This window comes from Paenibacillus wenxiniae, assembly GCF_039822605.1.
In the GTDB taxonomy this organism is placed as follows: Bacteria; Bacillota; Bacilli; order Paenibacillales; family Paenibacillaceae; genus Saccharibacillus; species Saccharibacillus wenxiniae.
In genome coordinates, this window is sequence record NZ_JBCGUH010000005.1 from 1 (window position 1) to 57,671 (window position 57,671).

A 57,671-nucleotide genomic window follows, 5' to 3' on the forward strand; every position below is an offset into this window, starting at 1 on the left:
ACCCATCAGCTACACGGAGGCTGTCTGTTACCAAACGCCCCTCGTGAGCGTATACGAGCTGTTCCATGCTCAGTCCCTCCCGTCCTATTAGTTGCGTGGCGGCCAGCTCCAGCAGCCTACATCCTCGCCCTTATGACATTCCATGCCAGCACGAGTCTCATGAGTGTAAAACACGGTCAGGATAATTGTTCCCGACTCATTGACCTGAGTCACGATAGCTGGGCGATCACCACTCACTGAGTGATATTGCACAACGCGACCGATTGTTGGTTTCATGGTTTACCTCCTTTCAAACGTTAATTTTCTGACACTTCACCCTATCCCACCAAGCAGCTACATCTTCTTCTTCTGCAAGCAGAGTCTTGGGGCCGACACGGAAGGAGGGAATGCCACCTTCCGCCACGCTCATATTCATGAAGTCGTAGACTTTGCGTATTTTAATACCTGTTTTCTGCGAAATTTCTTTAGCGGTCAAACCCTTGTTTATCGGCTTAAACATTCCTTCTCCCCCTCTTGTGTCTTTTTACGACACATAGTTTCAAAAAAATTTTCCAATTTCACATTAAACAGATCGCTTAAACTTACGATTTCATCAATGTAAAACTTGGATTGTCCGTTTTCCTTCCTGGTATAACCATTTTTCGATAATCCCAGATGTTTCGCAACTTCTTCTTGACTCATGCCTGCATTAACTCTGGCGGCTTTAACGGTAATTCTCAAGTTTTCCACCTCAATTCTTGTGTCTTTTTAAGACACGTTAATCGTAACATCAATAAATAAAGCAGTCAACCATAAAAAGACACAAAAACACATTTTTATTGTTATACGTGTCTTTTTATGGTTTAATAAGAGCAACAAATACATACAAGGGCGGTAGTGAAATTGGTAAACAAAAATGATTCAAAGTTATTTTATTTAACTGTTGGTTCAAATATCAAAAAATATAGAAAGATCAGGAACTATAGTTTAGAAGAATTGGCTGAAAGAGTAGGTTTGACCAAAAAGACCATTCATCGTTATGAGAATGGAGAAATAAAAATTGATATGGATCGATTAGCAGAATTGTCGGAAGCGTTGGAGACTGACATCTCACAATTGCTTGAAGGCGCTGGAGAGGTTCTTGGCATCGGTGTCGAGGATTTAGGGACAGTTCATTTACCAGTCGCTAAAAGTGTATCTATCAAGGATGGTAATCTTAGCTACGATGAAATTGAGCTATATGAAGCGACTCCTAAGTCCTGGGTTAATGGAACTCAATGTTTCTACATCAAAGCCGTTGGAGATTCTATGAAAGGTGCACGCATTTTTGATGGCGATCTTCTTTTGATCAGCGCACAGAACAATGTGGAAGGAGGTGAAATTGCAGCCGTGTTAACTAAAGACGGCATTCAAATCAAACGTGTATATAAACAAGGCGAGGTCACTATATTGCAAAGTGAGAATGAACCAGTTGTTGCTGATGATCAGACCAAGATTATAGGAAAGTTAAAAAAGATAATTATTACTATTTGAGGTGAATATGTATGGCTTCTTTTAGGAAAAGAGGAGATACGTGGTCTTATAGGTTGAGTTTAATTAATCCAAAGACCGGAAAAAGAATGCAACCAGAAAAATCGGGTTTTAAATCCGAACGGGCTGCACAAAGGGCTGCTACAAAATTAGAAGCAGAGATATTAAATCAGACTTATGTGCACGAAAAAGATATTTCTTTCATATCGTTTGCTCAACAATGGCTTGAAATGTTTGCAGCTGATGGAACAAAAGCATACGGAACTTTAGATGTAAGGCAAGGAGGAGTCAATAGACTTTCTAAGCACTTTACGCACAAGAAAATCAAGGATATTACTAAAGCCAATTATCAAAACGTTCTTATAGAGTTAAGCAAAACGCTCGCTCACGAAACTCTAATAAGCACACACGCGACTGCAAAACTATTATTTCGCAAAGCTATTGAGTTAGAAGTAATAAAAAAGAACCCCACCGAGTACGCTGTAGTTCCGGTAAAAAGAAAGACAGTGTCTGATTTGGAGTCTGTAGAAGAATTGCCTAAGTATTTAGAGAAAGAAGAATTGAAGCAGCTCCTTAGATATGCGTTCGAAAATTGCCATTATCAAGAATTTGCACAATATCACCTTCTGGCTTACACCGGCATGAGAATTGGTGAAATGTGTGTGATAAAATGGTCCGATATTGATTTCGAAGCAAAAAAAATTTCGATAACAAAAACACTTTATAACAATAAAAATAACGTTAAGAAGTTCAAGTTAGTTCCGCCTAAGACGGCCAGCTCTAAACGTGAAATCGCAATAGATAATCAAACTATGGCCGTTCTGAAAAAACAAAGGGCCGAACAATTAGAATACAAGATGGAGAAAAGAGATTCATTCACTGATCACAACTTCGTATTCACCAACAGACACAGATACCCTGGGTATCCTGAGATGCAGAAACAGTTGGAAGCACGAATGAAACTATTACTGCCTAAATGTGGATTACCCTCGCACATGACTCCCCACACATTGCGCCACACTCACGTTTCTATACTTGCCGAAGCTGGAGTATCTTTGGAAACTATACAAGAACGATTAGGCCATAAAGATGATGGTATTACACGGAGAGTATATCAGCACATAACAAAGACAATGAAAAATGAAGCGGCAATGATTTTTGAATCAATAATGAATAGTTAATGTGGGCAAATCGTGGGAATTATTCACCAATCAATCCCCGAAACCTTTATTCAGAAGGCATTTGTCTATTAGAGGGTAATACCATTTCTGTTTTTCCGGCTCCTGTCACTGCCCATAGCAGAAATCGACGAGAACGTGGAAGCTGACTCATTTGTACGAGACCATTTTTAATAACAGGTAGATAACAATCCTCCATATTATGAATATTTTCTATGTTACGAATAGAGTGCTGGCTTTTTGTTTTTAATACAGCGCTTTTCCATATACGCCAAAATCGTTGATGCAGTTGTCCTATTCGCGATTGAGCTAATTGCTGATGCGAAACATCCACTTTGGACTGTAAAAATTCGAGTGCTTGTAAAGTGGCAGCCGTCTGCGCGTTACTCAGTCCCCAGCGTGTCTGTATATCCTTTTTGCCTTCTATATAGGCTACGGCTGTTTGCTTTTCAACTCTATAACGATTCGGTACAGTCCATGAAGACGCTGCAACAAGTGACTGTGCCGAAATGGAGCGATCGGTAGTAACCGGCTGCTTGATTATCGTGTTCGGCTCCGGCTGTTCTATTACGCGCACAGCAATCGGCGGACGAACGGATTGCAACAATAGTCCGCATTCGCGACTTCTGCCCATCATCAGGCATTGTTCACAATAGCCACAGGCAGATGAACCACAGCTCGCACAGTTGGTATAGCGAATATTTGTACTTCCGCAGCGACGACAGACGATAGAACGGCTTGAAGATAAATCGGCACTCTTTTTAAACATTTTTAAAAAAGACCAGCTACGATGGACATGATGATTCTCAGCTGATGCTTCGTCACTAACATATACACTCTCAAGCAAACGAAGATGCTTTTGCAGGTAAGCAAGCTGGATGTAGCTTCTCCATCCAGTTGCATAGCGCGATTGGTTATTCTCCATTAAATGATGCAACTCGGCTAACAATAATGAACGACCATTCACCAAACCCGTAAGTGCAATCGCTCCACAGGCGAGTTGTTTTTTACACTCTGCATGCTGCAAATCACCTTGAAGCTGTCCGATGGCCTGACTGGCTAGCACATATTGTCCACTACCGGTCCAACCTTGTTCTCTGTTCCATAACTGACACGGAAAGACCAGTTGTGACAATGTTTCAGATGAATGAACAAACCTCGGATCGGAAAAACAATCTCCTGAATTCGCTGCTACTATACTTCTTTTATAATGGAAATTGCTAGATGAGGACTGTCTTCGTATTATGTACTCACTTAACCATTGCGTAATTTGTTCGATCGTAATGGAAGCACTTGCACCTGTGCCTGTCATTTGGTGTGGACGTACAGACCCTCTCCTTGCAGACCTATTTATCGTAGACCCACTCATCGCTTTGTGCTGTAATGAGGCTTCGTAGAGAATCGTTTCTCTGTTACGCTGTAATCGCTCATTAAAATGATGCATACAGGCAAATGCCCAGCCTACCGGCAAATCGCTGGCAATATGCCACAGACTTTGACAAGGATAGTCTCTTTTATTCGTTGCGGTCCACCATAGACTATCGACACGCATATCCAGCGAAACATTCAATCGCCAGCCCTGCTCATGCTCTATTGCATATACATCTAATTTCAATTGAATTCCTCCCATCTTTTATTGAGGATACCGCTTATTCAAAACAAAAAAGCACACTCATCCTTTTTCAGGAAAAGTGTGCTTCACTTTGATTATACGATTGTAGTATATCACTCATGTCTAGTTCCGAGCAAAATGGAAATTACAGCGTAACCCAACCATGTTTGATCGAGTTAATAACCGCTTGAGTACGATCATCCACTTCCATTTTTTGCAAAATGCTACTCACATGGTTTTTAACGGTTTTCTCACTGATGAACAGGTATTCACCAATCATTTTGTTGCTTTTACCCTCTGCCATCAGACGCAGAACTTCAGCTTCACGTCTTGTCAGCGGGTTATCATCGCCGGCTACAAATTTCACACCTGTATCGCCGTTATGATTGTTATCAGCCAGTGTGCCTGTTTCGTTTACATATGTCATCCGGCGAAGCTGCTGAATGAGCTTTCCTGTTACTTTCGGATGGATATAGGCATGGCCTTCCACGACAGAGCGGATCGCATTGACAAGCGACTCCGCCTCCATGTCTTTGAGCAGGTAGCCTGAAGCACCTTTGCGTAGTGTTTCAAACACATAGCTCTCGTCATCATGGATCGACAAAATGATAACTTTAATGTCAGGGAAAAGCTCGCGTAGCTTCTCGGTCGCTTCTACCCCATTCTCAATTGGCATATTGATATCCATCAATACGACTTCCGGTGGAGTATGATTGCAGAACTCCAGTACCTGAATACCATCTCCACATTCGCCAATGACCTCCAGATCATCCTCCATATTGAGGATGCGCTTTAGCCCTTCGCGGAACAGTTGATGATCATCGGCCAGCAATATTTTAATCTTTTTAGAGCCGTAATCATGGTTTTCCATCCTGTTACTCCTTTCACTTTTCCACATTCGTTGGAATATGAATAATAATTTTTGTCCCCTGATTTTCAGCAGATTCAATTTCCATTCTGCCATCAAGTAATTCGACTCGTTCGCGCATGCCAATCAGACCGAAGTTGTTATGGTCCTTGGTACGCTGATCTACCTTTTCCAGACTGAAGCCTTTGCCGTTGTCTTCAACAGTCAGCTTCACAATCTGCGCCTGAAACGTAAGGATGACAGTAACATACGTCGGTTCGGCATGTTTTGCTGCGTTGGTCAGTGCCTCTTGCACCAGGCGGTAGATGGCAGCCTCCATGGCGGAACTGAGCCGGTATTCCTTGCCTCTGGTTTCAAAAATAGAACGGATTCGAGTTTTTTCCTCATAATCCTGCACATACTTCCGCAGAGTTGGAATAAGCCCAAGATCATCGAGGGCCATAGGTCTTAAATTGAAAATGACTTTTCTCATTTCTTCCAGGCTGGAGCGCACCTGTGCTTTCAAATCTATTATTTCGTCCCGTACCATTGCATAATCCTGCTTTGTGATCATTCTTTCCACAATTTCGGTCCTAAGAACTAGATTTGCCAGCAATTGTGCCGGTCCATCATGAATTTCACGGGAAATACGCTTACGCTCATCTTCTTGCGCCAAAATAATTTTAAGGCCGATCAACTGACGATTTTTGGCAGATTCGATAATACGAGTGACCTGATTCAGCTCACCCGATAAATATTCGAGTACAACTCCCATTTGCGAGCCGATCGTCTCGGCTCGCTCAATGGAGCTTTCTACATTTTTAACCCGCTTCTGCAAATCGTCACGGCGTGCCTTTAAATACATTTCCTTTTCCCGATATATCATCAGATCAAGCTGTAGCTGAGTCGCCTTCTCGTAGGCTTGTTTGATATCTTGTTCATTATACCGCACAAAGTCACGACTTACTTCAGTGAGTCTGATTCGGGAACTGCGATAACCGACCTCAAGCTTATCCACCTTCTCGATCGTTTCCGCTGTCTCACGCAATACCAGCTCAAGCTCAGTATTTAGGGACAACAGCTCACGCCGCGAAGTGTCCAAAATCTCGAAGATCTGATATTTGCTGTTTTCCATTACATTTGTTGCGTTCTTAATGACGTGATCTATCGCATCAGCGTGGAACTCCACTTGATCTTCTCCATTTCTGTAAGTCATTTATATGATACTTTTATATCATATTATAACTTATCATGATTGGATAGTAATCGTCTTGGTTGTTTGATCCCATTTTACATTCAATCCAAGCTGCTCTGAAACGAGTCTTAGAGGGACTAAAGTCCTGCCCGAGACGATGACTGGAGCGACTGAAGCACTCTGTAAACGACCGTTTTGCACATAATTTTTCTGTCCAACCGTCAAATCAATCAATTGCCCTGCACGTAAAATCGTCACTCGCTGATTCGATTGATCCCAATTCGCCTGTCCGCCAAAAGCATCGACGATATATTTGACAGGAATATACGTAGCACTGTCTTTCAGCATAGGTGCCGCATCAATCGACTGAGCTTGTCCATTCAGCGTCGCGGTCTTCTTGCCCACTGTCATAGCTAGCGATCCTGTTGGCGTCGTGAAGCTTGGTGCCTGTGTTGCACCGGTCAGCTTGATGTTGTCGATCTGGATCATACCTTTAGCTGCACGCTCGTCCTGTCCTTCTTCCACATTGACGACATACAGACGTTTCAGCTTGGCTGGATACGCGATATTCAGTCCTGTCAAATCGACATTGAGTGTTTTCCACCCTTTCCAGTTCAGACTTTTCGCAATATCGATATATACGGTTTTGCCATTGGCATCAGTCACTTCACCACGCAGCCAGTTATAGCTCTGATCACTGTATACATCGAGCGACATCGCTGATGATCCAGCCGTCAATGCTTTACCGGATGTTCCGTTAAATTGAGCATAGGCATATTTCTTTGCTGTACCCGCTGTCATATCATAGCTCAATTGCAATACTTTAGAGCTAGCATGATCATCCGCACCCTGTGTAATGCTAGCCGAACCTGTTACATTGCTTGGATTGCCCAGGAAGCTAATATCATAGCCTGTATTTTCAAAATCTTCCCATGTGCTTGCCTGACCGCCACCTGTACCGAGTACGATCATCGTACTGAAGCCATCATAACGAGCAATCGCGTAGCCAACGGTAGCATCTTTATCGACCGAGTTAATCGTCAATTGATCACCCTTAACTGTACCTTTAAAACCGACAAACTGCCAGTTTAGCATTTCAGGCGCAATTGTCAGACTGGAGCCATTTTTTAGCGTCGCATTTACAGGTACAGAAATCGTTGTTCCAGCTTGTAATGAAGCGGTTTTGCTAGCTGGCGTTAGACTTTGAATCGCTTCTGCCCCTACAACCTCTACATTCATGCTGGTGCTAATACCGTTGCTTGTCGCTGTGACTTTGGCTGTACCTGATTTAACAGCTTGGAACTGATCACCTAGCCATTTAATATTGCTATTGCCCGCTTTCCAGGTTGGCTTAATCGCATCGTTTTTGATCGGGTTATAATACGTGTCATAACCTTTAGCTGAGTAGGTCGCGGTCTGACCAAGCAGCAGTTGCTTCGGACCACTGATACTAAAGCCCTTCACACTGCCTTGAGGCGCCGTTGTATATACGCCAAGGCCATTTACTACGCTACGCTGTGTTGTGCCGCCATACTCCGTCTCAAACGCCAGTGTGGCTTTGTCCTCACCAAGTGGACGGCTTACAAGTGTCGTAGAGCCGCCTCCATCCAGATTCAGACCTTTCCAGACGCCGATCGATGCCATAAAGTCTTGCAGTTCAGATAGAGACATGCCTGCACTATTGTCGTTGTCTTCAACAGCAATCACATAGGCATACCGTCCATCTTGCGAATAGCCAACAGCTGTACGTGCACGATTGCCGCCGATTGAGCTTACACTGCGGGAGAACGAAGATGGCTTACCACCATCAACTAGAATCGTATGACCGCCAATCATCATTTTCAGATCGGATGGATTCACCGTTTTACCTGTTGATTTAACGCGCAGTGAATAATCGGTCGTCACTTTCTGCCCTACCGCCATATGTTGCTGGATAAACTTCGCCGCTGTACCATGCGCGCGCAAAATGTATGCACCCGTAGGCACAGATTCCTGGATCGTTTTATTCGCAGAGATTTGCGTGATCACGCCGTCCTGTACTAATACTTCTGTAGGCGTGGTGGAGCTGTTCGCTGGACGCTCCGTCGCTTTCCATGCATCCGTATAAATGTACATTTTATTCATATGGCTGTACGTTTTATCAGGTTCTGTCATATAGGAAGCCTGATTAATACCTGCCAGATCAAACGTAGATCCGTCCTGTGCGGTTACTTTACCTTCAAACGTAAACTGTTCAATCATAGGCGTACCACTTTTTGTGACGCCAAATGCATACATACCATTTAACTGTGAAGGACTCGACATCAGTACACCATCGGAAACCTGTGCTCCCATCGGTACACCTTCTGCACTTGTATTAAAATAGTCGCCATTCACGCCAGCAACAGCTTTCGTCTCCTGTGCCATGCCTTCAACCGATTGACGGGTTGTAAATTTACCGCCTTTACCTGTCATCACATCCAGATTCACATATGGATTTTGCAAATCTACTCGTACAACATCAGCCAATACCGTAACGCTTCTGCCCGAACGTGTTGTCTTATATCGATATTGCAGCAATTTGGCGCCGGATGTAATATAACTTTCATCCAGCTTCGTAGTCGATGCTGCATCTGCCGTTTGCGTAGCCAACAATGAGCTTGCTGGAAGACCCACTTCCACTACAGGTTGAATCCAAATGGTACCTGCGAGAGTGAATGCAATCCATCTGCGCATTGTTTTTGTTTTGCCAGTCATCAATAAAACGCCCCTATCCTTAAAATTGCTTCAGCCGTCTGTATACGTACAGCTGACTGATCCCTAGTATTGCGCTTGCTTTTTTGCTTGGTTTATTGCTTTATTTATTGATTTGTTTTGCCAGTGTATAGATGTCCAATTAACCCTACGTGTTCATCAACTAAAATGCCTTATACAATTAGACTGCTATTTGATCTAAAAGTTACGGTATAGCTATGTTTTTGTACATTTCGTTCTGCATGATCATACACTATTTTTCGTCCTTAATTCGTCCTTATATTATACGTTATATTGGACCACTTTAATAATCATAGTATCTTGCACGAAAAGCCGCTCTGCATTTTGCAGGCGGCTATCGTGTATGAAGTCATTATAGTAAAATTATGCTAATTATGACGTCTATAGTGTATATGGTTAAGTGCCTATATAGACTATACAGCTATGAACGGTATGCTTATAGCTGTACGTTCTTTGAACTGTACATTCTTAAAGCTTCATAATTCTTTACAGGCATCTTATCAAATACTAACTACAAATTTGTACACATGCTTCATGCACATTCAATACTCTATTATAATGTGCAATCGCAATGCTTAGACTATATAATAGTCGATCCATTATAAGTGAATGAACCAAAATCGATTACAGACCTGCTTCAGCTTTCAACAGTTCTGCTTTATCCGTGCTCTCCCACGGTACATCGAGATCGGTACGACCAAAGTGGCCGTATGCAGCAGTTTGACGATAAATGGGGCGACGTAGTTCCAGCATACGAATAATACCAGCAGGACGCAGATCGAAATGCTTGCGAATCAGCTCTACCAATTTATCCTCACTCACTTTGCCTGTGCCATACGTGTCCACGTTAATCGATACTGGTGTGGCTACCCCAATCGCATACGCAAGCTGGATTTCACATTTATCTGCCAATCCGGCAGCAACGATATTTTTCGCGACATAACGTGCAGCGTAAGCTGCGGAGCGGTCTACTTTTGTAGGATCTTTACCCGAAAAAGCACCGCCGCCATGGCGAGCATAACCGCCATATGTATCTACGATGATTTTACGACCGGTCAAACCTGCATCGCCTTGAGGACCACCGATAACAAAACGTCCCGTTGGGTTGATGAAGTATTTGGTATCTGCATCCAGCAGTTCAGCTGGTACGATCGGAGCGATAACATGCTCGCGAATGTCTTTTTGAATCTGCTCCAGTGTTACTTCTTCAGCATGTTGCGTAGAAACAACGATCGCATCAATACGTACCGGCTTGTTGTCCTGATATTCTACCGTCACCTGTGTTTTGCCATCCGGACGAAGGTACTCCAACGTACCATCTTTACGTACTTCCGACAAACGGCGCGCGATGCGGTGAGACATGGCGATCGGCAAAGGCATCAGTTCAGGCGTTTCGTTTGTCGCAAATCCAAACATCAAGCCCTGGTCTCCTGCACCGATATTTTCTGTTTCCAGTTTTAATTGTTCTGGATCACGTGTTTCCAGCGCGGAGTTTACCCCTTGCGCAATGTCAGCAGATTGCTCATTCAATGAAGTGAGCACCGCACATGTATTGTAATCAAAACCGTATTTTGCACGAGTATAACCGATTTCTTTGAGCGTATTACGCACGATCGAAGGAATATCCACATATTCCGACTTGGTACTAATTTCACCAATAACGAGTACCATACCTGTTGCAACAGCGACTTCGCATGCTACACGCGCATTTGGATCATTAGCCAAAAATGCATCAAGAACAGCATCGGAAATTTGGTCACAAATTTTATCTGGATGTCCTTCAGTTACAGACTCTGATGTAAATAAATGTTTTTTAATTGTCGACACAAACTCAACCTCCCATATGGATAGTAAGACGAATGCAGATTGCATACAGCCTTTCAAAGTGCTCCCACACAAAAAATGAACCCTTTCCATATGGAAAAGGTCGCTTTACAAGCCTTACAGGTCATGATAAACCATTTAGCAAAAGGTGTCAAACGATAATAACCGATTATTCTTGTCGGCATTATCGGTTTATGCCGATTTTATAGTCTATCTAAAATCTCATATTCGGATGATGAATGATACATCAAAATATACTAAAAGCATAAATCGAATAGTAATTAAAATAACAATATATTGTATGAGAAATAAGAAAGCTAGATGATGCGTATTTCTTATACTGATTGCAAATCTATACATTATACTAATTTACGTATGCAGGATACCGTTACACTGTTGCAGGCTATTGCTTAACCAAGCTGCCCCTGGATCAAACCATATTACTGCACATCATAGCTTCCGATAACCATAAGTGTTGCATTCGAAGTTTGATTAGCAGTAACCATTACACCGCGACCATCACGAGGAAATAGCAGTAAATGATTGTTCGCAATTGCCTGATTCCCACCAAGATCGGTTCCAGCAGTCACATCTACAATACCATTTGTGCCGTCACTGTATACAGTAGCATTACCATGTCGCACGATAATCTGTGTACCTGCTTTTGCAATCAATGTTTTGCCTGGACGAAGCTCAACAATATCGATTTTGGAAGTCGCAGAAGTTGCAGCAGAAGTTGCAGAACTTCCTGTTGTCGTGCCAGCATTGGCATTAGTTGTATTGGAATTAGAGGATGACGTGTTTGTAGAAGAACTGGTATTATTTTTCGTTCCACTGGATGTATTGGAGTTGTTAGTGGTAGAGCTACTCGAAGAATTATTAGAAGAACCCGTATTCAAATTCCCACCAAGTGCTTTTTGAATTTGCTGATCGACATAACTTTTCGTCACGACGGGATCATCTGCTGAACCTAACTGACTACTCGCATTACTAACCGTAGTGAACGAGCTACCTACCCATACGCCGATACCAATCGTCGCTACTGCAAGTAGCCATGTTGATCTTTTTTTCATAACCTCTGCCTCCATTGTTGAGATCTATTTCTATTATAAATTTGTATTATTTTCGATACCTACATAACTACTATCCTTTATACAATCTTATTGCGTATCGTCCACTCTCTATCGATTCGTCATTACCTGACTATTCCTGATCGGCTCTACTTCATAGGTTACGATACAACCTTACTGCATGTTTTTGCAAATACGAAAATAAAAATACCCCGGAGCAGTTGCCTACTCCGAGGTATCTCAGTGAAGGTATGACTACCTTCTATAGTTTAGCTTGTAATATCAGAGATATTACTTGCTGTTTACTGTTACAGTTTTAGCAGCAGCATCGTATTGGATTACTGCATCCAGAGCTTTACCAACCCATGCGATAGGCAGTACAGTACGGTTAGCTTTAGTTACTGCTTTAACGTCCATGTTGATTGTGGAACCGTTAATTGTCAGTTGGTTAGTGTTCAGTTTCAGCTGAACTACGCGATCACCTTTGATCATTGTAACAACAGAAGTTGGTTTGTCGAACAGGATGTTCGCTTGGGATACACCAAGAGCTTCTGCTACGTAACGAACTGGCAGGTAAGTGCGTCCGTTTTCAACGTAAGGAGCAACTTCAGCAGTACGAGTTTGACCGTTTACAGTGTAAGCAGTGCTACCGATTGTGTAGATAGCTTTTACAGCGTTGTCAGTCTCACCAGCTGGTGCAGTACCGATTGTAGCGATAGCTGCTTGAGCTGCGTATTTGTAGCTGGAGTTCCAAGTTTGAGCTACGCTACCAGCACCGTGGTAAGCAGTGTAAGCTGCGCCGTCGCCTTGTACTTTAGCAACGATGTCGCCTTGTGGTACAGTACGGTCGATACGCAGGTTAACGCCGCTAACAGTGATTGTGCTTGCAGTTGTGCTCTCGCTATCTACGTAGAAACGCAGAACGCCTTGAGTACCGCTGTTGTTGTAAGTGTCAACAGATACGTTACGGATGCGCAGGTCGCCACCAGTTACGGATACAGTTGGAGTAGAACCGAAAGTTACGCCAGCTGGCAGAAGAACTTCAACCAGACCAGTACCATCGTCAGTCAGTGCACCAGCAGCGCCTTCTTTGATCACCAGATCGCCGATAGAAGCATTGTCAGTACCGATTGCAATGTTGTAAGTTGCGTTAGTTGCAGTCAGGGATACGCCAGATACTGCTGTTGCCAGTTTAACTGTACCAGTCAGACCTTGGCTACCTGCTACTGTAGCGTTCAGATCACCAGTGAAACCTGGTTGAACTGCTACTTCAACATCTTTCAAAGTGATAGAACCAGCTTTGTTAGAAGTGTTTTGAGTTGGGAAAGTCAGTTTCAGGGTACGGCCATCAGTACCAGTGTAAGTTACATTTGGAGTAACCAGACCATTAGCTGTATCAATAGAACCAGTTGTACCAGTTGTACCTTCGCCACCAGTGTAAACAGACTGCCAACGAGCGCCCTCAGGCAGTTGCAGAGTTACAGTACGGCCAGCAATGAAAGATCCTGCAACGGATTCTTTAACTACTACGTTACCGATTTTTTGCTCGTCTTGACCAGCTACTACTGTAGTTGGGGAAGCAACTGTTACGCCACCACCGTATTGACCGTAAGTACCAACTACCAGAGAAGATACGTTTACCGAAGAGTTACCGCTGATTGTAGCAGTTACATCGCCTGCTTTAGCTTTATCTTCATCTTGTACTGTGAATGTCAGTGGCAGATCGAATGAAGAAGCTGTTTGGGAAGTTGCTTTTGCAGAAATTGTAGCAGTATCACCGTTCAGGGCTACGTTCAGATCTTCATTTTTCAGTGTACCGTACAGGGAAGTAGCAGTACCACGGGAAGTCCACTCGAAACCGGATGGCAGTTTCAATTTGATTGCATTACCTGTTTTCAGGGAAGCTGCAACGGATTCAGTAACACGCAGGTTGAAGTTGAAGTTGTTGCTGCTAGATTGAGTATCACGCGCTTCAACAGCTACTTGACCGGAAGATACTACTGTTGCAACTTTAACGTTACCAGTAGGAAGACCGCTACCGTTAGCTGCAGAGAAGTTTACGTTAACGTCACCGCTGCTAGGACCAGTAGAAACGATTTGTTTCATGTCCAGCAAGATTTCCAGATCGTCAGCTTGGTTAGAAGTACCATTGAAAACGATTTGTGCAGTTGTAGAGTTAATAACATTTACGCCGATGTTAGCAGTGTTTGCGCCGCCAGCAGCTACGAATGTATAAGTGTTACCAGTCGCAGTTACAGCAGTGTTATTGAATTGATCAAATGTAGTAGTAGTACCGTTTGTAGTAGTTGGGAATTCAAAACCTTGTGGCAGAGTGAAAGTCAGAGTGTTGTTTCCGCCATTCAGTGTGAATTTGTCAATGTTAACTTTAACGCGACCCAGAGCTACGCCACCTTGTGCTTTAGAAACAGAAGTAGAGCTCAGTGTTGGAACGTTGTAAACATCGAAAGAACCGGATGCATGTGCTGCTGTTGGAGCCAGTACACCTGCGATTGGAGCTACGCCAGCCAGCAGAGCTGCGCTTGCTGCTACGTTGATAACTTTTTTAGTAGACTTTTTCATAAACTTTTTGTCTCCTCCTTGAATATCATAAACATTATTTTTGTTTGTTTGTTTGTTATGGATTTTTTTACTCATGTCGTTACACCCCCTTTCCGAGTACAAGCAAATCCGTTTTATGATGATATCTGTGAATATCACAGAAAATCGTAACCGGAACATTCGCCAATCAGAAGACCGCAGTGTCCAAACGTATTATACACTTGCGCCAATGATGCCGTAAAGACATTTTTTCACATCGGGATTGTTGAATATTCCATTAGGGTTCATTGTCATTCAACAACCTGTTAGCATGCTTTTTGCTGTCGCTTCATCAGGTTCGTATATATAGACGCAGGGTTTCTTTAAAAGTTGCAGTGCCTTCAAAAAAAGTTTTTGGCACAACCTTATTAATCTTACTACACTTTTAAAGGAATTACCAACTTCGCCCATTCACCTGTGACTGCAAGCTACTTTTTAATAACTCTAAGTAGTACCTAAACAGGTTTGTTGTTATTTAAACAGTTGGGTTCAGGAGAACTTTCAGTATCGCTCTCGCTGTTTCCAAACTTATAGACGCGGCGTGTTGCGAAAAGGTTGCAAGGTTTCTAAAGTTTTTTTGATTTTTTATAAATTTTCGGTTTATTATGACCATTAAAAACCTGAAAACCCTTGATACATCAGCGTTTTTCGAGTTTTAGCTTTTCTGAATTATATTTCGAAAATAATCTCAATCACAAAAAGAACCTTCACCAATACAGGTGAAGGTTCTTTGCTTGATCAAAAATTTCTATCCATAATAGCTACCTTTAAATCCTTACATCTTCTAAATCCTTACATCTTCGGCAGCTTTTTATCGCTGATCATGACTTTTGCCAAAATTACAGCAGTATCAGAGCGCAGCATTTTAGCTGTTGGAGTAAAGTTGAAGCCTTTCTTTGAATCGCCATCAATCGCCGATCCGTTAATAAAGCCTTTTTTCGCTACGGCTAGTACAGAAGCTCTTGCATAACGATCGACTGTACTTGCATCTTTGAAGATCTTTTGCAGACCGGCATCGATCTTCGTCTGATCGGTTTCCAGCTTCAAGTTCAACGCTTTGGCAATAATAACGGCTGCATCTTGACGACTAATATTTTCACCTGGACTGAATACCTGTGGCTGCGTACCACGAACAAAGCCGGCACGAGCTGCGGTTTCGATATAGCGGTAGTCATATAGTGCATCAGGCAGAATCTGCGAATCGCTACTGCTCACATCGATGAAATGCTTCGGTCCCTGGAAATCAAACGGCATTTCTTTGGCTCTTACGATCGCACGAGTGAACTCACCGCGTGTTACATATTGGTCTGCACCAAATGAGCTATCTGGATCGGTCGCCTTCATAATCCCTTTAGCAAACAAAGCTTCCATATAATCACGTGCATAGCTGTGTTGAACAATATCTGCATATGAGTAACTGAGCTTAGCGACTACATAGTAACCGAAACGATCAAATGGTACTGTTACGGTATGACTTTTCGCGTTGACTACACCACCGATATTTTCCCATTGACCGGAGCTATTGCCCAGTGAGCGGTCAAAGAAGAATACAGTAATCAGTTTACCTGCGTCTTCGGCAACGTTATCTGAGTAAGACAATGTCAATGTTCCACGTTTCGATGGAACAAGCTCATTACGCGGATCACGCTCATAGAAGCTAGGTATTGTGGAATTAGATGGTTGATACGGTTCTTGTCCCATCGTAACAGGATCATAATCTTTAGGCGTATCGAGATTATCTGCCAAACCTGGATCAATCCAGAAAACCGGGCTACTTTTTACAAAGTGATTATTAAATTGGTTCACAAAAATCTGTTGTCCGACTTTAAACTTCTGGTCCATATTAGTAGGAACTTGTTCAAAGTTATAACGATCAATAACTCCATCCTGGCTGTTACCGATACCGAACAAGAGTGTATTGCCTGAGAATACTTCATTTTTACGTTGGTCTTCAGCGCTTGTACCAATGTCTCTACGGATCAAATTCGTACCTGATGGGAATTTGAGATTAAGATCGCCATCAAACACTTTAGCCGAATTTTTCATATCCATCATGAATTCCGCACCTGGAATATTCGTAGGTACATATTTAACGATAACTTGATCTTTAATCTGCTTACCTGCAATCGTAACGATGATTGGAATCTTCGTTTCTTTATTCGGCTTCAAATCACGAACTGTTACTTTATAAGCATCAGGGTATTCTGGAAGTTTATTATTAGCTTTACCACTAGGATCAGTATAGAAAGGTGCTTTTGTAGCTGTTTCTTTATTAATCACAACAGATGTAGCATTCTTCGAGTTTACCACTACATCGATAAAGTTGCTGTTTGTTAGCTTTTGTGCTTCTACTGGACGAGCAATGATATACGTATCTGTTTGTTTACTGATCTCCATTCGAGCCGACGTACTTGGCCCACCTGTACCCGTATTATAAACAGTAAAGTTATACACTACTGGACTGTTATCATCTGGAACAACCTGTCCTCGAAGAATGAAAGAGAATGATTGCTTGCTGTAATCATAAAATACACTTAAATTATCTGAAGCGCTAACTTTGTCATTAATTGCGTCACCCGTAGTGGAATTAAAGCGCTGATCCAGGCTCCAACTTGCTACTGTACTTCCATCGGATTTGGTGACCTTCAAAATATAGTTTGCTGGAGTGATCGATTTCAATCCACTCTCTACACCTGTTTTCGTAGTACCCAAATCTACAAAATCAAACGTACCATACACATTAAAATTTTGTTCTTTTGTAGTAAATACAGTCCCATTTGCCGTAAAAGCAGCATCTCTAGCAGTAGGAATAGCATCGCTAGTCCCCGCATACTTGAATGGGAAAATTCCTAGCGTTGTATCTACAGGAATAACAGGTACATCTGTAGGTACCAGATTAATCTTCACTGATAGTTCATAGGATGTTTTATCTGTTTTAAACACTAATTTAATAGTGTTCGCACCAGAGAACATTGCTTTATAGGCACCATTAACATCCTGAATTTTAAAATTCGGATCATTGGCGTTACTGCTTGCCGGTACTAAAGGGATAAGTGTATTATTCACATAAAAGAACACCGTCTGCTTATTCGCACCATTGTCAGCATAACGAATATCCGTAGCCACCGTTACATTTTGCAGTTTCCCCGAGAAACTATCCAATATACCTGCAACAATTCTCGTTTCAGCACCTGCTACATTCTGACTATTTTGAATAACCATACCATCATATGCTTTATTAAAACTCGCATATGGGCCAAACAAAACATTGATTGTGGCTGGCACTTCAGGTGTGTTTGCAACAAGATTACCCTGTGCATCATTTTTAGCACCTGTAAAATACAATGTTTGTGTGCCATTCACAGGAACTTTAGTTAATTTGTAAAGCAATCGTTGCATACGTTGTGAACTTCCATTAACCGTCTGTACAACCGATTCAGAATTAATAAGTTCAATTGTTGGTTTATCATTAGATTTATTCCCTGTAGCATCTACTACTTTGCTAATATTCAGTTGAGTATTGCTATCGCCATTAACTACAAAAACTTCCAATGCAGTAGGCAATGAGAAAATATTAGCTCCATTTAGTGTAGTACCCGTCATACCAGTAGCTGATTCCTTGCTTGTACTTGCAGTATAACCTGACAAATAATTCACTTTATAAATATACGAAGCAGCACTATTTCTCAGCGTTAATCCAAAACCACTGCTAGAACTACCATTTGCTACGATAGCAAGATTCGTTCCTTTATCATAGTTAAAAGTACGTGATGCATCTTCTGGAATTGTATATTGCAGTGTAGCATATGCTGTCGTACTTTCTGCTGCAATTTTTGTAGCTGCTGTAGTTCCAGTATAGGATGTTCCAGTTGCTACACCATCTCCGCTAAACGTATAGCTAATATAGTTGCTCAGATCAGTTGGAAGAGCACCATTGGTAAGAGGTACAACGACTTTACCAGTTACACTAAATGTATTTTTAGAAACGGTAAAGTCTGGAAATGAAGCCAGATCGGAAGATTTATTGGAATCACTATTAGCATACGTATCATAGAACGTAGTCAGACCATTATAGAACGTAACGTCACGTGTTGTTTCCAGCACCTGTGTTCCGTTAATAGCCTGAATCGTCAATGTATTTTTACCGAGTTTCAAAGCAATGGGTGCTACGGTAAATTGATAATTGTTCGCACTTGAAACAATCGATGTACGGCTATTACCGCCGTTAACAAGCACAGTCACTTTTGTCGCATTTGGTGCAGAACCGCTAAGCGACATATTGGCTGTTTGTTGTCCAGCATTAATTCCACCTTTGGCTGCCGTCAGTACAACTGGCGTATTTTCTTTCAGCGCAACGGTGTCATTGTCCAATACACCTGTTAAGTTATACAGTGTAGGTCCATCGCGATATTCTACATAAATGGATTCTGCCACTTGAGAAGAAACACCCTGCGTTGCTTTAAATGTAATACGGTTCAAACCTGCAAACAGAGGGATATCAGAAATCGTAAGGCTCGATCCGCCGGAGGTGCTTGCAGTAATATTACCGCTCAAACCTTTATTAGAATTGATAACAGTAACTTTATCACCGTCTTTGGAAATTTGCTCGATATCATATGTGATCGAGTTTGCATTAATGTTACTGTAACTACCTGTTACTGTCAGACGATTACTATTGGCGATACGTGGTGTTGCGATATCGTACTGTTCATTCGGAAAAATGAAAAAACTGCCCGTTGCTGCCTGTGCCACACTGCCGCCTATTCCTTGAGGCAAAAGGCCAGCCAACAAGACTACCGCCAATAACATCGATAGTATTTTCTTCAAAATAATGTTCCTCCTCTTGTTCCGCTCACAGTTTTGATTCTGTATGGCGGGCTTAACCTGTCTACCCCTTTTATCGGCAAGGATCGTATAGATTTTAATAAAATCAGGAAATTTCAAGAAAAAACATCAGATGTCAATCATACAATCGTTACGATATGGACAAATTTTTATAGTTGATTTTTTTGCATACTTGCGCAAGGCTAATGATGGCGCGGACTTTTAGATGTATTGCATTGGGTTAGCTCGAATTAGTGAATTTATTTTTTGATTGATTGACTTGGCGGATTAATTTCAACTGCTTGCTTTATTGCATCTATTCCAGCTATAAATCAACGTTGGATAAGCAAATGCATATATAATAGTAGAAACTCGTTTTATTTGATCATTTATTGCAATTTTAGCACCAAAAAAGCCTCCACATCGGCGCGATACGCATCAATGTGGAGGCTTTCCATATCAAGACTTGGTGTTTAGTTTGAAATGGTTGATTGGTAATACATGTTAAGGTTTACTACCACGTGTTGGATCAGGCTTTACGCGGAAGCGAGCAATAAGATCCAGCAATGGACGTTTCGTTTGTCCGACAAGACCGATGAGTTCAGCACCGATCTGCATGACAAACATCATGACGCAGATCACAACAAAGGTAACCCAGTTGGCATCGTTAATTGCTGCCGAAGATTGGATGATCGCCAGTACACCGAAGAAGGAAGCAATTCCATAAATCAGGAGTACGGTTTGACGATGACTCAATCCAAGTTCACGCAAGCAATGATGCAAGTGACCTTTATCCGGTGCAAAGATCGGCTTCTTATGTACCCAACGACGAATGATAGCGAAGAACGTATCCGACAAAGGTACGCCGATAATAATCAGCGGTGTAATAAATGACACGACTGCGATCTGTTTGAATCCTAGCAAGGACAGCATCGCAAGGCTGAAACCGAGGAATAATGAGCCTGTATCTCCCATAAAAATCTTAGCAGGATGGAAGTTGAAATACAGGAATCCTACGATTGCTCCCAGCAGCAGCACACAAAGCAGTGCCACAGGGTAGTTACCCATAATTAAGGACATTGTAAAAATACTACCGATCGCAATAGCGGAAACACCAGCTGCCAGTCCATCCAGACCGTCAATCAGGTTAATGGCATTTGTTACCCCAACGATCCAGAAGATCGTCAGCGGAATCGAAATCCAGTTTTCCAGTGCGAAATAATTATCCTGAAAAGGAATATCTACAAAATCAACACGAATACCGTATCCAAATACAACTGTGCACGCAGCGACGAGTTGTCCGATCAGTTTTACTTTGGCTGACAGCTCAAAGCGGTCATCCAATACACCGATCAGTACAATGATAGAACCTGCTGTAAAGAAGGCCTTCATGAAATTGGCATCACGGGCAGGAAGATCAAAAGGTAAAAATGGCAACACCACCAGAAATGAAATGACTAACGCCAGGAAAATTCCTAGACCGCCCATACGTGGCATAATACGTGTGTGCACTTTGCGAGCATTCGGAACATCAACTGCTCCAATTCGAATCGCAAACCTTTTGACGAGTGGTGTAAGAACAAGCGCCAAAGCGAGCGCCAGCGCAAACCCAAGAATACAAACGATTAACATTTGGCTTTTCGACCCCCAATTTATCTCACGGAGCCAATTATACTCCGTTCGAATCTAAACACCAAGCTTTTTTTGACGATTTTAAAGCTATTTTTTCAAAAAAAATGATGATTTACTGCACTTTTGTTACACTTTCCTTATCTTTGAGCACTTTTACAGCAAATTTGGGCAGCACAAGCATTCGCTTATAACGGTGCGGCTCTTTTAGCAGGCGATAAAACCATTCCAGCCGCATCTTCTGAAACAGCACCGGCGCGCGTTTCGTTCTGCCGGAGATGATATCGAAGCTACCACCAACACCCATCATAATCGGTACACCGAGTTCATGCTTGTATTTACCAATCCAGGGTTCCTGTGTATCCAAACCCCGCGCTACAAACAAAATATCCGGATTCGCTTCACGTATCGCTGCGATGACTTCCGCATCCTGATCCGCTCCAAAAAATCCGTCACGATAGCCTGCAATTACAGTACCCGGATATAAACTTTGTAACCGAGCCGCTGTATCCTGAATCACGTCCGGCGACGAGCCGAGCAGATAAACTTTCCAGCCGCGTGTCTGACCGAGATCCATTAAACGATGCAACAGATCAAACCCGGCCACGCGCTCAGCTACCGGTTGTCCGCATGTAGAGGCTGCCCATACCAGACCTGCTCCATCAGGAACGAGTAGTTCTGCATTTTGCATCACTTGCATATAATGGGGCTGCTCCAGCGCAGTCATAATCATAATCGGATTGGCTGTAATAATCTGATTCGGTTGCCGCTGCTTGATCAGGTGCTCCACATGGCGTACCGTATCATCCATATTCAGTTTGGAAACATTCAGACCATAAATAGGCACGGTCGGAATCGTAGTCGATGCATTCATGTAAGGATCACCTTTGTCCTAAAAAATAATGAGCGATAAACTTCGCTGGTTGCGCAGCATCCTGCTTGAGTGCAGCAATGTATGCAGCTTTATCCTGCTTCCACTCTACTGCTGTATCCAGCACATGCAGCATATCGTTCAACAAACGATCTGGCTGCACTTCTTCGCTCGTACCCGATGGCTGGATCGCCAGCCGATTCAAAAATTGATCAATCTTCGGATCATAAGAAATACCTAGCAGCGGAACATGCTGAGATGCCGCATAAATGAGACTATGCAGACGCATGCCGAGTACCAGATCACATCGGCTGACTTCAGCTAGCATTTGCTGCGGATCAACGATCTGTTCAGCTGTGCTGATTGTACTGCCCGAAGTATGAATATCGCCGATTCGTTGAATCACATAAGCTGAAGCCTGCTCATCTTCCGGTAAATGAAACGGCAGAAACCGTAAATGTACCGGACGCTGACGTGCTAGCTGTTGTAAGGCATCAGCAATACCATTCAGCTCACGCCGCTGTTTATCCCAGAAACGAAGTGAGATTCCGATCAGTGGTACAGCATTAGCATCAGCTTCAACATGGACATTCGGATTCACTGTATTGCTGTCCACAGCTAAAGGTATCATATCATTTTCAGCATCGGGATGACCAGTTTCTGCGACTTTTAACGGGCTATTTTGCATCGACACAGCGGATGGGGCAGCTCCAAATGCTTCATGGTCAGGCAATGGTAGTCCCATAACCGGATCAGCCACAACGGTAATGCGATTGGAATCGAGTCCCATTCTGCCAAGCAATGCAGCCGATTCCTGATCACGTACCGAAACATACGCACTCTTACGGAATACATTGCGAATCCATTTGAAAAAGACGCCTTTTTCGACCGGGCCTACACCCTGCGCATAAATAAATACAGGCTTACGTGCCCACTGTGCGATATGGATAATACCTAGATAATAAGGAATGGTGAGTGGACCGGTCGCATCTTGAAGCAGGCTACCGCCACCGCTAATCAGCCCATCACTTTCCTTCATCAGCGCACGAATCTCACCTAGCTTCATCCGGTGTACAGAGCGCACACCGTACATGCGCGCTGTCCATTCCGGATCGTTGGACAGTACAACAGGGACGATCTTAATCCCTGCTGTCTGCTCCTGATCAGCAAGCGAGTTCAAAATGGATTTGAGTACAGCTTCATCGCCGCTATTTCGAAATCCATAATAGCCGGAAATTACGATTTGAACAGAGACGGAGCCCATTTACGCCAACACCTTTCGATAATTTGCCAGATGACAATCGCCACGAGTCCAAGTACCAGACCCAGTCCCATACCAAGCAAACCACGAGTCAAGGAGATCAATACAGGCGAATGGATATGGGCAAATGTATCGACCATCGACAATTGTCCAATCGAAGCGATAATTAGCAGATAAATCGCCTGACGATACTTCGCAGCGATAAAGATCCCTACAATAAAGATCGGATGTGCCATCAAAAATTCCTTATTACGCGGACGTACATTGAATATAGATTCCAGCGCATTACGGAAATGCATTTCAAGTGGTGATACCGCCCCTGCATTACCGGTACGCGATAGATAATACATACCTACTACACCGACAATACCAAGCACGATAACCCATGTTAAGGTGATCGGACGTGTGAGCAGCTTGCGAATACCAGCAAAGCCAAAGCTTTCTTTACCACGATAAAACGCGATATACAAAGCGGTCAGCGCAATCGGTGCAAAGTGCAGCAAGCTCACTCCACGGAACTGGTTAATGACGAGCTGGTATGTAATATCGTCCAGCAAGCCGATAATGAACAACGCCCCTGTAAGCGACCATAATGATGTGCGCAGGAAGAGCAGTATCGATTGTACTACTCGTTGACCAACCGTCAGATTATGTCTGGATTCGTACAGACGATCTACTGCTTTCACGGCATAGATCATCGCAATCGTCGGAATACTGATCGCTGCCAGCAATGCTACACCTTGTTCCAGCAGCAATGATTTGTGGATCACAATCAAGCCAGCGCTCCCGATCAGTCCAAGTACAAATACGGCCAATGTCAGTCTGCGTACAAAATAGTAAGCCAACAGCGCAATGGCTGCCAGTGCTCCAATCAGTACAATGAGCTTCACATAGCGCTCCATCGGGAACGTATGCACATCACGCGCAACAGCAGGTCCCAGCTTGAAGCCGTTCTTTTCAATATCTTGAATCGCATGACCTTTCGCCTGTAGACTCAAAATCACATTTTCAATCGAATTCGTCATCGCTGCCTTCGTTGTATCACGAGACACAGCCAGATTTATATACATCATGCGAATATTGCGATCTTTACTTGCCAGTACAAAGCGGTCAGCTACTGTAATCGGATCAAGCTGTGAATCTGCCTGACTTAGTGAATACAGACGTACTACATTGTAATTGTTCAAATAAGCGAGTTTGCTAAAGCCATCCTGTGGCTTTTTCAAATTCTCGATCGCTGCAATAGCGATATGATGCTGTTTGAGCAGCGAAGCAAATGCCGCAATGCTATGCTTTTCGATATCATCATTAAAGCCCGTTACGCTCGCACCATCAAACAAAATCGTTTTAACGCCATAAGTCGTAAACTCGTCAAGCATTTGGCTCATTACCGATTGATTGTACGGCAACGCATCATTCAGACGCGGTACAATCTGGAAGCCCATATCATGCAATGTTTTCATCGCAACCGGATCGGGATCAAGTGGTTTCAAACCCGCATCATCGGTCGATGTTTGAATCATCATGCCAGGCAGATTTTGATACGTCCAGGAGGAAACCGGAATCGCCAGCGAATTAAATACACGCTCCAATACAGGACGAATCATTTCTTCGTTCTCTTTGCTCGTAAATTGAACGTAAGTAAAATTATCATTGAGTGGAATCACCTGATTTTGGCGATTAGCCACATCCGCAGAACTATACACATGCAGTCGACCGGAAGATTGCAGCTCAGGCAAATTACTCTGATACAAAGCTACAGAGCCGACTCCGGCATTTTTAAGCAATTGCAGCTGCTCCCTAATATAATCCTGGGGATGAGGCTGATACGACGCAATAGAAATCAGATCACGATAGTTGAATACAAACTCTACATTTTGGGACGTGTGCTCTGTTTGGATCCGGCTCATTGCTACCGGTAAGGATGCAACCATCCCGATGATAACGAGTATCCATAACCATTTTGCAGAACGATTGTTCCAATGTTGCCATTTCTGAACCACTCAAGTACCTCCTTAATAATTCCGTTACCCCCATCCGGCAAAAGGACTCTTCTGCCGCTGGGCATAACGAATGGTTCCGTCATCAGAGTACACGTCTGACAACGGAACCTCTTCATTCATCTGCTTTATTATATACTGTTTGTTCGCTTAAAGCCTACTGTCAAATTACGCCTGTTTTTCAAGTAAAACTTAGCCGTCTACGCGGCTCATCACTGCTTGTTTGAGTCCATTCATACGTGCTTCCGAATCGTTTAACGAGTCACCGCGTACAGCAAAGTACACTTTGATCTTCGGCTCGGTGCCGGATGGACGCAGGCAGAACCATGAGCCATCTTCCAGCATAAATTTCAGTACGTTTTCTTTAGGCAATCCGTTTAGTCCTTTGGAGTAATCAAGCGCTTCGGTTACTTTGACGCCCCCGATTTCTGCTGGACTGTTACTACGCCAGTTTTCCATAATCGCTTGAATCTGTGCAACACCGTCTTTCCCTTTCAGCGTGCGCGATTCCAGACTTTCCTGGAAGTAGCCAAATTGAGTATACAGCTCTTGCAGCACATCAAACAATGTTTTGCCCTGTTGCTTGTAATAAGCAGCGGCTTCGCTGATCAACAGCGCAGCCACAACGGCATCTTTATCACGTGCATAATTACCAGCCAGGTAGCCATAGCTTTCCTCGTAACCGAACAGGAACGTATGCTCACCTGTTTGCTCGAACTGGTTCATTTTCTCACCGATATATTTGAAGCCTGTGAGCGTGTTGTATACGGTAGCGTTGTAATGTTCTGCAATCGCAGCACCCATTTCACTCGTTACGATCGTTTTCACAACTGCGCCATTTGCTGGCAACTTACCTTGTTCCTGCAATTGACCGAGATAATAATGAATCATAATTGCACCGGACTGGTTACCTGTCAGCACAAAATATTTGCCATTATTGTCTTTAACAACAGCTCCCATACGGTCACTGTCTGGGTCGGTACCGATCAGAATGTCCGCACCGATTTTTTCACCTAGCTCAATCGCCAGTGTGAACGCTTCACGTTCTTCCGGGTTAGGTGATTTGACTGTGCTAAAGTTGCCGTCTGGCTCTTGTTGTTGCTCTACGATCGTTACATTGGAGAAGCCCAGACGTTTCAATCCTTCTTTCACCGGACGATAGCCTGTACCATGTAACGGTGTATAGATAATGTTCAGGTTCTTACCTGCTTCACCAGCAAGCAGCTCACGATTAACGCTGATCGAAGTAACGGTATCGAGGAAAGCTTCATCCTCATCGTCGCCCAGCCATACGAGCAATCCTTGCTGCTCGGCTGCATCGCGCTCCAGACGCTTAATGTTGGCAAACGAAGATACCTGACGAATCTGTTCGATCACTTGCTCTGCTTCATCGGGTACGAGCTGTCCGCCACTTGCATTGTATACTTTATAGCCATTGTATTCCGGTGGATTATGGCTTGCCGTAATGACAATACCGCCACTTGCTTTCAGATGACGAACTGCAAACGAAAGCTCCGGCGTAGAACGCAAGGACGGGAACAGTTTCGCTACGATCCCATTGCCTGCCAGTACCAATGCTGCTTCCAGTGCAAACTCAGGCGAAAAGTGACGGGAATCATGTGCGATAACAACCGACGGCTTATCCGCTCCAGTATGTACGGACAAAACATACTCAGCCAGACCCTGTGTAGCCCGACCTACTGTATAGCTATTCATGCGATTGCTGCCTGCTCCAATGACACCACGCAGACCACCTGTACCAAATTCCAGATCTCTATAAAAACGGTCTTCCAATTCGGATACCTGTCCATCCAGGCTTTGCAGCTCTTGTTTTGTCTGCTCGTCAATCGACGGATCGCCCAGCCATTGATCCAGGTTATGCTTTGCTTGTTCGCTAAGTGTTGTCATTATATCCATCCCTTCTCTATCCGTTAGTAGGGTGCAACCTATCCAAGTATACTATTCATGTTACCGATCAGGCTTTGTTCGGATCGGTAAGAGCAAACATAATTTCGCCTTCTGCAACGACTTTGCCATCCACAGTAGCGACCGCACGACCTTTACCGATCGATGCTTTCATACGTGTGATTTCTACTTCCAAACGCAGTGTATCCCCTGGTACAACCTGCCCACGGAAACGCACACCGTCAATACCCGCAAACATCGCCAGCTTGCTGCGATTCGCTTCTACTTTCAAAATAGCAGCGGCGCCAACCTGTGCCAGTGCCTCCACAATCAGCACACCCGGCATTACCGGATAGCCTGGAAAATGTCCCGTGAAGAACGGTTCATTTATGGTCACATTTTTAATCCCAACTGCGCGTTTGCCTTCTTCCAGTTCCAGCAGTCGATCCACCAGCAGAAATGGTGGGCGGTGTGGAATAATTTCTTGAATTTGCTGTATATCGTACATGCAGATAAAACTCCTCTCATCCAGCGTCACATGAAGACGCGGAATCCATAGTAGGGACTCTCACTTCAAGCGCTTGCTCAGCTTGAAACGGACCGGTAAGCCTGGTCAGGCATTCCACATCATTATAACGGTTTCGGCATAAAAAATAAAACTCCTGCAAAAGCAGGAGTTTTGAATAAGATGCTTTATTTATGGTGCGTAAACAAGCTGGAAAACATGCGCCCATGTTTCGGGATATAACACGTCAGCAATGCTGTGATGTCCAAGTGCAGAATAGCCTACAGCCATTCCGATCACGAGTGCAGCTGCAAAGCCGACTAACACGAGCATAAACTGCAAAGTTTTCATCCCTGCTGAGCGGGCAGAAGCTGCTGGCTTTTTCTCCTGCTTATGCTCTTTGGGTTCGGAAGCTTCTGGTCTGCGCGTTAGCTTCCGATTCGGTGCAGCCTTTTGCGTTTTAGCTGCTTCCTGAATAGCTGAACGACGACTAGCCACGGAGCGAGTTCGTGATCGTCATCATTTGGTCGCTCGATGACAGCGCACGTGCTGCCAGCTGATAAGCACGTTGTACATTAATCATGTCTGTCATTTCACTGCTCAGGTCAACGTTCGAACCTTCCAGATAACCCTGACGAATCTGGGTATCTGCGGACATCACGCCAGCTACCTGATTACGCTGTACATTGGCTGGCAATGCAAAGAAGTTACCATCCATTTGTTGCAGACCTTCTGGATGAATAATGCGATCCACACCGATACGCATTGGACGTTGCACATCCTGACCATTCACAGTTACCGTTTTGGTAGCGATTTTCACACGACCCAGACCATCGGTCGAACGAATCACACCTTGAGCATCAATATCAATTTTCGTTTTGGCAGGAACTTTTACAGGCTGTCCGTCCTGATCCAGTAATAGATAGCCTTGATCTGTAGCCATATACGCATTGTTTGGTTCATTGGCTACCGGCACATAGTGAAAAGAACCTTCACGCGTCCAGCCTTCCTGACCGTCTGCGCTTACGCGGAACATCGCGTCCCCTTGAATCGCAAGATCGGTAGGACTGTCTGTCTGATGCAGTTCACCTTGAGTCATATTTCTTGTAACTTCACCCATACGAGCACCGAAACCGATATTGTAGCCACTTGCTGTAATACGGCCTGGCAATTGCGAAGCTGCTCCAGGCTGTTGTTTCACCGCTGTGAATACATCCTCAAATGTCGCATCTTTGCTTTTGTAACCTACCGTATCCGAGTTGGCAATATTATCCGACACAACGCCCAGCTTTTGTTGAATACCGCTCATCGCCACCATAGCGCTGATCATGGAGTTGTTCATTATTGACCTCCTTTGATTGACAGTTGTCTCATGTTATTATACACGACCGACCTCGTTAACGGCTTTATCCAAACTTTTATCGTAAAACTGAATCACTTTTTGGTTAGATTCATACGCGCGCAGTGCAGCAGTCAGTTCAACCATCGACGCAGCCGCATCGACGGTAGAGCCTTCGAGATAACCTTGACGAATCTCTACGTTGTCGCCTGCTTGAAGTTGTCGAACACCAGCTGTTGCTGGATTGTTCACGGTAAACAGTCCATCACCTATACGTGTCATCAAACCCGGTTGATTAACTACAGTAATACCGATCCGCCCAACTTCTCCACCGGTCGCCTTCGCTGTAATAATACCGCGTGAGTCTACGTTATAATCATACATCGATCCTTGAAGCGTGATCGGATTACCATTAGGACCCAGTACCGGGTTGCCTGTTGTCGTTAACAGATTGCCTGCACCATTCAAATGGAAATTACCATCACGCGTATAGCCCGTGTTGCCATCTTTACCTGTAACCGTAAAAAAAGCTTGCGGGCGATACGTGACCGTACCGTTTTCCGCTACATATTTGCCTGAAGAATCGAAAGGAATGTTTTGTCCGGTTGCCGGATCAGCGAGATTGATATCCGATACAATGGCAAAGTCATCAGCGGAGTCTGTAGGATGTACATCACCCTGTACGTTCATTGATACACTTTCCTCAGCCAGTACACCTGTATTGATTTTGCCGATCTGCCGATTGGTCATGCCCTCATCGCCATTACTTAGCGATAGCAGCATCTCTGGAAAAGCACGCTCAATACTATCGACCTGCTTGTAACCTGGCGTATTGATGTTGGCGATATTCTGTGTCACTGTATCATGACGACGTTGCTGAGTAATCATTCCCGACGCGGCAGTATAAAGACCTCTTAGCATGTACCGGATACTCCTCTCAACTTTAAAAATTCCATTCCGATGCTTATCTATACATATATCATTCATTATATACGACGATTGACGGCCATTGCCTGACTACGCAGGATGTGCCTGTTACATATTATATCGGTTAGTTTAGAACTTTTTTTTAGATACTTTATCCAGATTATTCAACATTAATCCAGTTCCTTTAACGACACAGTGCATCGGGTCTTCCGCTACAAGCACAGGAACATGAAGTTCTTGCGAAAGCAGCTCTTCCAAACCATCTAACAAAGCGCCACCGCCGGTTAAAATAACACCGCGATCGATAATGTCTGCTGATAGCTCTGGTGGAGTTTGCTCCAGCACCAGCTTCGCAGAGCTAACGATGGATGAGATCGTATCGGATAACGCACGCTGTACTTCATTCGCTGTAATCGTGACCGTTTTGGGCAGTCCGGAAACCATATCACGACCGCGAATATCCAGTTCGCGCTGCACACCGCTTGGACGAACCGTTGCAATGCTAATTTTGATGTCCTCCGATGTACGTTCGCCGATCATCAGCTTGTATTCGTTTTTAATGTAACGCATGATTGCTTCATCGAATTTGTCACCAGCTACTTTCAAAGAGGAAGCTGTAACGATGTCGCCCATCGACAATACCGCGATATCGGTCGTACCACCACCGATATCGATGACCATGTTTCCACTCGGCTCGTAAATGTTCATGCCTGCGCCAATTGCAGCAGCTTTCGGCTCCGCTTCCAAAAATACTTCTTTTGCACCGCTACGTTCTGCTGCTTCACGAATCGCTTTTTGTTCCACAGAAGTAATATTGGTCGGTGCACAAATTAAAATGCGCGGATGACTGTACCAGTTGCGCGCGCCTACTTTATCAATAAAGTACTTCAACATCGTCTCGGTTACTTCAAAATCAGCGATAACGCCATCGCGCAGTGGACGAATCGCCACAATATTTCCTGGCGTTCTACCGATCATCCGGCGTGCTTCCTCACCTACCGCAAGCACACGCTTCGTGTCCGTCTCCAGTGTAACAACGGAAGGTTCATCCAGAACCACACCTCTGCCTTTTACATGAATGAGTACATTCGCCGTACCCAGATCAATTCCGATATCCTTGCTAAACATGTCAAGAGCCTCCAAAAGTCGTATTTCCGGTAAAAGAGTCTCTTATCACCACACCGTCAGGGCGAATTCACCAACATAGCTGTCTGAATCAGTGGCGGATGCCATTTATCTCAGAATTCGCATTTCGTCCAAATGCTCAGATCGTCAAACTCTAATCACGGTCAATCTTTATTAAAATTAGCATACTTGATACACGTATTCAACGATATTATATGTCAAATACCTGTCGAAGTGAGCGAATGTTCGGAAATAAGCCGATTTGCACATAAAAAGACCGGACACGTGGTCCGGCCTGTTCGCTTCGCTATAAGAAACTATGATTCGATGTAACAGTACAGCATCGAGATGTGGATCCAGCTAAGCTTTTTAGTGTGCATTACCAAAGCGCTTGCTGGTCATCCCTACAACTAGCGCTTAAACACCAGTTGGCTGTACGTTCAGCACAGGAGTACCTGTGAGCTTAGGCTTGCTTGCTACTTCTTCCGAAGCAGCAGGAGCAATGACAACTGGCTTATCTTCTTCCTCTTCCAGACGCCAGATGTTCGCGCCCAGACCGGAAAGTTTTTCTGCCAGATGTACATATCCGCGATCGATATGATGAGTGCCGCCAACCTCAGTTGTACCTTCTGAAACCAGACCTGCACAAATGAGAGCTGCACCAGCACGTAGATCGGTCGCACATACTTTAGCTCCGACAAGCGCTGCGCCGCCAGTAACGATCGAAGTTCTGCCTTCGATACGAATACCAGCATTCATCAAGTTAAACTCATCGACATGCATAAAGCGGTTTTCGAATACGGTTTCTGTAATGATAGAAGTACCTTCGGAAGCCAGCATCAGCGCCATCATTTGCGCTTGCATGTCTGTAGGGAAACCTGGATAAGGCAATGTTTTCACGTCCACAGCACGTAGTGGATGATTAGCAACGACACGCACACCATTTTCGTCTGGTGTGATTTCAACGCCCATCTCCTCCATCTTGGCAATAACAGGACCGAGGTGATCGGCAATTGCGCCTTCCACATATACATCTCCGCCTGTGATTGCAGCAGCAACCATATACGTACCTGCTTCGATCCGGTCAGGAATAACCGTATGTTCGGTTCCGTGAAGCTTCTCCACACCCTCAATACGGATCACACCTGTACCAGCACCGCGTACTTTTGCACCCATCCCGTTCAAGAAGTTAGCCAGATCCACAATTTCAGGTTCTTTAGCCGCATTCTCAATCGTTGTGATGCCTTCAGCCAGTGTCGCAGCCATCATAATATTTTCGGTTGCGCCTACGCTTGCCACATCCAGATAGATTTTCGTTCCACGCAGTCTACCGTCACATTTGGCTTCGATGTAGCCTTGACCCAGATTAATCTGAGCGCCCATCGCTTCAAAGCCTTTCAGATGCTGATCAATCGGACGTGTTCCGATTGCACAGCCACCTGGCAGCGAGATACGAGTTTGACCAAGACGAGTCAGAAGCGGACCCATAACCAGGAACGAAGCACGCATCTTACTTACCCATTCATATGGCGCTTCACAGGACGAAAGTTCCTGTGCATCCACGTGGATCGTCTCGTTCTGGTATGTAACCACAGCTCCCAGCGATTCCAATACTTTGTTGATTGTCATTACATCGTCTAGGGAAGGTGCTTCATGAATAATACTTGCACCTTTTTCTCCCAGTAAAGAGGCAGCAATAATCGGGAGAACTGAATTCTTAGCTCCGCTTACCTTGACATTCCCTGTCAATCGCTTGCCACCGCGGACGATAAATTTGCTCATTAGGTTTCCCTCCGCGCGTCATTTTGCTTGTACGGCATAATAAGTAGATGTGAATAGTAAGGTGAACATGGCGGTGGCGATGATCTTGCTGTCTGAATATGAAGTGCCAGCCTGTCTATTATGCTATTCGGTTCCATTTTAAGATGCCTATTGCATGTAAATGTTAATAGTTAGTGTTGTGATTAGTGTTCCAGTGACAGTTCCATACATTCGTTCCATCCATACAATCATGAAAAACATTTATGAACATAGTTAAAAACGTTTGTTGCATCGCATGGGCTATTGCGCAGTACGCTAAATAAGCCTAAAACAGTTATAACCGTTATCACCGTGTTCAAAACATGAATCGGAGTGCTTGCGTCCATTGCAGATAATCCAGCAAAAACGCAGATACGAAATGCCCAAGCACAATCGCCAGTAATAAATGTAGCATTTTACCAGCAGCACTCTTGGGATGACGAACTAGCAGGTCAAACTTGAAATTTTGCAATGCCCACCATGAAAGACCTATGCAAAGCAGCGAGATGATAATCGATAGCAAACCGTTTGTGCCAACAGCGGCTCCCGCATCTACTGTATTCATCAGCTCACAGCCTCCTTACAAAAATTACTTGGCAATCAGCCTTTAACACGGACTATTCTATAATACTTGCCCTTACGCAAAGAATCCAGTCCCAAATTTACAAATTTCGGCGTATTCTTGTCATATTTATTCATTTCCTGAAAATATTCATGAATTATGCCTCTTTTTCGTGTGTAAATGCGGTTTTTTCTGGATTGTGCTCCATCTACGATCGGTCTCTTAACGGTCGGCGCAGACAAATGTATGGGTCCAAACACCTAACCAGTCGGCGCCTGAAATAAAAACAGCCGGACCGCATAGGACGGACCGGCTTGTTAGTATTATCGGTTTTCACCCGAAGAAGATACTTTGATACGGTTCATGGCGCGCTGTAGCGCAAGCTCAGCACGACGGAAGTCGACATGATCCTGGCTAGAACGGTTGTTCATACGGCGTTCGGCACGCTCTTTGGCAGCGCGTGCGCGCTCCACGTCGATATCGTTCGCTCGTTCAGCACTTTCTGCAAGTACAACCACTTTATCTGGACGTACTTCAAGAAATCCACCCTGAATCGCAAATGTGGTTCTTTTGTTGCCAGCTTGAAAGACCAGCGGAGCCACTTTAAGCGGCGTTACCGTTGGAATATGGCCAGCGAGAACTCCCATTTCACCATCTACACCTGTAGCGACTACGCGATCTACCTGTTCGGAGAAGACCATGCGCTCCGGTGTAACGATCTCCAGTAAAAACGTGCTCACTTTCATCCCTCCTCACGTTTTGCAGGCATTCTGTTACAGTGTTTTCGCTTTCTCCACTGCTTCCTCGATTGTGCCTACAAAGAGGAATGCTGCTTCTGGAAGCTCATCGTGTTTACCATCCAGAATCTCTTTGAAGCTGCGTACTGTTTCTTTAACAGGTACGTAGCAGCCTTTGATACCGGTAAACTGCTCGGCAACGTGGAAAGGCTGGGACAGGAAACGCTGAATTTTACGCGCGCGCGCAACAGTCAGCTTATCTTCCTCACTCAGCTCGTCCATACCGAGGATCGCGATGATATCCTGCAATTCACGATAACGTGCCAGAATACGCTGTACGCCTTGAGCTACGTTATAGTGCTCTTCGCCGACCACTTCTGGTGTCAGGATACGCGAGCTGGATGCCAGTGGGTCAACCGCTGGGAAGATACCCATCTCGGAAATTTTACGCTCCAGGTTTGTCGTTGCATCCAAGTGAGCAAACGTTGTTGCTGGAGCCGGGTCAGTATAGTCATCCGCAGGAACATAGATCGCCTGGATCGATGTAACCGAACCTTTTTTCGTCGAAGTAATACGCTCTTGCAACTGACCCATCTCTGTAGCGAGGGTCGGCTGGTAACCTACCGCAGACGGCATACGTCCGAGCAGAGCGGATACTTCAGAACCCGCTTGTGTAAAGCGGAAAATATTATCGATGAACAGAAGAACGTCTTTACCTTCTTGATCACGGAAATACTCAGCCATGGTCAGACCTGTCAGGGCAACGCGCAGACGCGCACCTGGAGGCTCGTTCATTTGACCGAATACCATAGCTGTTTTGGAAATAACGCCGGATTCTCTCATCTCGTGATAAAGGTCATTACCTTCACGAGTACGCTCACCTACACCGGAGAATACGGAGATACCACCGTGCTCCTGGGCGATGTTGTTGATAAGCTCCTGAATCGTTACCGTTTTACCTACGCCGGCACCACCGAACAGACCAATTTTACCGCCTTTTGCGTATGGTGCAAGCAAGTCGATAACTTTGATACCTGTTTCAAGCATTTCAGCTTGAGTCGACAGTTCGTCAAACTTTGGTGCTTCGCGGTGAATCGGGCTATGGATTTCTGAAACGACTTCACCCGCTTCATCGATCGGTTGACCGAGTACGTTAAATACACGACCGAGTGTGATGTTACCTACTGGAACAGAGATCGGGCCGCCCAGATCCTGTACTTCCAGACCACGTACCAGACCATCAGTGGAAGACATAGCAATACAACGCACCATGTTATCACCCTGGTGGTTGGATACTTCAAGCGTCAGGTCGATTTTGTTACCGTTATCCAGTTTCGCATCGACTTTGAGCGCGTTCAGAATTTCCGGCAATTGTCCACGTTCGAATTCAACGTCAACGACCGGACCCTGAATACTTACAACGCGTCCTTTGTTCATTATCGTTTTCCCTCCTACTGACTTGCTGTATACAACAAATATGGATTAAGCGAACCTGCGCCATTTCGTCCTGCGCAACTTGTCGCCTTTAAGCTATGATGCCTGGCATCGATATGCAGACCGATGTTAGCCTTGCGCGTTCGCGCCTGCAACAATCTCCGTTATTTCCTGGGTAATTGCTGCCTGACGTGCACGGTTGTAAACGAGTGACAGATCGTTGATCATCTGCGAAGCATTTTTCGTCGCACTGCCCATCGCTGTCATACGCGCACCTTGCTCACTTGCTTTGCCTTCCAGCAATGCTTCGTAGATGAGCGTTTGTGCGTATTTTGGAAGTAGCTCAGCGAGCACTTCTTCAGCAGATGGCTCGTATTCGTAGCTTGCAGCGAGCGAACTTTTCTCCATGCTGCCTGTATCCATCGGAAGCAGAAGCGCAGAGGTTGGTGTCTGTGTCAATGCATTTATAAATCGGTTATAACATACGTATAGCTCATCATAACGTCCTTCTTCGTAGCCTTGAATCGCTGCCTGAGCAAGCGATTTGATATCTGCATACGTAGGGAAGTCTGTCAGCTCTGTAACGGTATCCGTAACCGACATGCTGCGACGACGGAAGTAGTCACGGCCCTTACGTCCGATCACGAACAATTCGTATTCACGACCTTCATTCTGGTGCTGACGAATTTCGTTGCTCACGTGACGCAAAATGTTGGCATTGTAACCACCAGCCAGACCGCGGTCAGATGTGACGACCAGATAAGCAATACGCTTAACCGGACGCTTATCCAGCATCGGATGCTTGATTCCTTTTGTACCCGCAGCGATGCTTGTTACCACTTCACGCAGCTTTTCCGAATAGGGACGTGCAGATTCTGCTTTCTCCTGTGCTTTACGCAACTTGGAGGCCGCTACCATCTCCATCGCCTTCGTAATTTGCTTCGTGTTCTGGACACTTTTGATTTGCCTTTTAATCTCACGCATACCTTTAGCCATATGTTTCACCACCTTAACCTTTGAATCCCGTTCAAAGTCATGCGGTCAGCTGCCGCATAGCCTGGGGCCGGGCTCGGGAGTCCCTTGTCTGACCAAAAACAGTGACTTCTGCAAACATGCCGCAGGTCAGTTGGCATACCTAGCCATCCTGACCTGTAGATGCCTGTCTGGCAGGAATACGAGCGGAAACAAACGTCCACCCTATATCCCTATTTATGTTGTTTTAGCGATATGATGTTGCCATCTTCGCTTATTAGAAAAGAAATTGCTGAAGCTCACAAGTGAAATCAGCTCGTTGCGAAGCCTTTTTTGAACGTTTGGATCGCTTCAACCAGCGCTGCTTCATTATCAGCAGTCAGATCTTTGGTATCGCGGATCGACTTCAGTATATGATCATGCTGGCTCGTCATGAATGCCAAGAACTCGGATTCAAAACGACGCACGTCCACTACCGGAATATCATCCAGATGGCCTTTAACAGCCGTGTACAGACTCACAACCTGTTGTTCAACAAGCAGTGGCTGGTTAACGCCCTGTTTCAGAATTTCCATCATGCGCGCACCACGGTTCAGACGCGACAGCGTCGATTTATCCAGATCGGAACCGAACTGTGCGAAAGCTTGCAACTCGCGATATTGGGCGAGGTCCAAACGCAGTGTACCGGCAACTTTTTTCATCGCTTTGATCTGTGCGGAACCACCGACACGCGATACGGAGATACCAACGTTGATCGCTGGACGTTGACCTGCGTAGAACAAGTCTGCTTCCAGGAAGATCTGTCCATCTGTGATGGAAATAACGTTAGTTGGAATGTAAGCCGATACGTCGGAAGCCTGTGTTTCGATAAATGGCAGTGCCGTCAGGGAACCGCCACCACGCTCATCACTCAGCTTCGCTGCACGTTCCAGCAAACGGGAATGCAGATAGAACACGTCACCTGGGAATGCTTCGCGACCCGGTGGACGACGGAGCAGCAAGGACAGCTCGCGATATGCAGCTGCTTGCTTGGACAGGTCATCATAAATGATCAAAGCATGCTCGCCCTTGTACATGAAGTACTCGCCCATTGCGCAACCTGCGTATGGAGCTATGTACAGCAGTGGAGAAGGATCAGAAGCAGATGCAGTCACGATGATGGTGTATTCCAGTGCACCGTGACGGCGCAGCGTTTCCACTACCTGTGCTACTGTAGATTGCTTTTGGCCAATCGCAACGTAAATACATTTTACGCCCTGACCTTTTTGGTTGATGATCGCATCGATTGCAACCGAAGTTTTACCTGTTTGACGGTCACCGATGATCAACTCACGCTGACCGCGACCGATTGGTACCATAGCGTCAATCGCTTTAATACCTGTTTGCATTGGCTCATGAACCGATTTACGGTCGATAACGCCAGGTGCTGCACTTTCAACAGGACGAGTTTCGGTAGCGTTGATTGGGCCTTTGCCGTCAACTGGTTGACCGAGTGGGTTCACCACACGACCCAGCATCGCTTCACCAACCGGAACTTCCATAATGCGTCCAGTACGTTTAACCTGGTCACCTTCGCGAATATCTGTATACGTACCGAGAATAACGACACCTACATTGTTAGCTTCAAGGTTCAGTGCCATACCCATTACGCCATTGGAAAACTCAAGCAATTCGCCGGCCATTGCATTTTGCAGACCGTATACGCGCGCAATACCATCGCTTACCTGGATAACGGTACCGACTTCTACAACTTCAATATCGCTTTTGTATTGCTCGATTTGACTTTTAATCAATGTACTGATTTCTTCAGGTCTGATACTCAAGTCAGTCCCTCCTGTCTCTTATGCTTGTCTCCGAAAAGACTTTTCCAGACGCTCCAGTTTGCCGGAGACGCTGCCGTCATACAGCTTATCGCCGATGACTACTTTGAGTCCGCCGATCAATGACTCATCAATTACATTTTGTATACGAAGACGCTTGCCCGATAATTGACCAAAAGTTGCTGCAACTTCTGCCTGCTCCTGCTCTGTGAGCGGAAACGGGGTATAGACACGTGCATCCGCAATGTTGAGCGTTCTGCTTACAATATTGTTGTAGCTGCTCAGCAGTTCCGGAAACACCTCATACCGACCGCGCTCAATGAGCAGCAGCAGTGTGCGAAGCAGCGCATCGGAAATTTTGCCTGTGAAGACATTTCCCAGCACTTTTTCCTTATCGGCGAGCGATATATTCGGTGTCGCGATAAAATTACGGAAATCATGATCCGCCGTAAGCGCATCAACAACGGCTTTAAGTTCCTGACCTGTCTCTTCTACACGTCCTTGATCGGACGCCGCTTCAAAAAGTGCCTTTGCATAGCGGGATGATACTACAGTATCCCGGCTCATTGTCTGATCCCTACATCTTTCAAGTAGTTATCCACGAGTTGCTCCTGCGCTTTCGGATCAACTTCTTTTTGCAATACTTTGGAAGCGATTTGTACGGAGACAGCACCGATTTCACTGCGCAGTGCAGCCACGGCTTTGTTTTTCTCAGTTTCGATATCGCGTGCAGCCTCATGTTTAAGACGCAACGACTCTTCTTTTGCCTGGTTGATCAGTTGTTCAGCCTGGCTATTGCTCGTTTGACGAGCTTGCTCGATAATATCCTGCGCATCTTTACGTGCTTGTTGCAACGCTGCTTTTTGTTCTTCTACAAATTGAGTTGCCTGATTGCGCGTCTGAGCTGCTTCGTCCATTTGCTGCTTGATCAGTTCACGGCGCTTTTCCATCACCGAAAACAGCGGACCAAATGCATAACGGTTCAAGAGCCAGTACAGGATCAGAAACGCAACGATCACGATCACAAGGTTAGTCCATTCAAAATGCAAATCAGTTCACTCCTTCCCCGAAACTTCCAAATCGAAATAACATGATATTAATGAAGAATCTAGCCGAATCCTATGACTTCACGCACACATACGCTAAAAAGAAGGCGCGGATGGCTGTGGCCTTCCCCGCCAGTTCATTTGTTCTTTGTTTATGCAGCAGCGTAGAAAATGAACGCCAGTACGACACCGATGATTGGCAGGGCCTCTACCAGACCTACACCGATAAACATTACCGTTTGCAGTGTGGATTTCGCTTCCGGTTGACGAGCGATACCTTCTACCGTTTTACTTACGATCAGACCGTTACCAATACCTGCGCCCAATGCGCCCAAACCTACGGCGATAGCTGCCGCCAGAAATGCTAATGCTCCCATTGAAAAAATCCTCCTTAGAGTGTGTGAATTATTATTTATGTTGAGCCCGGTATGAAGGGATATCCAACTTCCGAACTGTGAAACCAGTTACAAAAAACCATCAGACCACGCTATTCAAAATGCGCTCTCCAAAGTCGATAATGAGTTAATGATCCTCATCCGTCTCCAGCGATTGCGATATGTATACCATAGCCAGAATGGTGAATACAAAAGCTTGGATTACACCAACAAAGATACTAAATCCTTGCCATACGATCAAGCCGAGAATCGAAGCGATCGCTCCCGCTCCAAACCACAGTGTCGACATTTTGAGCAATACGGAAATTAGAACCTCACCGGCAAAAATATTACCGAATAGACGCATTCCGTGTGTCAACAGTTTGGAGAACTGCTCGATCAGGTTAATTGGGAAGAAGAAGAAGAACGGTTTAAAGTAGTGACCGAAATAGTGCTTCGGATTCTTCACAATACCTAGGAAGTGAACCAGAACGAATACGATCAGTGCCAGTCCCATCGCGGATGCAGCATCAGCAGTTGGTGATTTCCACCAGCCTACCTCCACATACTCTTTGCCTGAATTCAGACCATCGAGAACCGTTGTGAGCGGCAAACCGAAGAAATTCGCTGCGGCAGGGTCTGTATACTTGAACGGAATGACAAGCGGTAGACCGAGCATATTACTGACGAAGATGAACATAATCAGTGTCAGACCGAGCGACAAGAACGGTGCTCCCTTTTTGTAGTCCATTGTACTGGAGATCAAACCCTGTACAAATTCAACTACCCATTCCATAAAGTTTTGCAGTTTGCCTGGATTCTCTACAGACAGATTGCGGGTGGCCAGCTTCGCCAGTGCGAATACAATGATACCACTTACAATTACGGTTAGAATCAGGGCAAGGTCAAACTTTAAATTTCCAATCTGAACTATCGGTGCTTCATGCATTTTTCTCACCCCTTTCGTTGTCGGACTCTGACTTACTTTCGCGACGAGAAAGGATAAAGCCGATAACGACAAGCGCAAATGGTGCAAATACTAGACTGCCTGCAAGAGCATGAATCTCAAATATTTGCGGAAATTCGACGGCTAAAATAACAGCCCCGATCGAAAAAGCCGCCCGCTGCGCAAAGCCCAAGCCTTTGAATCTTTTCCCTGTGCCGCTTGCTGCTTCATCGGTCATTTTCTGTACTTTACGTGCCAGATACTTTGTATTCACAAAGCTGACTGCAGAACCTACAATCAGACCGAAAGCAATCGAACGATAGTCTGGAAGAATAGCGACAGCTACAAAGCAAAGGGCAAGAAAACCAAAGGTGGTCCGGGTCAGCCAATAAATGTAACTTGGTATTTCATTCATTCGGGTCCCCCACTATTTTCTTAATAATGACAATGATGCCTACGATTCCTACAGCCAACCCTGCAAGCACGCCTACAGCGATCCCGATTCCAGAACCATTCCATAGGCGATCCAGCCAGGAGCCGAACCAGAATCCGGCGAGTGTACATACAGTCAGATCGATGCCAATTGCACCGACCAGTCCAACCGCCTTCCAGGGCGATGAACGATCCGGTTTGTGCGGTTGTTGTTCTGTCATTACACACTCCACCCTCGGAATCCCAGTTCATTGTACTGAATCGTTCAAGTCTTTGTCAAACCATTTCGCTTTAGCACTTTAACGCAAAGTCTTCACGAATCATTACTTGATACTGCACGATTAACCGCACGTACCCTACAGTACCACTGTATACTGCAATCCGCTTTTTCACAAGACGGCTTCAGAGCCTTTTTTGAACGTTGTGTGAAATTCTTCAGGACGTTCTTCTAAAATGCCGTAATGGTGCAAAATCGCATTGACAATTCGTTTGGACGCCTGTCCATCACCGTATGGGTTCGCCGCTTCGCTCATCGAAGCATACTGCTCTCCATCGGTAAGCAGCGCATGTGCACGCTCGTAAATCTTCGCTTCATCTGTACCGACCAGTTCAAGTGTACCTGCGTCAATTCCTTCCGGACGCTCTGTTGTATCACGCAATACGAGTACCGGCACACCAAATGAAGGAGCTTCCTCTTGCAAACCGCCAGAGTCCGTCAAAATCAAATGGGTATGCGGATAAAAGTTATGCAGATCAACGACATCCATTGGATCGATTAACTTGATGCGTGGATGGTTACCGAGAATTTCATAAGCAGGTTCCTTCACCGCAGGGCTTGGATGAACCGGATATACAATCGCTACGTCCTCAAACTCATCAGCAATACGCTTTACAGCACGGAAAATATTGCGATGCGGCTCGCCCTGAGATTCACGGCGATGAGCCGTCATCAGGATCAGGCGCTTGCCTTCTGCCCATTGCAATACAGGGTGTGTGTAATCAGCCTGTACAGTATATTGAAACACATCCGTTACCGTGTTGCCTGTGATATACACGCTTGACGCAAGCTTATTCTCCTTATGGAGATTGCCTGCGGACACCGAAGTCGGCGAGAAATGCAGATCGGCAAGCACACCGGTCAGCTGACGGTTCATCTCTTCCGGATAAGGCGACATTTTGTTCCATGTACGAAGTCCGGCTTCAACATGACCTACGCTGATCTGCTGCATGAATGAAGCATAGCTTGCGAGAAATGTAGTCAGTGTATCGCCATGTACCAGCACGATATCCGGCTTTGCTTCACGCAGCACAGGCTCCAAACCTTGCAGCACACGGATGGAAATTTCATTCAATGTTTGACGGTCCTTCATCACATCCAGATCGTAATCCGGCGTAATATTGAACACTTCCAATACTTGATCAAGCATTTGACGATGTTGCGCTGTTACACATACAACCGATTCAATATGCTCGGGATGTTTTTGAAGCTCAAGAATGAGCGGTGCCATCTTGATCGCTTCAGGACGTACGCCAAAAATCGTCATTACTTTAATTTTCTTCATGATAATGGTTATACCTCGCTTTATTTAGTTCCGTAGAGACGGTCGCCGGCATCGCCCAGACCTGGTACGATGTAGCCATGATCATCCAGACGCTCATCCAGTGCAGCTACATAAATGTCCACATCAGGGTGAGCATCTTGTACCGCTTTGACACCTTCAGGCGCAGCAATCAGGTTCATCATTTTGATCTGTGTACAGCCACGCTTCTTGAGCACATCGATTGCAGCAATCGCAGAACCGCCAGTTGCTAGCATTGGATCGATCACGATCAATTCACGCTCCTGCACGTCTGTCGGCAGTTTCACGTAATATTCTACAGGTTGCAGCGTTTGTGGATCGCGGAACAATCCTACATGTCCTACTTTCGCTGCGGGCAGCAGCTTCAGTACGCCATCAACCATGCCGAGTCCAGCACGCAAAATCGGAACGAGTCCAAGCATCCGTCCAGAAATCACTTTACCTTCTGTCTTTACAACAGGAGTTTCCACTGGAATTGGCTCGAGTGGAATATCGCGCGTAATCTCGTACGCCATCAAGGTAGCCACTTCATCAACAAGCTCGCGGAATTCCTTCGTGTTCGTGTTCACATCACGAATGAATGTGAGCTTGTGTTGAATTAAAGGGTGATCGCATATCACCAGTTTTGCCATGATTTGTCCCTCCGGTATATGTTCAATAATAACAATAGTAAGTCCCTCTGTATTGCATATGTAACCACAGACATACTGCACACGATTAAGGACCGGGGTACATGCTTTCCCCCGTAAATCTTGTCTATTATATCATTACCTCAGGTCAATTTCATCAGCAACTCTACTGAATTCATGCAATTCTCGAATCTGGTAGTATAACGCTTACAATTTCCAAATGATAGCGCAATCCTACTGAATTCACCCAGTCTTTACTATTATAATAGTAAATGGCTTGAATGGGGTAAATTATTTTAATTTTTTCAAAAAAATTTATTGGAAAAAGTTGCGGGCTTGGAGCACCTATTATCATGCCGACTAATTCGGCTTTTTATAGAAAGAACGGCTACTATGCTACGATAACTGTATTCTTTCCAATATCCTTTTTTTGTCATATTATACATGAAAATAACGGATACGGACAGCAAATAATATGGAGCACTCCATTCTGGCGCGAAAAGCCAATCTTGCCAAATAGCCCGCGATCCCAACAAAAAGCTTCTGTTGGTTGATCGCGGGCTAGTTCAGTTAATCGACGATGAGTAGACGATTAGTATTTTACTTGCTCGTATAGAGGGAAACGGGACGTCAGTTCTGCTACATCTTTGCGAGCTTGAGCGAGTACCGTTTCGTCTTTTGGTGCTTTCAGTGTAGCAGCGATAATTTTAGCGATTTGCTCCATTGCAGGCTCATCCATACCACGGGAAGTTGCCGCTGGTGTACCCAGACGGATACCACTCGTCACAAATGGACTAGTTGGGTCAAATGGAATCGCGTTTTTGTTCGTTGTGATGCCGATCGAATCAAGTACATGCTCGGCTTCTTTACCTGTGATGTTTACGCTACGTGTGTCAACGAGCATCAGGTGATTGTCTGTACCACCGGATACGATCGTCAATCCTTCTGCTATGAGTGTGTCTGCCAGAACTTTAGCATTTTTCACAACTTGCTGTGCATAGGTTTTGAACGATGGTTGCAATGCTTCACCAAAAGCAACCGCCTTGGAAGCAATAACATGCATCAATGGGCCACCCTGTGTACCCGGGAATACCGCTTTGTCGATCGCAGCAGCCCACGGTTGACGGCACATGATCAGACCACCGCGCGGTCCGCGCAGCGTTTTGTGCGTCGTTGTTGTTACAAAGTGGGCATGTGGCACCGGACTTGGATGCTCGCCTGCCGCAACCAGACCTGCGATATGCGCCATGTCGACCATGAACAGCGCGCCTACATCGTTAGCGATCGAAGCAAGTGCTTCGAAATCAATCGTGCGCGGGTATGCACTTGCACCAGCGACGATCAGACGAGGGCGATGCTTGAATGCTGCTTTGCGAACTTCATCATAATCGATCAGGAAGTTATCTTCACGCACGCCATAAGCCACGAAGTTGTACAGCAAGCCGGATGCATTCACCGGGCTACCGTGTGTGAGGTGACCGCCATGCGCCAGATTCATACCAAGAACCGTATCGCCTGGTTTGAGTGCAGCGAGATAAACAGCCATGTTCGCCTGTGCGCCAGAGTGTGGCTGTACATTAACATGTTCTGCGCCAAACAGTTCTTTGGCACGATCGCGTGCGATATCCTCGACGATATCCACATGCTCACAGCCACCATAATAACGTTTGCCTGGATAGCCTTCTGCGTATTTGTTCGTCAATACGGAACCCATCGCTTCCATAACCGCTTCGCTCACGATATTTTCGGAAGCGATCAGCTCGATATTGTCACGCTGACGTTTCAGTTCCAGTCCCATTGCTTCCAGTACGGCAGGATCGCTGTTTCTCAATTGCTCCATCATTGTTCATTTCCCCCTGATCATTATTTATCATTTAAAATAATAAGCGGTCATGCGTAATCACACGCCGCATCAATCACAAGTTCCTTCCACGGTTGGCATCGGTGCATACACTGCACGCTCGCCGCCAATCAGCTTCGGTCGTGTTCGTGCCGCTGTCACTCTTGCTTCGCCAAGATAACGCAGCTCGGTGCGATACGGTACAGCGACTCGTTTTAGATGCATACCGATCAGTGTTTCACCGATATCGATGCCGGCATGCGCTTCAATCGTCTCTGCCAGACAGGGATCAGCCATCGTGCGATACGCATAAGCAGCCATAGAACCGCCTGCTTTCGGTACCGGTACAGCCGCAACTTCATCCAGTCGATAGCGTTCCAGCGTCTCACGCTCGACAACGAGCGCGCGATTCAAATGCTCACAGCATTGAAAAGCAAGCTGAAAACCAAACTCTTGCTGTACTTCGCGTATGCCCTCAACTAGCTCCTGAGCAATATCCAGCGTACCGGATGTGCCAATATGCTGTCCAGCGATCTCACTTGTACTGGCGCCGATTACCAGCATATGGTTCGGCCCAAGTTTGGCAGCACTGGCTACTTCACGGGCAATGCGGGCCGCATCGCTCCGAATGGTGCCGATCTTCTCATTGTTCTCCATCAGATGAGCCTCCTTGTGCAGCGTCCAGTTGAACGATTTGCAGTCGGCAGACTCGTTAGAGCCTGTCGCTTCCTCTATCATTATAGCGCGGACATAAGACAACGGCGACCGTCGTTTGTAAAATGTGCAAAAGAACAAAAAAGAGCAGGATGCACATTAATATGCGCATCTGCTCTTTGCCCAGGCGACCGGCCGTATGTTCCGATGCTCCATCGTGGTTAAGCTCCACTCTTGTCGCCAGTTACATCGGATCTGTCCTTGTGTTTTCATCATAAGCCATGTTTTTTGTAAAATCAACATAGTAGTTGAAATTTTATTATTGTTGTTTGGATGAATGCAATAGAGCATCATCCTTGATTGAGCACTATTATGCTAATTGCATTATACATACACTCAAGCCCTATAGATGAGATAAACATGAAGTGATCTATACATAATCTATACATAATCTATATCATTATTCAAAATCGCAATATCTAATTAGCGCGGGCGGTAGGCTTCGAGTTTGTCGAGTAGCTTTTCCAGGGCGGAGCGGATGTCGGCGGCGGCGATTTCGTAGTCGTCGCGGGTGCCGCCGAATGGGTCGACGATGTCGAAGCTGGGCATGCGTTGTTGCATTTCGATCAATCGTTCAAAATCGCTTGAATCGATCGCTTCGCCGAGTGAACGCCGGATCTCGATGGACGCGTACAGGCGATCCAGTTCTTCGAGTTCATGCAGAACGCGTTCATCGCTTTCAGCATATTCTTTGAGTGTATATACTTTCCCTGCGGCCGCTGGGAAACGAGCGAGTACGTTTTGTTTGTGGCTTGCAGTGAGTGTTAGCACCAAATCTGCCCATTCCAGTACATCCGCTTGTAGTGACGAGGATGTAATTTGATCTTGAATCTGGTGATCGCGCAGCACGGCTTCTGCATGTCTGGACATGGACATGCCATCCATAGCCGCTACACCGGCAGAACGAACCTCGACAGGGATGCCGCGTTCTTTTGCCAGCTTGCGCATAAAACCTTCTGCCATCGGACTCCGGCAGGTATTGCCGGTACATACGAATAAAATATGGTGCATGCTCCTGCCTCCCGTTCCTTTGTCATTCGGAATTGCCTTGAATAAGATTTAATAAGGCTTTCATCCGTGAATGTATTATATCAAACTCTGTGTGTGTACACCACGATCCGATCGATCAGTAATTAGTAAAATGTATATATGAGCAATATCGTAAATAGGGGCGACGGATAATCGTATAGATCGTTGCCCATGATGAAGTTGGTTGGGTGATGTGGAGTATAGTAATATATTTTGCTACCGCGAAAATCACTCTTCACTGAACGTCGTGTGAGAAATTCGCTAACACGGTAAGTCGTTCTTGCACCTTATCGCCTTTGCATAGTGAAGAGCTACTTACACGTAGATGTGTTTGCGTACATGTCCTAACCTCAAGTTTCTTATTTGTATATCTTTTCCAAACTGTATCTTTCAAATTTCTTATGACTTTCTCTTATAGCTTTACAACTTGTACATATAAATTTTCTTACACATACATAAGGTGTTTTCTATGCGGATGTCTTCTATGCGAATGAATGGATCACTATGCCATTCCTTATACCCGAATGAACTGACCGCCCGCTGCCTTGTACAGTCGATTCATTACTGCCAGTCCTACCCCTTGCTCAGCGCAGCCCTGTGCCAGAATAAAAGTGACTTCTGCTTCGTCAAACTGACGCAAATGTCCATACAGTCGACTGGCTGCTTCCTCTGGGCGTGACAGACTTCCAAGCGTCAGCCGTAACGAGCCGTCGTATATCGTCTCATCCTCATCAAACACGAGCACACCTGTCCGTTCACCGCGTTCCTGTGCCATAACAAGCTGCTCCTGCATAAAAACCGCCACTTCGTTTAAATGATCGCCCGTCACAATGCTCATGTTGCCTTTAGGTGCGTAATGCGTATATTTCATGCCAGGGGCACGCGGTGCTGTTTCTGCTGCCACATCGGACAATGCAGGATCAAGTTCCACATGATCCGCTACCGTTAATAGCTGCTCACGTGTAATACCGCCGGGACGTAAGATGATAATATGACCATCTTCCTGTACCTGAATGACAGTTGATTCCACACCAACTCCAGCGCTACCCCCATCTACGATACCATCGATACGTCCGGCTAGATCGTCGGCAACATGCGCTGCGGTGGTTGGACTTGGACGACCGGAACGGTTCGCACTTGGTGCTGCCAGTGGACAAGCCGCTGCGGTAATGAGCGCTAAGGCGATGGGATGATCCGGCATACGCACGCCTACCGTATCCAGTCCGGCAGTGACACGCGCTGATAATGCCCCATCAATTACCGGCATAACAAGTGTGAGCGGACCCGGCCAGAATGTATCCATCAATTGCTGCTCCATTGGCAACACACGCTGCACTAGCGATTGCAGTTGATTTTGCTGCGAAATATGGACGATCAGCGGATTGTCCGACGGTCTGCCTTTCGCTGCAAATACGGCTTCTACCGCAGCTGTGTTACGTGCATCTGCGCCAAGTCCGTATACCGTTTCGGTTGGAAAAGCGACAATTCCACCGGATGACAGTACAGCTCCCGCTTCTTGCAGTGAAGCGCTTTTCTCAGTCGGATCAAGTGCAGACCAACGCTGCATTGATACACCAACTGCCTCTTGATCGGTAGATTGCTTAGTATGATTTTCCATGCGGATGAACCTCCTTTCAAACTCAATTAAAAATGAGTGTGCGTTATCATTAAAATATACATGAGCTATCGTTGCTTGTTACTAGCTGCTGATGGGTGATTGCTAGTTGCGATTGCTCGGATTATCAGCCTTCACACGATCACTATATATCGCCTATAATACGGTCGCTTCATCAAACCATGCAATCCAAAATTACAACGCGAAAAGGAGAGCCACAGGCTGCGCCGGGTTCTCCTTTTTCCGTCCTGCTTGCGTTTGAATTTCGATTGACGTTTAGCGCTGGTGACTGATACATAATACAGATCCATATCGTGTAGTCCCCACTTTTAACCCTATGATCTTCGTAAACGTATCTTTATGACTTGTCAGCGATGTGTTGAATGTTTTGAATGTTTTGAATGTTTTGAATGTTTTGAACGATAAACTGTCTTGAACACAAAGTTTGAACCACTTGTTATAGTTGCTATGGCGAGCAATATTCAAGTTTTCACATCCGATTCATTATTGTGCAGTCCGACTAGTATAACGCTCTGTCGTTTCAACCGACAGTTCGTCCGCGTCCACCTGACTGTGCACACGAATACTCATCACCAGTCCCATACATGCCATATTCATTAGCAGCGAAGTACCGCCAAAGCTAATAAATGGCAGCGTAATTCCGGTCAATGGCATTAATCCGATAAACATGCCGATATTTTCGAAAATTTGATATAGCAGCATCGCCACAATACCGATGATCAAATATGGCCCTGCACGCTCCCGACATTCCAGTGATACAAGCACAAGGCGATGGATTAGTGTGAAATATAGCAATAATAGCACAGCTGCACCGACAAAACCGAACTCCTCCGCAACGACGACAAAGATCGAATCCGAGTACGTTAGCGGTACACGTTCTGCTTGTACCGAGCTGCCTTTCATATAACCTTCTCCACCAAGACCGCCTGATGCGATCGCCAGCTTGGCGTTACGTGTATGATAAATCGCCTTTTCGGTCGCTTCATCCGGCATGAGCCACGGATCGATCCGTTCCATCCAGTGCTCACGGTTTACGTTTTTCAAATACGTTTCGATATTGTCGTGATAGGCTACATAGCTGCGAATACCGACGATCACCATCGTAATCGCCAGCAATGTAATCAGTGCCGCCTGTGTGTATTTCATATTACCGATCCAGAGCAGTGCCATCATAATGATCAGATAGCTGAGTGCATTACCGAGGTCATTTTGCACCATAACGAGTCCAAATGGAATCAAGGTAATGCCCAACAGCGGTGTAATGTCGCGCCAGAAACCTAGCTTAAGCTTGCGCTTACTCGCTAATTGCACCGACAAGAACATGATCAGCACCATTTTGAATAGCTCTGCTGGCTGTAAACTAATTCCGCCAAAATTGAGCCAGCCTTGCGCATTGTTGAGCGTTTTACCGACGACCATAACGAGCATCAATAGCACCAGACCGACAATATAAATATACATTGCATATTTTAGCCAGAAGCGGTAATCAACAAAAGCCATAACGAAAAATACAACAAACCCCAGCACATAATACATCGCCATCTTGCTGGTAGAATCACCAAACTTCGCACTCGAATGGGTCGCACTATAAATCACGACCAGGCTTGTCGCCATCAATATCAAAAGAATCGTAAAAAGTGTCCAATCGATCCGCTTCAGCTTCGTGATCATTTCTGTCCCCTTTTCCGTTTAGCCCTGCGACACCTACTCCAGCATCCCAATCACATGCCGCTCAATGCCTGCAAGGTCCTTGATGATATGAATCTTCGGGTATCCTGCTTCACGAACCATTTGTGCTACATCTTGCGCTTGCCCCATACCTAATTCAAACGCAACCATACGCGGTTGCCCTGCTAGTAGCGACAGCTGCGACATCATGATGCGATACGGTCCAAGTCCATCCGGTCCACCTGCCAGCGCAGTCAACGGCTCATGCTCGCGCACTTCCGGTTGCAGTTCAGCGATATCCGCATCCGGAATATACGGTGGATTGGATACTACAATGTCTACGGAACAACCCGTAAATGGCTCCAGCAGATTGCCCTGCTTCCAGCCGATCGATACACCCTGACGCTCACTGTTATGCTGCGCAATCTCAAGCGCCTCCGGCGAAATATCGCTCGCCCACAGCTCCCATTCCGGACAAAGCCGTGCTAATGTGAGCGCAATCGCTCCACTACCGGTTCCGATATCGACACATACGCAGCGACGTGCACTATGTTTCACATCATCTACATGATCTGTTCCCCATGCTGTCTGATCTGCTTCATGAGTGCATTCCATCGCAGCTGACACCGGAGTAGATTCGCTTCTATGAGACAAACGTTCCCCGTGGAACAATTGATCCTGCTCTACTAAAGACGAAGTGTGTGCTTCATTTGTATCCAAGTGTATATCGACTGACCTGGACGCCAGTTCGACAACCGCTTCGACCAGCAGCTCCGTTTCAGGACGTGGAATTAGTACAGCTGGTGTTACTTTGAACACCTCACCGTAAAATTCCTGTTCCCCGATAATATACTGTGCCGGCTCGCCTGCTGCCTTGCGCCGAACCGCCTCTTCCCATGCCGCCTGACATTCGGCTGGGAACGGGTCCGGCAATGCCATATAATATCGTGCGCCAGACAACCCAAGCACCCATTCCAGCAGCAATCTTGCGTTGGACTCCGGCTCCATCACCTCATGCTGTCTGAAAAAAGAAGAAGCCTCAACATAGGCTTCTCGTATGCTTTGTTGCGGCTTCATCGTAAAGGATATCAGTGTCAAAGCTTACGCCTCTTTTGCCATCAGATCGGCTTGTTCAGCCAGCGTCAGCGCGGAGACAATTTCTTCAATCTCGCCGTTCATCACTTGATCCAGCTTGTGCAGGGTCAAACCGATACGGTGATCAGTTACACGGCTTTGCGGGAAGTTGTAGGTACGGATACGCTCACTGCGATCACCTGTACCTACTTTACTTTTGCGCTCGCCGGCATATTTGGCTTCTTCTTCCTGACGCATCATATCGGAAATACGTGCGCGCAGTACTTGCAGTGCTTTTTCTTTGTTGGAGTTTTGCGATTTGCCATCCTGACATGTTGCCATAATACCGGTCGGCATATGGGTAACACGCACCGCCGATTTGGTCGTATTAACGGACTGACCGCCCGCACCACTGGAACAAAATGTATCGACGCGAATATCACGATCATGAATCTCGATATCGACTTCTTCCGCTTCTGGCATGACAGCTACCGTCGAAGTGGACGTATGAATCCGTCCGCCGGATTCGGTCGTTGGGATACGCTGTACACGGTGTGCGCCACTCTCAAATTTCAGTTTGCTGTATGCACCGCGTCCATTGATCAAAAATGTTACTTCTTTAAAACCGCCTAGATCGCTAACGTTCGTATCCAGCACTTCCACTTTCCAGCCCTGTGTATCAGCAAAACGTGTATACATCCGGTACAGATCAGCTGCAAACAATGCTGCCTCATCCCCACCAGCTGCGCCACGAATTTCCACGATAACGTTTTTATCATCGTTCGGGTCTTTGGGCAGCAGTAAAATATGGATCAATTCCTCAAGTTCTGTTTTGCGTGCGGACAGCTCATCAATCTCGAACTTGACCATCTCACGCATCTCATCATCGAGCTTTTCACCTTGCAGTTGTTTGGCGGCATCCAGTTCTTCCGTTACTTTACGGTATTCAATGTATGCTTCATAGGTCGGCTGCAAATCCGACTGCTCTTTGGAATAATCACGCAAACGTTTGGAATCGCTTGCCACGTCTGGGTCACACAACAATTCACTTAATTTATCATAACGGTCTGCTAAAGCCTGTAAACGATCTAACATGGGTAACCACCTCTTTAGTTGTTCATTTGCTTGGAATACATGAGCCGAAACGGCTTATCTAAAAAATTGTATATAAAGAAAAACCCTGCTTCTGACAGCATTCTACCGATTCATGACTCCAATGACGAATGCACAAAAATACAAGGTTACGACTCTTGATTATAGCACAGAATATCACAATTTCCTATCCTTAAATCAACGAACTAGCATTATTTTTTATTGCAAACTAGCATTAGTTTTTATTGCAAATGGAACCGTTTGAATAACCGCTATATTGGACAGTCTACGTATCCGATCGGAATGGGAATGAAGCAGTGACCTGTTCACAATCCGCTTCATCAGACTGGCTACATTATGACACAGTATGAGCTTAATTTTAATATCGGATAGCCTGTTTGCTTCTGTTCCTACGGGTTATCTATACTAAGACTGTTGGACAGCTGCACATACATCATGCTACTGCTATTCCTTCATCTGGTCTGCTTCAGCGCATATCCATAAATTATTGAGGAGGTTGTACAAGTGGAAAAAGTTGCATTAGGTCAACAAGGATTGCTTGTGTCTCGTCTTGGTCTAGGTTGTATGGGCATGTCAGAATTTTATGGCAGTCGTGATGAGCAGGAATCACTTCGCACGCTGGACGCTGCACTGGATAGCGGTATTACTTTTTTCGATACGGCAGATATGTATGGCAACGGGGAAAATGAGCAATTTATCAGCCCTTTTATTCGCCAGCACCGAGATGAAGTCGTGATCGCAACGAAATTTGGCAATGTACGCGGAGAAGACGGTTCTTATCTGGGCATTAGTGGCAAGCCGGAATACGTGCGTGAAGCGTGTGAGAAAAGTTTGAAACGACTCGGTGTGGATACGATCGATTTGTATTATCAGCATCGTGTCGATCCGAATGTACCGATTGAAGAAACGATTGGCGCAATGGGCGAACTGGTACGCGAGGGCAAAGTACGTTATCTTGGTATGTCAGAAGCGGCTCCAGACACACTGCGTCGTGCGCATGCCGTGTTCCCGATCTCGGCGCTCCAAACAGAATATTCACTGTGGAGCCGCGATGTAGAGGATGAAGTGTTGCCGGTATGCCGTGAGCTTGGCATCGGTTTTGTACCGTACAGTCCGCTTGGACGAGGCTTTCTGACCGGGCAGATTCGTTCGTTTGACGATCTGGCTGAAGATGACTTCCGCCGCTTCTCCCCACGCTTCCAGGGCGATAACTTCCAGAAAAATCTGGATCTCGTTGATCGCATTCGTGAAATTGCCGCTGAGAAAAATTGTGCTCCTTCGCAGCTTGCTCTCGCCTGGCTGCTCGCTCAAGGTGAGGATATTGTGCCGATTCCAGGCACAAAACAATCGAAATATTTGCTGGAAAATGTCGGTGCGGTTCATATTCAATTTACAAAAGAAGAACTACAGCGCATCGATGCTACAGCACCTAAAGGAATCGCAGCTGGTGAGCGTTATGAGCAAAATGGTATGAAAACACTCAACCATTAAGCGCTGATTGTGAAACTGCAATATAACGAATGTCAGAATAACAGCTTATGAATGACGATCGTCTGCGAAATAGGTTCGTTCTACTATGCCTATAAGCGCTACCGGATAGGCTGGTATCCGTAAATAGCTGTTCACATCATATAACGTTGAGCATTAGTTGAGAATTGAGAGATGGATACTGTACAGATATTGTAACTTATTTGAATTATAAACTAGACAAGGCGGCGGGTAGAGAGTGATCTCTTAACCTGTCGTCTTTTTTACGTAGCCGTTATATAAGCTTGGCTACACATCATTCATTTTTACTATAGGGGTCATATTTACTACAATGTTTGTACTTACTACAGTATTCGTACTTGCTACAATCTTCATACTTGCTACAGTCTTCGTACTTGCTACAGTCTTCATACTTGCTACAGTCTTCATACTTGCTACAGTCTTCGTACTTACTATAGTCTTCGTACTTACTACAGTCTTCATACTTACTACAGTCTTCATACTTACTACAGTCTTCATACTTGCTATAGTCTTCATACTTGCTATAGTCTTCATACTTGCTACAATCTTCGTACTTACTACAGTGTTCATACCTGTTACACTTTTCGTACTCATTACAGTGTTCATACTCATTACAATGTTGATCAAGCTTGCAATACTCCTACCTATCCTACTGCTCGTACTGACCACATTCCTCATGCTCAGTACAATAGTTATAATCGCTACAGCATGGCAATCGTCACGATGCTCACTATATTGCTTAGCACTCTATATTACACATCTCATGCCGCCAGCCGATAAATAAAATAGAACACATCCATATACATAAATAAAAGGAGTAACTTAGCAAAAATAGCAAGTCTGTACAGATGTGTTCGTATGAAATCGGCAAGAATGAACTAAAAAAGGAGATGAGTAGGTATGCACACCTTTCGTCAAATTCGGCTTGGGGAATGGTATGGTTATTTGACGGCTTCGTTAGGCTGTCTCGTCATGGCGAGTCTAATCGTGGCAGCATGGTATCACAGTGGATTTCGCTTTTTATTTATCGTGGCAGTTGTAGGATTCGCGGTGTATTTTGTTTTCGCTCTCATGGCGTTAACGAAAAATGCTCGCACGTACAACTATGAACCGCATAAAGGTTTCTGGTATTACCGAATGCCCGAAAAAACGAAAATGGTACTCATATGGACAGGCTTTGCTTGCTCGGTTATTTTGCTTTTTATGTATTGCTTTGATGCCAGCTTTGATCGGTGGACATTTCTGTATGGAATCGTCGTTGCATTTCTTTTTCCAGGCACCTATTACTGGTTAAAAGAAAAAACATATGGGGATATACGCACGCAAATCGCCTGTGCACAATTGCTGTATTCGTATGGCGTATTAACACCAGACGAACGGATCTATGCGGTACATGGCAATGTACCGTATCATGCCTGGGTCCGGATCGAGCAGGAGGAGCCTGACGCCATCGACTGGATCGATGAACAACAGGCTGACGTGTATGAGCCATTACATCTGTTAATCGTTACCGACGACGAATTGGTAATGTGTACACAATATCCCGATGAGGAATTCGTATTTTCCACCATCCCACTAACCGAAATCCGGCAATTGTATGTATCCGGCGCTTCGTACAAAAAGATCGGCGGCGAGTCTGGTCCCAAGATGAACAAACAGATGATCGTCATTGGCGATGGGGAAGGTCACCAGTATCATTTCCAATTTTCCAATAAGCTATATAGTGCTCTGCATCTGTTTGTATCGGAACTGCTTTTCTGTATGGACAATGCATATATGCAGCCAGCCCCTGAGGATAGGCTGCCTGAACGAGATCATCCGGATTATGTGCCGCTGGATGATTTCCCGATGTTGTCGACTACCGAGGAGGACTATTTGCCGTTTGTACGGCAATCGCTATAACTAAGGTGGCGAAATGGAAATCATAACCAGACTATTGATCCTATATTTATTCAGGAGGAACATTCATCGTGAAAAGATTCCGCCAGATTCAGCGTGGCGAGTGGAAAGCTTATATTTTTAATTCAGTGATGTGGTTTGCACTAGTGCTATTTGCATTAGTCGCATGGTCTAGCTCAGGATTCGGGATTATGTTTTTCTTAGCTGTTGCTTTATCCATCGCTTTTGCACCTTCCTATATCCGTAGCCTGACTATCAATCCTCATACGGAGAATTACAAGACAGGCAAGGGATTCAGCTACTATCGTATTTCCGAAAAGGCAAAATTGAAGTTAATGTATTTTTCTCTAGTAAGCTATGTGATTGCTATGATCTTGTTTTGCCTCAGTGATGCATTCGATTGGTCGATTCTATTGTTTGGATTGCTGGGTGTGGTATTTATTCTCGTCACGCACATCAAGTTGAAGGCAGACATTATTGAAATGGAAAACTGTATTCGTTTAGCAAAACAGCTACACTCGATCGGTGTACTACATCCTAACGAAGTTGTTCGTGCCGCTCACGGTAATGTAATTGAATCCAAATGGAATAAGTTCATTAAGCAAAATGCCTTAGATCCGATCAACTTTACGGAACAAGAAAAAGAAGAGGATTATGCACCGCTTCATCTGTTAGTCGTTACAGACCATGAATTAGTTATGTGTACCAAAAAGCCAAATCAACCATTTGTGTTCTCAACGATGGCGTTAACTGATATTCGACAGCTTTACGTTTCAGCTTTTTCCTACAAAGAGATTATGACTTCAACTCTGGGCGTAAAACACAATCAAATGATTGTTATTGGTAATGGTTATTACCGGCAATATCATTTTGAATTTTCAGATTCGTTATATGGAAATAACATGCTTTCGTTTGTGAGACAGCTATTATTCTCAATGGATGAGGCTCATCGACGCGTACATCTCGACTCCTCAACTGAGCGTCAGCATTCAGCTTATGTTCGGTTTGAAGATATTCCGATGCTGTCGAGTACAGACGAAGTTTATTTGCCCTTTATGAAGCCGTCCCGGTAAGTCAAAATGAACCGTAGCTTTGCTGTCCTCCCCAGCTGTTATACACATCTGCTGTATCTGTAAGCTACATTTTCAATACGCGTTGTAAGTGGAACCTTTGTTTTCCGATTCACGACATCCACAATAAAAAAGCCTGATTGACCCGCAGCAAATGTAATTCTACATTTCGCATGCTGTGCCAATCAGGCTTTTATTTATTCACGCATGGCGTTTGCTAACGCTATGGCGATTCTCTAATTTATAAGTTATACGTTGAAACGGAAATGCATCACATCGCCGTCTTTCACGACATACTCTTTACCTTCCAGACGCAATTGACCGCGTTCTTTCGCGCCGTTCATCGAACCTGCGCTTACCAGATCCTCATAGCCAACAACTTCAGCGCGGATAAAGCCGCGTTCGAAGTCACTATGGATGACACCGGCTGCGCCAGGCGCTTTGGTTCCTTTACGAATTGTCCATGCGCGCACTTCCTGCACACCGGCTGTGAAGTACGTATACAGACCGAGCAGACGATACGCTGCTTTGATCAGACGGTTCAGACCGGATTCTTGCAGCCCGAGTTCTTCCAGGAACATCGCACGATCTTCATCGTCCAGTTCGGAAATGTCCGCTTCCACCTTCGCACTGATTGGGACAACCTCAGCATTTTCGCCTGCGGCAAATTCTTTTACTTTGAGTACGAAAGGATTGGTATCCGCTTCGGTTACACCATCTTCGCTCACGTTGGCTGCGTACAATACAGGCTTCATCGTCAGCAGATGCAGGTCACGGATAATCAGACGCTCGTCTTCGGTCAGCTCCATGCTGC

At 45.2% G+C, this 57,671-nt stretch carries 48 protein-coding genes and 1 riboswitch (1 of these 49 running past the window's edge); of the genes, 5 read left to right on the forward strand and 43 right to left on the reverse strand.

Annotated elements, in window-relative coordinates:
* Positions 1–87: 87 nt before the first annotated feature.
* From AAHF22_RS10805 to AAHF22_RS10815, 3 genes are read right to left on the reverse strand one after another with little or no spacing between them, the layout of a single operon-like run.
* Positions 88–276 carry a hypothetical protein gene (locus AAHF22_RS10805; protein ID WP_347325019.1) on the reverse strand — a complete coding sequence of 63 codons (189 nt, stop codon included), beginning with the start codon at positions 274–276 and terminating at the stop codon, positions 88–90.
* 13 nt (positions 277–289) lie between these two features.
* Positions 290–499, reverse strand: a complete 210-nt coding sequence (locus tag AAHF22_RS10810) for a hypothetical protein (RefSeq protein WP_347325020.1) — start codon at positions 497–499, stop codon at positions 290–292.
* Positions 484–720, reverse strand: a complete 237-nt coding sequence (locus AAHF22_RS10815) for a helix-turn-helix transcriptional regulator (protein WP_347325021.1) — start codon at positions 718–720, stop codon at positions 484–486. The genes AAHF22_RS10810 and AAHF22_RS10815 overlap by 16 nt, the downstream gene beginning before the upstream one ends.
* Before the next feature lie 162 nt (positions 721–882).
* Between AAHF22_RS10815 and AAHF22_RS10820 the strand changes: the two genes are divergently transcribed.
* Together AAHF22_RS10820 and AAHF22_RS10825 are read left to right on the forward strand one after the other, a co-directional pair.
* Positions 883–1,512: a LexA family protein gene (locus AAHF22_RS10820; RefSeq protein ID WP_347325022.1), complete on the forward strand. Its 630-nt coding sequence runs from the start codon at positions 883–885 to the stop codon at positions 1,510–1,512.
* Between the two features lie 11 nt (positions 1,513–1,523).
* Positions 1,524–2,690, forward strand: a complete 1,167-nt coding sequence (locus tag AAHF22_RS10825) for a site-specific integrase (RefSeq protein WP_347325023.1) — start codon at positions 1,524–1,526, stop codon at positions 2,688–2,690.
* Positions 2,691–2,736: 46 nt separating this feature from the next.
* Here AAHF22_RS10825 and AAHF22_RS10830 read toward each other — a convergent pair whose 3' ends face one another.
* From AAHF22_RS10830 to prfA, 39 genes are all read right to left on the reverse strand, one after another.
* Complete coding sequence (locus tag AAHF22_RS10830) at positions 2,737–4,302, reverse strand: hypothetical protein (protein ID WP_347325024.1); 1,566 nt, start codon at positions 4,300–4,302, stop codon at positions 2,737–2,739.
* A gap of 142 nt (positions 4,303–4,444) precedes the next feature.
* A complete protein-coding gene (locus tag AAHF22_RS10835; RefSeq protein ID WP_347325025.1) occupies positions 4,445–5,170 on the reverse strand; it encodes a response regulator in 726 nt (241 codons plus the stop codon).
* Between the two features lie 13 nt (positions 5,171–5,183).
* Positions 5,184–6,335 carry a sensor histidine kinase gene (locus tag AAHF22_RS10840; protein ID WP_347325026.1) on the reverse strand — a complete coding sequence of 384 codons (1,152 nt, stop codon included), beginning with the start codon at positions 6,333–6,335 and terminating at the stop codon, positions 5,184–5,186.
* Positions 6,336–6,395: 60 nt separating this feature from the next.
* Entirely contained in the window at positions 6,396–9,077 is a 2,682-nt protein-coding gene (locus tag AAHF22_RS10845) for a stalk domain-containing protein (RefSeq protein WP_347325027.1), read from the reverse strand.
* A gap of 642 nt (positions 9,078–9,719) precedes the next feature.
* Positions 9,720–10,922 (reverse strand): methionine adenosyltransferase, encoded by a 1,203-nt coding sequence (gene metK, locus AAHF22_RS10850; RefSeq protein ID WP_347325028.1) that lies wholly within the window; start codon positions 10,920–10,922, stop codon positions 9,720–9,722.
* Between the two features lie 437 nt (positions 10,923–11,359).
* Positions 11,360–11,992 (reverse strand): hypothetical protein, encoded by a 633-nt coding sequence (locus tag AAHF22_RS10855; RefSeq protein ID WP_347325029.1) that lies wholly within the window; start codon positions 11,990–11,992, stop codon positions 11,360–11,362.
* Positions 11,993–12,280: 288 nt separating this feature from the next.
* On the reverse strand, positions 12,281–14,644 hold the full coding sequence (locus AAHF22_RS10860) for a stalk domain-containing protein (protein WP_347325030.1): 2,364 nt from the start codon (positions 14,642–14,644) through the stop codon (positions 12,281–12,283).
* A 735-nt stretch (positions 14,645–15,379) separates the two neighbouring features.
* Positions 15,380–19,531 carry an S-layer homology domain-containing protein gene (locus tag AAHF22_RS10865; protein WP_347325031.1) on the reverse strand — a complete coding sequence of 1,384 codons (4,152 nt, stop codon included), beginning with the start codon at positions 19,529–19,531 and terminating at the stop codon, positions 15,380–15,382.
* 384 nt (positions 19,532–19,915) lie between these two features.
* On the reverse strand, positions 19,916–21,043 hold the full coding sequence (locus AAHF22_RS10870; RefSeq protein WP_347325032.1) for a glycosyltransferase family 4 protein: 1,128 nt from the start codon (positions 21,041–21,043) through the stop codon (positions 19,916–19,918).
* Between the two features lie 112 nt (positions 21,044–21,155).
* Positions 21,156–21,914, reverse strand: coding sequence for a WecB/TagA/CpsF family glycosyltransferase (locus AAHF22_RS10875; protein ID WP_347325033.1), 759 nt, complete (start codon positions 21,912–21,914; stop codon positions 21,156–21,158).
* Positions 21,915–21,921: 7 nt separating this feature from the next.
* A complete protein-coding gene (csaB, locus tag AAHF22_RS10880; RefSeq protein ID WP_347325034.1) occupies positions 21,922–23,175 on the reverse strand; it encodes a polysaccharide pyruvyl transferase CsaB in 1,254 nt (417 codons plus the stop codon).
* A complete protein-coding gene (locus tag AAHF22_RS10885; RefSeq protein WP_347325035.1) occupies positions 23,148–25,175 on the reverse strand; it encodes a DUF5693 family protein in 2,028 nt (675 codons plus the stop codon). Before AAHF22_RS10885 ends, csaB begins: the two co-directional genes overlap by 28 nt.
* Positions 25,176–25,364: 189 nt before the next feature.
* Complete coding sequence (locus tag AAHF22_RS10890) at positions 25,365–27,080, reverse strand: phospho-sugar mutase (RefSeq protein ID WP_347325036.1); 1,716 nt, start codon at positions 27,078–27,080, stop codon at positions 25,365–25,367.
* A 67-nt stretch (positions 27,081–27,147) separates the two neighbouring features.
* A complete protein-coding gene (gene fabZ, locus AAHF22_RS10895; protein ID WP_347325037.1) occupies positions 27,148–27,585 on the reverse strand; it encodes a 3-hydroxyacyl-ACP dehydratase FabZ in 438 nt (145 codons plus the stop codon).
* A gap of 189 nt (positions 27,586–27,774) precedes the next feature.
* Positions 27,775–28,080 carry a DNA-directed RNA polymerase subunit beta gene (locus AAHF22_RS10900; RefSeq protein ID WP_347325038.1) on the reverse strand — a complete coding sequence of 102 codons (306 nt, stop codon included), beginning with the start codon at positions 28,078–28,080 and terminating at the stop codon, positions 27,775–27,777.
* The gene (locus AAHF22_RS10905; protein WP_347325039.1) at positions 28,073–28,924 is read right to left on the reverse strand and encodes a flagellar hook-basal body protein; all 852 of its coding nucleotides are present in this window, start codon (positions 28,922–28,924) and stop codon (positions 28,073–28,075) included. Before AAHF22_RS10905 ends, AAHF22_RS10900 begins: the two co-directional genes overlap by 8 nt.
* 36 nt (positions 28,925–28,960) lie before the next feature.
* On the reverse strand, positions 28,961–29,842 hold the full coding sequence (locus tag AAHF22_RS10910; protein WP_347325040.1) for a flagellar hook-basal body protein: 882 nt from the start codon (positions 29,840–29,842) through the stop codon (positions 28,961–28,963).
* A gap of 135 nt (positions 29,843–29,977) precedes the next feature.
* Positions 29,978–30,976 carry a rod shape-determining protein gene (locus AAHF22_RS10915; protein WP_347325041.1) on the reverse strand — a complete coding sequence of 333 codons (999 nt, stop codon included), beginning with the start codon at positions 30,974–30,976 and terminating at the stop codon, positions 29,978–29,980.
* A 414-nt stretch (positions 30,977–31,390) separates the two neighbouring features.
* A complete protein-coding gene (gene murA / locus AAHF22_RS10920) occupies positions 31,391–32,755 on the reverse strand; it encodes a UDP-N-acetylglucosamine 1-carboxyvinyltransferase (protein ID WP_347325042.1) in 1,365 nt (454 codons plus the stop codon).
* A 334-nt stretch (positions 32,756–33,089) separates the two neighbouring features.
* Complete coding sequence (locus AAHF22_RS10925) at positions 33,090–33,338, reverse strand: DUF1146 family protein (protein WP_188774158.1); 249 nt, start codon at positions 33,336–33,338, stop codon at positions 33,090–33,092.
* 320 nt (positions 33,339–33,658) lie between these two features.
* The gene (locus AAHF22_RS10930; protein ID WP_347325043.1) at positions 33,659–34,075 is read right to left on the reverse strand and encodes a F0F1 ATP synthase subunit epsilon; all 417 of its coding nucleotides are present in this window, start codon (positions 34,073–34,075) and stop codon (positions 33,659–33,661) included.
* A 33-nt stretch (positions 34,076–34,108) separates the two neighbouring features.
* Complete coding sequence (atpD, locus tag AAHF22_RS10935; protein WP_347325044.1) at positions 34,109–35,509, reverse strand: F0F1 ATP synthase subunit beta; 1,401 nt, start codon at positions 35,507–35,509, stop codon at positions 34,109–34,111.
* Between the two features lie 126 nt (positions 35,510–35,635).
* Positions 35,636–36,502 carry an ATP synthase F1 subunit gamma gene (gene atpG, locus AAHF22_RS10940; protein WP_347325045.1) on the reverse strand — a complete coding sequence of 289 codons (867 nt, stop codon included), beginning with the start codon at positions 36,500–36,502 and terminating at the stop codon, positions 35,636–35,638.
* Positions 36,503–36,789: 287 nt separating this feature from the next.
* Positions 36,790–38,301 carry a F0F1 ATP synthase subunit alpha gene (gene atpA / locus AAHF22_RS10945; protein ID WP_347325046.1) on the reverse strand — a complete coding sequence of 504 codons (1,512 nt, stop codon included), beginning with the start codon at positions 38,299–38,301 and terminating at the stop codon, positions 36,790–36,792.
* A gap of 18 nt (positions 38,302–38,319) precedes the next feature.
* Entirely contained in the window at positions 38,320–38,865 is a 546-nt protein-coding gene (locus AAHF22_RS10950) for a F0F1 ATP synthase subunit delta (protein WP_347325047.1), read from the reverse strand.
* The gene (gene atpF, locus AAHF22_RS10955) at positions 38,862–39,347 is read right to left on the reverse strand and encodes a F0F1 ATP synthase subunit B (protein ID WP_347325048.1); all 486 of its coding nucleotides are present in this window, start codon (positions 39,345–39,347) and stop codon (positions 38,862–38,864) included. Before atpF ends, AAHF22_RS10950 begins: the two co-directional genes overlap by 4 nt.
* 149 nt (positions 39,348–39,496) lie before the next feature.
* Positions 39,497–39,721 (reverse strand): F0F1 ATP synthase subunit C, encoded by a 225-nt coding sequence (gene atpE, locus AAHF22_RS10960; protein WP_188774165.1) that lies wholly within the window; start codon positions 39,719–39,721, stop codon positions 39,497–39,499.
* A gap of 145 nt (positions 39,722–39,866) precedes the next feature.
* Positions 39,867–40,667, reverse strand: a complete 801-nt coding sequence (atpB, locus tag AAHF22_RS10965) for a F0F1 ATP synthase subunit A (RefSeq protein ID WP_347325049.1) — start codon at positions 40,665–40,667, stop codon at positions 39,867–39,869.
* Positions 40,660–41,079 (reverse strand): ATP synthase subunit I, encoded by a 420-nt coding sequence (locus tag AAHF22_RS10970; protein WP_347325050.1) that lies wholly within the window; start codon positions 41,077–41,079, stop codon positions 40,660–40,662. Before AAHF22_RS10970 ends, atpB begins: the two co-directional genes overlap by 8 nt.
* Positions 41,072–41,317 carry an AtpZ/AtpI family protein gene (locus AAHF22_RS10975; RefSeq protein WP_347325051.1) on the reverse strand — a complete coding sequence of 82 codons (246 nt, stop codon included), beginning with the start codon at positions 41,315–41,317 and terminating at the stop codon, positions 41,072–41,074. The genes AAHF22_RS10970 and AAHF22_RS10975 overlap by 8 nt, the downstream gene beginning before the upstream one ends.
* A gap of 168 nt (positions 41,318–41,485) precedes the next feature.
* Positions 41,486–42,658, reverse strand: coding sequence for a non-hydrolyzing UDP-N-acetylglucosamine 2-epimerase (gene wecB / locus AAHF22_RS10980; protein ID WP_347325052.1), 1,173 nt, complete (start codon positions 42,656–42,658; stop codon positions 41,486–41,488).
* Positions 42,659–42,678: 20 nt separating this feature from the next.
* Complete coding sequence (upp, locus tag AAHF22_RS10985) at positions 42,679–43,308, reverse strand: uracil phosphoribosyltransferase (RefSeq protein ID WP_322906469.1); 630 nt, start codon at positions 43,306–43,308, stop codon at positions 42,679–42,681.
* Positions 43,309–43,897: 589 nt separating this feature from the next.
* Complete coding sequence (gene glyA / locus AAHF22_RS10990) at positions 43,898–45,148, reverse strand: serine hydroxymethyltransferase (protein WP_347325053.1); 1,251 nt, start codon at positions 45,146–45,148, stop codon at positions 43,898–43,900.
* Between the two features lie 69 nt (positions 45,149–45,217).
* Positions 45,218–45,802, reverse strand: coding sequence for a TIGR01440 family protein (locus tag AAHF22_RS10995; protein WP_347325054.1), 585 nt, complete (start codon positions 45,800–45,802; stop codon positions 45,218–45,220).
* Between the two features lie 171 nt (positions 45,803–45,973).
* Positions 45,974–46,057: riboswitch (ZMP/ZTP riboswitch) on the reverse strand.
* 225 nt (positions 46,058–46,282) lie between these two features.
* Entirely contained in the window at positions 46,283–46,870 is a 588-nt protein-coding gene (locus tag AAHF22_RS11000) for a low molecular weight protein arginine phosphatase (protein ID WP_347325055.1), read from the reverse strand.
* A gap of 532 nt (positions 46,871–47,402) precedes the next feature.
* Positions 47,403–48,455, reverse strand: coding sequence for an L-threonylcarbamoyladenylate synthase (locus AAHF22_RS11005; protein WP_347325327.1), 1,053 nt, complete (start codon positions 48,453–48,455; stop codon positions 47,403–47,405).
* A 552-nt stretch (positions 48,456–49,007) separates the two neighbouring features.
* On the reverse strand, positions 49,008–50,195 hold the full coding sequence (locus AAHF22_RS11010; protein WP_347325056.1) for an FtsW/RodA/SpoVE family cell cycle protein: 1,188 nt from the start codon (positions 50,193–50,195) through the stop codon (positions 49,008–49,010).
* Positions 50,196–50,228: 33 nt separating this feature from the next.
* Entirely contained in the window at positions 50,229–51,269 is a 1,041-nt protein-coding gene (locus AAHF22_RS11015) for a N5-glutamine methyltransferase family protein (protein ID WP_347325328.1), read from the reverse strand.
* Between the two features lie 24 nt (positions 51,270–51,293).
* Complete coding sequence (gene prfA, locus AAHF22_RS11020; protein ID WP_347325057.1) at positions 51,294–52,361, reverse strand: peptide chain release factor 1; 1,068 nt, start codon at positions 52,359–52,361, stop codon at positions 51,294–51,296.
* A gap of 522 nt (positions 52,362–52,883) precedes the next feature.
* Here prfA and AAHF22_RS11025 point away from each other — a divergent pair.
* From AAHF22_RS11025 to AAHF22_RS11035, 3 genes are all read left to right on the forward strand, one after another.
* Entirely contained in the window at positions 52,884–53,870 is a 987-nt protein-coding gene (locus AAHF22_RS11025) for an aldo/keto reductase (RefSeq protein WP_347325058.1), read from the forward strand.
* Positions 53,871–54,788: 918 nt separating this feature from the next.
* Positions 54,789–55,790 (forward strand): hypothetical protein, encoded by a 1,002-nt coding sequence (locus AAHF22_RS11030; protein ID WP_347325059.1) that lies wholly within the window; start codon positions 54,789–54,791, stop codon positions 55,788–55,790.
* Between the two features lie 68 nt (positions 55,791–55,858).
* On the forward strand, positions 55,859–56,860 hold the full coding sequence (locus AAHF22_RS11035) for a hypothetical protein (RefSeq protein ID WP_347325060.1): 1,002 nt from the start codon (positions 55,859–55,861) through the stop codon (positions 56,858–56,860).
* A gap of 245 nt (positions 56,861–57,105) precedes the next feature.
* On the opposite strand, the gene ychF is transcribed toward AAHF22_RS11035, so the two are convergent.
* Positions 57,106–57,671: the 3' portion of a redox-regulated ATPase YchF gene (gene ychF / locus AAHF22_RS11040; protein WP_347325061.1), read on the reverse strand. The gene runs 535 nt beyond the window's last position; 566 of the gene's 1,101 nt are visible here — the last part of the coding sequence; its start codon lies off the right edge, out of view; the stop codon is at positions 57,106–57,108.

What these genes read in the sequence shown, in the direction of transcription:
- AAHF22_RS10860 (WP_347325030.1), bottom strand. Translation starts at nt 14,644, where the DNA reads ATGAGTAAAAAAATCCATAACAAACAAACAAACAAAAATAATGTTTAT.
- AAHF22_RS10925 (WP_188774158.1), bottom strand. Translation starts at nt 33,338, where the DNA reads ATGAATACAGTAGATGCGGGAGCCGCTGTTGGCACAAACGGTTTGCTA.
- murA (WP_347325042.1), bottom strand. Translation starts at nt 32,755, where the DNA reads ATGAGCAAATTTATCGTCCGCGGTGGCAAGCGATTGACAGGGAATGTC.
- AAHF22_RS10970 (WP_347325050.1), bottom strand. Translation starts at nt 41,079, where the DNA reads ATGAATGAAATACCAAGTTACATTTATTGGCTGACCCGGACCACCTTT.
- atpD (WP_347325044.1), bottom strand. Translation starts at nt 35,509, where the DNA reads ATGAACAAAGGACGCGTTGTAAGTATTCAGGGTCCGGTCGTTGACGTT.
- atpG (WP_347325045.1), bottom strand. Translation starts at nt 36,502, where the DNA reads ATGGCTAAAGGTATGCGTGAGATTAAAAGGCAAATCAAAAGTGTCCAG.
- AAHF22_RS10890 (WP_347325036.1), bottom strand. Translation starts at nt 27,080, where the DNA reads ATGACAACACTTAGCGAACAAGCAAAGCATAACCTGGATCAATGGCTG.
- AAHF22_RS10910 (WP_347325040.1), bottom strand. Translation starts at nt 29,842, where the DNA reads ATGCTAAGAGGTCTTTATACTGCCGCGTCGGGAATGATTACTCAGCAA.
- AAHF22_RS10875 (WP_347325033.1), bottom strand. Translation starts at nt 21,914, where the DNA reads ATGAATGCATCGACTACGATTCCGACCGTGCCTATTTATGGTCTGAAT.
- AAHF22_RS10825 (WP_347325023.1), top strand. Translation starts at nt 1,524, where the DNA reads ATGGCTTCTTTTAGGAAAAGAGGAGATACGTGGTCTTATAGGTTGAGT.
- AAHF22_RS10975 (WP_347325051.1), bottom strand. Translation starts at nt 41,317, where the DNA reads ATGACAGAACAACAACCGCACAAACCGGATCGTTCATCGCCCTGGAAG.
- glyA (WP_347325053.1), bottom strand. Translation starts at nt 45,148, where the DNA reads ATGATGGAGCAATTGAGAAACAGCGATCCTGCCGTACTGGAAGCAATG.
- AAHF22_RS11030 (WP_347325059.1), top strand. Translation starts at nt 54,789, where the DNA reads ATGCACACCTTTCGTCAAATTCGGCTTGGGGAATGGTATGGTTATTTG.
- upp (WP_322906469.1), bottom strand. Translation starts at nt 43,308, where the DNA reads ATGGCAAAACTGGTGATATGCGATCACCCTTTAATTCAACACAAGCTC.
- atpE (WP_188774165.1), bottom strand. Translation starts at nt 39,721, where the DNA reads ATGGGAGCATTAGCATTTCTGGCGGCAGCTATCGCCGTAGGTTTGGGC.
- AAHF22_RS10805 (WP_347325019.1), bottom strand. Translation starts at nt 276, where the DNA reads ATGAAACCAACAATCGGTCGCGTTGTGCAATATCACTCAGTGAGTGGT.
- AAHF22_RS11010 (WP_347325056.1), bottom strand. Translation starts at nt 50,195, where the DNA reads ATGATCACGAAGCTGAAGCGGATCGATTGGACACTTTTTACGATTCTT.
- csaB (WP_347325034.1), bottom strand. Translation starts at nt 23,175, where the DNA reads ATGGGCTCCGTCTCTGTTCAAATCGTAATTTCCGGCTATTATGGATTT.
- AAHF22_RS11005 (WP_347325327.1), bottom strand. Translation starts at nt 48,455, where the DNA reads ATGCAGCGTTGGTCTGCACTTGATCCGACTGAGAAAAGCGCTTCACTG.
- AAHF22_RS10810 (WP_347325020.1), bottom strand. Translation starts at nt 499, where the DNA reads ATGTTTAAGCCGATAAACAAGGGTTTGACCGCTAAAGAAATTTCGCAG.
- AAHF22_RS11000 (WP_347325055.1), bottom strand. Translation starts at nt 46,870, where the DNA reads ATGCACCATATTTTATTCGTATGTACCGGCAATACCTGCCGGAGTCCG.
- AAHF22_RS10995 (WP_347325054.1), bottom strand. Translation starts at nt 45,802, where the DNA reads ATGGAGAACAATGAGAAGATCGGCACCATTCGGAGCGATGCGGCCCGC.
- prfA (WP_347325057.1), bottom strand. Translation starts at nt 52,361, where the DNA reads ATGTTAGATCGTTTACAGGCTTTAGCAGACCGTTATGATAAATTAAGT.
- AAHF22_RS10835 (WP_347325025.1), bottom strand. Translation starts at nt 5,170, where the DNA reads ATGGAAAACCATGATTACGGCTCTAAAAAGATTAAAATATTGCTGGCC.
- wecB (WP_347325052.1), bottom strand. Translation starts at nt 42,658, where the DNA reads ATGAAGAAAATTAAAGTAATGACGATTTTTGGCGTACGTCCTGAAGCG.
- AAHF22_RS10870 (WP_347325032.1), bottom strand. Translation starts at nt 21,043, where the DNA reads ATGTTAATCGTTTGTATTCTTGGGTTTGCGCTGGCGCTCGCTTTGGCG.
- AAHF22_RS10950 (WP_347325047.1), bottom strand. Translation starts at nt 38,865, where the DNA reads ATGAGCCGGGATACTGTAGTATCATCCCGCTATGCAAAGGCACTTTTT.
- atpB (WP_347325049.1), bottom strand. Translation starts at nt 40,667, where the DNA reads ATGCATGAAGCACCGATAGTTCAGATTGGAAATTTAAAGTTTGACCTT.
- AAHF22_RS10915 (WP_347325041.1), bottom strand. Translation starts at nt 30,976, where the DNA reads ATGTTTAGCAAGGATATCGGAATTGATCTGGGTACGGCGAATGTACTC.
- AAHF22_RS11015 (WP_347325328.1), bottom strand. Translation starts at nt 51,269, where the DNA reads ATGAAGCCGCAACAAAGCATACGAGAAGCCTATGTTGAGGCTTCTTCT.
- AAHF22_RS10845 (WP_347325027.1), bottom strand. Translation starts at nt 9,077, where the DNA reads ATGACTGGCAAAACAAAAACAATGCGCAGATGGATTGCATTCACTCTC.
- AAHF22_RS10855 (WP_347325029.1), bottom strand. Translation starts at nt 11,992, where the DNA reads ATGAAAAAAAGATCAACATGGCTACTTGCAGTAGCGACGATTGGTATC.
- AAHF22_RS10905 (WP_347325039.1), bottom strand. Translation starts at nt 28,924, where the DNA reads ATGAACAACTCCATGATCAGCGCTATGGTGGCGATGAGCGGTATTCAA.
- fabZ (WP_347325037.1), bottom strand. Translation starts at nt 27,585, where the DNA reads ATGTACGATATACAGCAAATTCAAGAAATTATTCCACACCGCCCACCA.